Source organism: Pricia mediterranea (assembly GCF_032248455.1).
In the GTDB taxonomy this organism is placed as follows: Bacteria; Bacteroidota; Bacteroidia; order Flavobacteriales; family Flavobacteriaceae; genus Pricia; species Pricia mediterranea.
Genome location: NZ_JAVTTP010000001.1, coordinates 1,153,430 through 1,211,100, shown reverse-complemented (window position 1 = coordinate 1,211,100; position 57,671 = coordinate 1,153,430). Strand labels below are relative to the sequence as shown.

At 45.0% G+C, this 57,671-nt stretch carries 54 protein-coding genes and 1 tRNA gene (2 of these 55 running past the window's edge); 26 read left to right on the top strand and 29 right to left on the bottom strand.

Annotated features, from left to right (window positions below; all coding sequences use genetic code 11):
- The 12 genes from RQM65_RS05140 to RQM65_RS05085 all read left to right on the top strand — a co-directional run.
- A protein-coding gene (locus tag RQM65_RS05140; protein ID WP_314013176.1) for a penicillin-binding protein crosses the window boundary here: on the top strand, positions 1-793 show its 3' portion. Its footprint begins 1,214 nt before the window's first position; 793 of the gene's 2,007 nt are visible here — the last part of the coding sequence; its start codon lies off the left edge, out of view; its stop codon occupies positions 791-793.
- On the top strand, positions 790-2,253 hold the full coding sequence (locus RQM65_RS05135; RefSeq protein WP_314013175.1) for a UDP-N-acetylmuramoyl-L-alanyl-D-glutamate--2,6-diaminopimelate ligase: 1,464 nt from the start codon (positions 790-792) through the stop codon (positions 2,251-2,253). The genes RQM65_RS05140 and RQM65_RS05135 overlap by 4 nt, the downstream gene beginning before the upstream one ends.
- Before the next feature lie 168 nt (positions 2,254-2,421).
- Positions 2,422-3,645, top strand: a complete 1,224-nt coding sequence (gene mraY / locus RQM65_RS05130) for a phospho-N-acetylmuramoyl-pentapeptide-transferase (protein ID WP_314013174.1) — start codon at positions 2,422-2,424, stop codon at positions 3,643-3,645.
- A gap of 189 nt (positions 3,646-3,834) precedes the next feature.
- On the top strand, positions 3,835-5,229 hold the full coding sequence (murD, locus tag RQM65_RS05125) for a UDP-N-acetylmuramoyl-L-alanine--D-glutamate ligase (RefSeq protein ID WP_314013173.1): 1,395 nt from the start codon (positions 3,835-3,837) through the stop codon (positions 5,227-5,229).
- A gap of 141 nt (positions 5,230-5,370) precedes the next feature.
- Positions 5,371-6,582: an FtsW/RodA/SpoVE family cell cycle protein gene (locus RQM65_RS05120; protein ID WP_314013172.1), complete on the top strand. Its 1,212-nt coding sequence runs from the start codon at positions 5,371-5,373 to the stop codon at positions 6,580-6,582.
- Positions 6,569-7,669 carry an undecaprenyldiphospho-muramoylpentapeptide beta-N-acetylglucosaminyltransferase gene (murG, locus tag RQM65_RS05115; protein ID WP_314013171.1) on the top strand — a complete coding sequence of 367 codons (1,101 nt, stop codon included), beginning with the start codon at positions 6,569-6,571 and terminating at the stop codon, positions 7,667-7,669. Before RQM65_RS05120 ends, murG begins: the two co-directional genes overlap by 14 nt.
- A gap of 32 nt (positions 7,670-7,701) precedes the next feature.
- Positions 7,702-9,060 carry a UDP-N-acetylmuramate--L-alanine ligase gene (murC, locus tag RQM65_RS05110; RefSeq protein WP_314013170.1) on the top strand — a complete coding sequence of 453 codons (1,359 nt, stop codon included), beginning with the start codon at positions 7,702-7,704 and terminating at the stop codon, positions 9,058-9,060.
- The gene (locus RQM65_RS05105) at positions 9,044-9,763 is read left to right on the top strand and encodes a cell division protein FtsQ/DivIB (RefSeq protein WP_314013169.1); all 720 of its coding nucleotides are present in this window, start codon (positions 9,044-9,046) and stop codon (positions 9,761-9,763) included. The genes murC and RQM65_RS05105 overlap by 17 nt, the downstream gene beginning before the upstream one ends.
- 3 nt (positions 9,764-9,766) lie before the next feature.
- Positions 9,767-11,098, top strand: a complete 1,332-nt coding sequence (gene ftsA / locus RQM65_RS05100) for a cell division protein FtsA (protein ID WP_314013168.1) — start codon at positions 9,767-9,769, stop codon at positions 11,096-11,098.
- 156 nt (positions 11,099-11,254) lie between these two features.
- The gene (ftsZ, locus tag RQM65_RS05095) at positions 11,255-13,240 is read left to right on the top strand and encodes a cell division protein FtsZ (protein ID WP_314013167.1); all 1,986 of its coding nucleotides are present in this window, start codon (positions 11,255-11,257) and stop codon (positions 13,238-13,240) included.
- 119 nt (positions 13,241-13,359) lie between these two features.
- Positions 13,360-13,812 carry a GatB/YqeY domain-containing protein gene (locus tag RQM65_RS05090; RefSeq protein WP_314013166.1) on the top strand — a complete coding sequence of 151 codons (453 nt, stop codon included), beginning with the start codon at positions 13,360-13,362 and terminating at the stop codon, positions 13,810-13,812.
- Positions 13,813-13,857: 45 nt separating this feature from the next.
- A tRNA-Arg gene (locus RQM65_RS05085) sits at positions 13,858-13,931 on the top strand.
- Here the strand turns inward: RQM65_RS05085 and RQM65_RS05080 are convergent.
- From RQM65_RS05080 to RQM65_RS05050, 7 genes are all read right to left on the bottom strand, one after another.
- Positions 13,885-15,501: a recombinase family protein gene (locus tag RQM65_RS05080; RefSeq protein WP_314016788.1), complete on the bottom strand. Its 1,617-nt coding sequence runs from the start codon at positions 15,499-15,501 to the stop codon at positions 13,885-13,887. The genes RQM65_RS05085 and RQM65_RS05080 overlap by 47 nt on opposite strands.
- 4 nt (positions 15,502-15,505) lie before the next feature.
- A complete protein-coding gene (locus tag RQM65_RS05075) occupies positions 15,506-16,345 on the bottom strand; it encodes a Fic family protein (protein WP_314013165.1) in 840 nt (279 codons plus the stop codon).
- A gap of 100 nt (positions 16,346-16,445) precedes the next feature.
- The gene (locus RQM65_RS05070; protein ID WP_314013164.1) at positions 16,446-16,799 is read right to left on the bottom strand and encodes a type II toxin-antitoxin system HicB family antitoxin; all 354 of its coding nucleotides are present in this window, start codon (positions 16,797-16,799) and stop codon (positions 16,446-16,448) included.
- A gap of 453 nt (positions 16,800-17,252) precedes the next feature.
- Positions 17,253-17,543: a hypothetical protein gene (locus tag RQM65_RS05065; RefSeq protein ID WP_314013163.1), complete on the bottom strand. Its 291-nt coding sequence runs from the start codon at positions 17,541-17,543 to the stop codon at positions 17,253-17,255.
- 11 nt (positions 17,544-17,554) lie between these two features.
- Complete coding sequence (locus tag RQM65_RS05060; RefSeq protein ID WP_314013162.1) at positions 17,555-18,607, bottom strand: relaxase/mobilization nuclease domain-containing protein; 1,053 nt, start codon at positions 18,605-18,607, stop codon at positions 17,555-17,557.
- Positions 18,597-18,944 (bottom strand): plasmid mobilization protein, encoded by a 348-nt coding sequence (locus tag RQM65_RS05055; protein WP_314013161.1) that lies wholly within the window; start codon positions 18,942-18,944, stop codon positions 18,597-18,599. Before RQM65_RS05055 ends, RQM65_RS05060 begins: the two co-directional genes overlap by 11 nt.
- Before the next feature lie 274 nt (positions 18,945-19,218).
- Positions 19,219-19,614: a hypothetical protein gene (locus tag RQM65_RS05050; protein WP_314013160.1), complete on the bottom strand. Its 396-nt coding sequence runs from the start codon at positions 19,612-19,614 to the stop codon at positions 19,219-19,221.
- 1,847 nt (positions 19,615-21,461) lie between these two features.
- Between RQM65_RS05050 and RQM65_RS05045 the strand changes: the two genes are divergently transcribed.
- Positions 21,462-21,773 carry a hypothetical protein gene (locus RQM65_RS05045; protein WP_314013159.1) on the top strand — a complete coding sequence of 104 codons (312 nt, stop codon included), beginning with the start codon at positions 21,462-21,464 and terminating at the stop codon, positions 21,771-21,773.
- A 129-nt stretch (positions 21,774-21,902) separates the two neighbouring features.
- Positions 21,903-22,613 carry a PQQ-dependent sugar dehydrogenase gene (locus RQM65_RS05040; RefSeq protein WP_314013158.1) on the top strand — a complete coding sequence of 237 codons (711 nt, stop codon included), beginning with the start codon at positions 21,903-21,905 and terminating at the stop codon, positions 22,611-22,613.
- An 81-nt stretch (positions 22,614-22,694) separates the two neighbouring features.
- On the opposite strand, the gene RQM65_RS05035 is transcribed toward RQM65_RS05040, so the two are convergent.
- The 7 genes from RQM65_RS05035 to RQM65_RS05005 form a co-directional block, all read right to left on the bottom strand.
- Positions 22,695-23,609: a cation diffusion facilitator family transporter gene (locus RQM65_RS05035; RefSeq protein WP_314013157.1), complete on the bottom strand. Its 915-nt coding sequence runs from the start codon at positions 23,607-23,609 to the stop codon at positions 22,695-22,697.
- Positions 23,593-24,090, bottom strand: a complete 498-nt coding sequence (locus RQM65_RS05030; protein WP_314013156.1) for a DUF2231 domain-containing protein — start codon at positions 24,088-24,090, stop codon at positions 23,593-23,595. The genes RQM65_RS05035 and RQM65_RS05030 overlap by 17 nt, the downstream gene beginning before the upstream one ends.
- Position 24,091: 1 nt before the next feature.
- Positions 24,092-24,418 (bottom strand): hypothetical protein, encoded by a 327-nt coding sequence (locus RQM65_RS05025; protein WP_314013155.1) that lies wholly within the window; start codon positions 24,416-24,418, stop codon positions 24,092-24,094.
- Between the two features lie 914 nt (positions 24,419-25,332).
- Positions 25,333-25,545: a helix-turn-helix domain-containing protein gene (locus RQM65_RS05020; protein ID WP_314013154.1), complete on the bottom strand. Its 213-nt coding sequence runs from the start codon at positions 25,543-25,545 to the stop codon at positions 25,333-25,335.
- Between the two features lie 3 nt (positions 25,546-25,548).
- The gene (locus RQM65_RS05015; protein WP_314013153.1) at positions 25,549-26,028 is read right to left on the bottom strand and encodes a DUF2975 domain-containing protein; all 480 of its coding nucleotides are present in this window, start codon (positions 26,026-26,028) and stop codon (positions 25,549-25,551) included.
- Between the two features lie 4 nt (positions 26,029-26,032).
- The gene (locus RQM65_RS05010) at positions 26,033-26,218 is read right to left on the bottom strand and encodes a hypothetical protein (protein ID WP_314013152.1); all 186 of its coding nucleotides are present in this window, start codon (positions 26,216-26,218) and stop codon (positions 26,033-26,035) included.
- A 371-nt stretch (positions 26,219-26,589) separates the two neighbouring features.
- Positions 26,590-27,210 (bottom strand): RNA polymerase sigma factor, encoded by a 621-nt coding sequence (locus RQM65_RS05005; RefSeq protein ID WP_314013151.1) that lies wholly within the window; start codon positions 27,208-27,210, stop codon positions 26,590-26,592.
- Between the two features lie 112 nt (positions 27,211-27,322).
- Between RQM65_RS05005 and RQM65_RS05000 the strand changes: the two genes are divergently transcribed.
- The 8 genes from RQM65_RS05000 (at position 27,323) to RQM65_RS04965 (ending at position 39,259) form a co-directional block, all read left to right on the top strand.
- A complete protein-coding gene (locus RQM65_RS05000) occupies positions 27,323-28,480 on the top strand; it encodes a FecR family protein (protein WP_314013150.1) in 1,158 nt (385 codons plus the stop codon).
- A gap of 224 nt (positions 28,481-28,704) precedes the next feature.
- On the top strand, positions 28,705-29,805 hold the full coding sequence (locus RQM65_RS04995; protein ID WP_314013149.1) for a SusC/RagA family TonB-linked outer membrane protein: 1,101 nt from the start codon (positions 28,705-28,707) through the stop codon (positions 29,803-29,805).
- Positions 29,806-29,874: 69 nt separating this feature from the next.
- Positions 29,875-31,071: an IS256 family transposase gene (locus tag RQM65_RS04990; RefSeq protein WP_314013148.1), complete on the top strand. Its 1,197-nt coding sequence runs from the start codon at positions 29,875-29,877 to the stop codon at positions 31,069-31,071.
- Positions 31,072-31,201: 130 nt separating this feature from the next.
- Entirely contained in the window at positions 31,202-33,448 is a 2,247-nt protein-coding gene (locus RQM65_RS04985; RefSeq protein WP_314016786.1) for a SusC/RagA family TonB-linked outer membrane protein, read from the top strand.
- An 18-nt stretch (positions 33,449-33,466) separates the two neighbouring features.
- Entirely contained in the window at positions 33,467-34,972 is a 1,506-nt protein-coding gene (locus tag RQM65_RS04980) for a RagB/SusD family nutrient uptake outer membrane protein (protein ID WP_314013147.1), read from the top strand.
- A gap of 714 nt (positions 34,973-35,686) precedes the next feature.
- Positions 35,687-36,385, top strand: a complete 699-nt coding sequence (locus tag RQM65_RS04975) for a 3-keto-disaccharide hydrolase (RefSeq protein WP_314013146.1) — start codon at positions 35,687-35,689, stop codon at positions 36,383-36,385.
- 7 nt (positions 36,386-36,392) lie between these two features.
- Positions 36,393-37,739 carry a Gfo/Idh/MocA family protein gene (locus RQM65_RS04970; protein ID WP_314013145.1) on the top strand — a complete coding sequence of 449 codons (1,347 nt, stop codon included), beginning with the start codon at positions 36,393-36,395 and terminating at the stop codon, positions 37,737-37,739.
- An 11-nt stretch (positions 37,740-37,750) separates the two neighbouring features.
- The gene (locus RQM65_RS04965; protein WP_314013144.1) at positions 37,751-39,259 is read left to right on the top strand and encodes a 3-keto-alpha-glucoside-1,2-lyase-like domain-containing protein; all 1,509 of its coding nucleotides are present in this window, start codon (positions 37,751-37,753) and stop codon (positions 39,257-39,259) included.
- A 702-nt stretch (positions 39,260-39,961) separates the two neighbouring features.
- Here RQM65_RS04965 and RQM65_RS04960 read toward each other — a convergent pair.
- The 15 genes from RQM65_RS04960 to RQM65_RS04890 form a co-directional block, all read right to left on the bottom strand.
- Positions 39,962-42,220 (bottom strand): xanthine dehydrogenase family protein molybdopterin-binding subunit, encoded by a 2,259-nt coding sequence (locus RQM65_RS04960; RefSeq protein ID WP_314013143.1) that lies wholly within the window; start codon positions 42,218-42,220, stop codon positions 39,962-39,964.
- 24 nt (positions 42,221-42,244) lie between these two features.
- Complete coding sequence (locus RQM65_RS04955; RefSeq protein WP_314013142.1) at positions 42,245-42,706, bottom strand: (2Fe-2S)-binding protein; 462 nt, start codon at positions 42,704-42,706, stop codon at positions 42,245-42,247.
- Positions 42,707-42,802: 96 nt separating this feature from the next.
- Positions 42,803-43,405 carry a flavodoxin gene (locus tag RQM65_RS04950; RefSeq protein WP_314013141.1) on the bottom strand — a complete coding sequence of 201 codons (603 nt, stop codon included), beginning with the start codon at positions 43,403-43,405 and terminating at the stop codon, positions 42,803-42,805.
- Positions 43,402-43,785 carry a helix-turn-helix domain-containing protein gene (locus RQM65_RS04945; RefSeq protein ID WP_314013140.1) on the bottom strand — a complete coding sequence of 128 codons (384 nt, stop codon included), beginning with the start codon at positions 43,783-43,785 and terminating at the stop codon, positions 43,402-43,404. The genes RQM65_RS04950 and RQM65_RS04945 overlap by 4 nt, the downstream gene beginning before the upstream one ends.
- Positions 43,786-43,837: 52 nt before the next feature.
- A complete protein-coding gene (locus tag RQM65_RS04940; RefSeq protein ID WP_314013139.1) occupies positions 43,838-44,962 on the bottom strand; it encodes an aldo/keto reductase in 1,125 nt (374 codons plus the stop codon).
- A gap of 25 nt (positions 44,963-44,987) precedes the next feature.
- Positions 44,988-45,893, bottom strand: coding sequence for an alpha/beta hydrolase fold domain-containing protein (locus RQM65_RS04935; protein ID WP_314013138.1), 906 nt, complete (start codon positions 45,891-45,893; stop codon positions 44,988-44,990).
- Between the two features lie 16 nt (positions 45,894-45,909).
- Positions 45,910-47,529 (bottom strand): carboxylesterase/lipase family protein, encoded by a 1,620-nt coding sequence (locus tag RQM65_RS04930; RefSeq protein WP_314013137.1) that lies wholly within the window; start codon positions 47,527-47,529, stop codon positions 45,910-45,912.
- A gap of 30 nt (positions 47,530-47,559) precedes the next feature.
- Positions 47,560-48,006, bottom strand: coding sequence for a nuclear transport factor 2 family protein (locus tag RQM65_RS04925; RefSeq protein ID WP_314013136.1), 447 nt, complete (start codon positions 48,004-48,006; stop codon positions 47,560-47,562).
- Between the two features lie 23 nt (positions 48,007-48,029).
- Positions 48,030-48,482 (bottom strand): nuclear transport factor 2 family protein, encoded by a 453-nt coding sequence (locus tag RQM65_RS04920; RefSeq protein WP_314013135.1) that lies wholly within the window; start codon positions 48,480-48,482, stop codon positions 48,030-48,032.
- Positions 48,483-49,088: 606 nt separating this feature from the next.
- The gene (locus RQM65_RS04915; RefSeq protein ID WP_314013134.1) at positions 49,089-49,562 is read right to left on the bottom strand and encodes a cupin domain-containing protein; all 474 of its coding nucleotides are present in this window, start codon (positions 49,560-49,562) and stop codon (positions 49,089-49,091) included.
- A gap of 13 nt (positions 49,563-49,575) precedes the next feature.
- On the bottom strand, positions 49,576-50,691 hold the full coding sequence (locus RQM65_RS04910; RefSeq protein WP_314013133.1) for an alpha/beta hydrolase: 1,116 nt from the start codon (positions 50,689-50,691) through the stop codon (positions 49,576-49,578).
- 108 nt (positions 50,692-50,799) lie between these two features.
- Positions 50,800-51,303, bottom strand: coding sequence for a cupin domain-containing protein (locus RQM65_RS04905; protein WP_314013132.1), 504 nt, complete (start codon positions 51,301-51,303; stop codon positions 50,800-50,802).
- Positions 51,300-52,301 carry an alpha/beta hydrolase gene (locus RQM65_RS04900; RefSeq protein WP_314013131.1) on the bottom strand — a complete coding sequence of 334 codons (1,002 nt, stop codon included), beginning with the start codon at positions 52,299-52,301 and terminating at the stop codon, positions 51,300-51,302. Before RQM65_RS04900 ends, RQM65_RS04905 begins: the two co-directional genes overlap by 4 nt.
- Before the next feature lie 64 nt (positions 52,302-52,365).
- On the bottom strand, positions 52,366-53,133 hold the full coding sequence (locus RQM65_RS04895) for a carboxymuconolactone decarboxylase family protein (RefSeq protein WP_314013130.1): 768 nt from the start codon (positions 53,131-53,133) through the stop codon (positions 52,366-52,368).
- 4 nt (positions 53,134-53,137) lie between these two features.
- Positions 53,138-54,121 carry an aldo/keto reductase gene (locus RQM65_RS04890; RefSeq protein WP_314013129.1) on the bottom strand — a complete coding sequence of 328 codons (984 nt, stop codon included), beginning with the start codon at positions 54,119-54,121 and terminating at the stop codon, positions 53,138-53,140.
- A gap of 233 nt (positions 54,122-54,354) precedes the next feature.
- Here RQM65_RS04890 and RQM65_RS04885 point away from each other — a divergent pair, with 233 nt between their 5' ends.
- The 4 genes from RQM65_RS04885 to RQM65_RS04875 form a co-directional block, all read left to right on the top strand.
- Positions 54,355-55,266, top strand: coding sequence for a helix-turn-helix domain-containing protein (locus tag RQM65_RS04885; RefSeq protein ID WP_314013128.1), 912 nt, complete (start codon positions 54,355-54,357; stop codon positions 55,264-55,266).
- Between the two features lie 282 nt (positions 55,267-55,548).
- On the top strand, positions 55,549-56,835 hold the full coding sequence (locus tag RQM65_RS04880) for a transposase (protein ID WP_489753095.1): 1,287 nt from the start codon (positions 55,549-55,551) through the stop codon (positions 56,833-56,835).
- A gap of 15 nt (positions 56,836-56,850) precedes the next feature.
- Positions 56,851-57,090 carry a hypothetical protein gene (locus RQM65_RS18995; RefSeq protein ID WP_489753094.1) on the top strand — a complete coding sequence of 80 codons (240 nt, stop codon included), beginning with the start codon at positions 56,851-56,853 and terminating at the stop codon, positions 57,088-57,090.
- Positions 57,091-57,249: 159 nt separating this feature from the next.
- Positions 57,250-57,671: the 5' portion of a recombinase family protein gene (locus tag RQM65_RS04875; RefSeq protein ID WP_314013127.1), read on the top strand. Its footprint extends 250 nt past the window's final position; only the first 422 of its 672 coding nucleotides appear in the window; it begins with the start codon at positions 57,250-57,252; its stop codon lies off the right edge, out of view.

Genomic DNA, 57,671 nt, shown 5'->3' with positions numbered 1-57,671 from the left:
CATCCGTTTTCCGGGGGACAAAGGCTGGTCGGGAATTTCCCTGGCCTGGATGTCCTACGGATACGAGGTGTCCCTCACCCCTTTGCAGACCCTGACCTTTTACAATGCCATCGCCAACGACGGCGAAATGGTGAAGCCTAGGCTGATCAAGGAAGTGCGGGAGTGGGACCGGACCATCGAAAAGTTCGAAAAAGAAGTGATAAGTTCCGCCATCTGTTCGGAAGAAACCGCTGCGATGGCGCAAGACCTGCTGAAAAACGTGGTCGAAAGCAAGCACGGTACAGGCCATAGCCTGTATTCCCCTAATTTTTCGATGGCCGGAAAAACCGGTACGGCCCAAAAGAACTATGCCGCACAAGACCCGGATAAACTGAAGTACATCTCGACTTTCGCGGGGTATTTCCCCGCCGAGGACCCCAAATACTCCTGTATCGTAGTTATCCATGAGCCCGATAAAAGCGTAGGCTATTACGGGGCCGATGTATCCGGCCCGGTCTTTAAATCCATCGCGCAAAAAGTCTATGCCACATCCCCATTGATCGATGAGGTCGATATGGAAAGGATAATGGATGAGGACTTGGATACATCCTATCAAAAATACTATGCCGAGGCCCAAAAAAAATACAATAAAGTGCCCAACGTCACCGGCATGAGCGGAATGGATGCCGTCTCCATCCTTGAAAACCTGGGGATGCAGGTAGAAGTAAAAGGCAACGGAAAGGTGAAAAGGCAATCCATCGACCACGGCACCGAAATCAGAAAGGTTAAAAAAATAATCCTCGAACTATCGTGAAGCTTTTAAAGGACATATTGTATGGGGCAGGCCTTTCCGCGGTAACCGGGTCCACCGATATACTGGTTGACGCCGTTTGTTTCGATTCCAGAAAAGTGGAAATGGACGATGTTTTCGTAGCCATAAAGGGTACCCAGACCGATGGCCACCTTTATATCGAGAAGGCCGTCGATGCCGGGGCCAAAGCCATTGTTTGCGAAACGCTTCCTAAGCAAATCGTAAACGGGGTGACCTATGTCGAGGTTATGGACGGCAACACCGCCCTGGCCGTAATGGCATCCAATTTCTATGACAACCCCTCTAAAAACCTAAAGCTGGTGGGGGTAACCGGAACCAACGGCAAGACCACCGTCAGTAGCCTGCTGTACCAATTGTGCAAAAAAGCGGGGTACAAAACGGGCCTGCTGTCCACCATAGAAATACGGGTCGATGACACCGAATATAAGACCACCCATACCACCCCCGATGCGTTGACCATCAACCAGCATCTTTCGTTAATGAACCAGGCCGGAGTGGAGTTTTGTTTTATGGAGGTAAGCTCGCATGGCATCCATCAGAAAAGGACCAAGGGATTGAACTTTGCCGGAGCGATTTTTACCAACCTCTCCCACGACCATCTCGACTATCACAAGACCTTCGCCGAGTACCGGGATACAAAAAAAATACTGTTCGACGAATTGCCCAAAACGGCTTTCGCCCTGACCAATAGGGATGACAAGAACGGTTCGGTTATGGTACAGAATACCAAGGCGAAAAAATACAGCTACGCGTTAAGGACCTACGCCGATTACAGGGGGCAGATTTTGGAGAACCAATTTAGCGGGCAGTTATTAAAAATCAACGGGCATGAGCTTTGGTCAAGATTGATCGGCCACTTCAACGCCTATAACCTGTTGGCCATATATGCGACCGCCGACCTTTTAGGATTGGAACGGTTGGAAACATTGCGGATTTTAAGCGAGCTCAAAACGGTGGACGGCCGGTTTCAATACCACATCTCCCAGAAACGGATCACGGCAATCGTCGATTACGCGCACACCCCCGATGCGCTCAAAAATGTACTGGAGACCATCGGCAGTCTTAGAACGGGAAACGAAGATCTGATTACGGTCGTTGGCTGTGGGGGTGATCGGGATGCATCGAAGCGCCCCGTTATGGGTCATATCGCTTCCGAGATGAGCGATAAGACGATTTTCACTTCCGACAACCCTAGAACGGAATCTCCCACCGCCATCATCGAGGCCATGGAGACGGGGGTCGAACCCCAGAACATGAAGAAGGTGCTGTCTATCGAAAACAGGAAACAGGCCATCAAGACCGCGTGCCAACTGGCCGATGCCAACGACATCATTCTCGTTGCCGGTAAGGGCCACGAGACCTATCAAGAAACCAACGGAGTCCGCATCGATTTCGATGATTTTAAGATCGTAAAAGAAATTCTGAACGCCATGAACAAATGAAAGAAGAAACAAGGGCCAAGAAACATGGGCTAAGGAAAGAGCCAAGGGCCAAGAACCAAAAGTCGAGAACCGAGAGCCAAGCAACGTGAACAAGGGTCGAGTTATAAGGATCCAAGGTCCGGACCTCTGGGGGCTTGATCCGATATCCAACCGGGAAACCTAAAAATTATGCTGTACTACCTATTTGAATATTTGGAAAAAGAATATCAGTTGCCCGGGGCGAGCCTGTTCAAGTTCCAAACGTTCAGGGCGGCTATGGCCATTCTGTTTTCCTTGATAATAGCTACGGCATACGGTAAGCGTATCATTCTCTATCTGCAGCGCAAACAGATCGGGGAAACCGTTCGTGACCTAGGGCTCGATGGACAAAAACAGAAGGCGGGCACCCCTACCATGGGCGGATTGATCATTATTATGGCCACCTTGATTCCGGTGCTGCTATTTGCCAGATGGCTGGATAACGTGTACATCATCCTGTTGATAATAACCACGGTTTGGATGGGCCTTATCGGTTTTGCGGACGATTATATTAAAATTTTCAAAAAGAATAAAGGAGGCCTCAAAGGAAGGTTCAAGATTCTGGGGCAGGTGGTGCTTGGCTTAGCGGTAGGGGCGACCCTCTATTTTCACCCCGAAGTGACCATAAAAAATGACAGTACGACCGTGATTACCGAACAGTTCGAGGTTGCAAATGTAGAGGGACTTGAAGTGCAGTCCACTAATACGACCATCCCCTTCGTCAAGAATAACGAACTCGACTACGCCGATTTTATCGGGTGGGCGGGAGAAGGGGCAAAGAAATATGCGTGGCTGATCTTCATCCCTATCGTGATCCTGATCGTAACGGCGGTCTCGAACGGGGCGAATCTGACCGATGGAATAGACGGCCTTGCTGCGGGTACCTCGGCCATTATCGTTTTCACATTGGGAGTTTTTGCCCTGGTCTCGGGTAACATCTTCTTTTCCGATTATCTCGACATTATGTTCATCCCGCGGGTCGGTGAACTCCTCGTATTCATTACGGCCTTCGTCGGGGCGTTAGTGGGCTTTCTCTGGTACAACGCCTATCCCGCTCAGGTGTTTATGGGCGATACGGGCAGTCTGACCATTGGTGGGGTCATCGCCGTGATTGCCATTATCGTACGAAAGGAATTGTTGATTCCCGTGCTCTGTGGCATTTTTTTCGCCGAGTCGATTTCCGTGATTCTGCAGGTGGGCTACTTCAAGTACACCCGTAAAAAATTCGGGGAGGGCAAACGCATTTTTCTGATGTCGCCGCTGCACCACCACTATCAGGTTAAAGGCTATCACGAAAGCAAGATCGTGACCCGGTTTTGGATTATCGGGATTCTGTTGGCCATTGTCACGGTGGTGACGTTGAAAGTGAGGTGAAGAACAGAGCGCGGAGCGGAATGACGAAAAAAGAGGAAAGAGGAACGACGAAAAGAGAAAAGAGGAAACTGTAAGGAGTAAGCGAAGAGGGTGATTTGGGATGAAGAGGATGAAAGGGCAAAAAGTGAATAGGATGGATGAGGAAGTAAAGAGAAAAGTAGCAAAGAGGAAGCAAAGAGGATGGTTGGGATGAAGGAGGATAAAAACTTAGTGGGCCGTTCCGCCTCGGAAGCTGGACCCGATGCAAAAGGGGAGAGGCTCGTGATTTTGGGGGCTGGGGAAAGCGGGGTGGGTACGGCCATCCTAGGGAAGAAAAAAGGGTACGAGGTATTTGTCTCCGATCGCGGAGAGATCAAGGAGAAATACAAAGACGTTCTTGAACATTATGATTTGAATTGGGAAGCCGGAAAGCATACGGAAGCAAAAATTCTGAATGCCGACCTGGTCATGAAGAGTCCCGGTATCCCGGATTCCGTTCCACTGGTCAAGGCATTGCGCGAAAAAGGGATTCCCGTGATTTCCGAAATCGAGTTTGCCTCCCGGTACACCGATGCCACGCTAATCGGCATCACGGGGAGTAACGGCAAGACCACTACTACGATGCTCACGCAGCAGTTATTAGTCGGCGGAGGGCTGAACGTAGGAATGGCCGGAAATATCGGCGATAGTTTTGCCAAGATGGTGGCCGAAGAGCAACACGATTTCTACGTTTTGGAAATCAGCAGTTTTCAATTGGACGGGATTACGGATTTCAGGCCGCATATCGCGATTTTGACCAACATAACCCCGGACCACCTGGATCGGTACGAGTATAACCTTGAGAACTACATCGCCTCGAAGTTCCGCATCGCCGAAAACCAGACGGAAGACGATTTTCTGATTTACGATGCCGATGATGCCGTGATTACGGATTGGCTCAAGACGCATCCCGTCAAATCGAAATTGCTCCCCTTTTCGATCGAACGAAACGTGGAAGAGGGAGCCGATATCATAAACAACAATATTAGAATACGAACCAAAGACGAAACACTGAAAATGACAAAAGACACACTGACACTGGAAGGTAAACACAATTTGAAGAACACCATGGCCGGCATGACCGCCGCAAAACTGGTGGGCATACGCAAGCAGGCGCTGCGCGAGAGCATCGAACAATTCGAGGGCGCCCCCCACCGCCTGGAAAAGGTGTTGAAAATACACCACGTGCAATATATCAACGACTCAAAGGCGACCAATGTCAACTCGGTGTGGTATGCCCTTGACAGCGTGAAAACGCCAATAGTTTGGATCGTGGGCGGTGAGGATAAAGGCAACGACTATAAGCCCTTGATGCGCCTGGTGCGCGAAAAAGTAAAGGCGATCGTATGCCTGGGAATGGACAATGAAACGATCAAGGACGTTTTTGGAAACGTGGTCGAACCGATCGTTGAGACCTATGCCATGTCCGAGGCCGTAAAAGTGGCCTATAAAATTGCCGAGCGTGGCGATACCGTGCTATTGTCGCCGGCATGTGCCAGCTTTGATCTGTTCAAAAATTATGAGGATCGGGGAGATCAGTTTAAAGAGGCGATCAAGAATTTGTAGCATCCGAAAAATAAAAAATGAAAAGTGACAAATGAAAAGTGGAAAATGAAAAATGAAGAGTCAGCAACGTGAAGTAGTAGGTACGAAGAGCCAAGTAATCGATAATCAATGAATCAATAATTAGTAATCAACAAATTATCCGTGACAGGAGTATTTCAAAACATAAAGGGAGATAAAACCATCTGGGCGGTCGTAGCACTGTTGGGACTGTTCTCGTTCTTGCCGGTGTACAGTGCCAGTAGCAATCTGGTTTACGTGGTCGGTAGTGGAACGACCTTCGGCTATTTGGTCAAGCATGCGCTTCTGCTGGTTTTGGGCTTTGGGATCATATACGGCATCCATAATATTCCTACTCGCTTTTTTAAGGGGCTTTCGATTATCGCGATGCCGATCGTCCTGGTGCTTTTGGCCTTTACCTTGGCACAGGGCGTGACCATCGACGGGGCGAACGCCAGCCGCTGGATCAGTGTGCCCTTAGTGGGTATTTCGTTTCAGACCTCCAATTTGGCGGCCGTGGTGTTGATGATCTATGTAGCACGATACCTCACCAAAATTCGGGAGAAGTCGGTTACTTTTTCGGAAAGTATCCTGCCGCTGTGGGCGCCTGTTTTCTTAGTGCTTGTGCTGATATTGCCCGCGAATTTTTCTACGGCGGGCATTCTCTTTTGCATGGTACTCCTGCTCTGTTTCCTAGGGGGGTATCCTGCAAAATATTTGTTGGGAGTCATTGGTACGGGCTTGGTGTGCCTGACCTTGTTCGTACTCTCGGCTAAAGCTTTTCCGGGCATGTTTCCCAACCGGGTGGACACTTGGATGAGCCGTATTGAAAATTTTTCGGATGGTCGCGATACCGAAGCCGATTACCAGATCGAAAGGGCAAAAATTGCCATTGCCACGGGCGGGGTAGTGGGTAAGGGCGCGGGAAAAAGCATTCAGAAAAATTTTCTTCCGCAGAGTTCGTCTGACTTTATCTATGCGATCATTGTGGAGGAATATGGACTCGTAGGAGGATTTGCCCTCATGTTTTTTTACTTGCTTTTGCTGTTCCGAATCGTGGTGGTCGCCCATGGCAGTGACTCCATATTTGGGAAACTGGTGGCCTTGGGCGTGGGATTGCCCATTATTTTTCAGGCGCTGTTGAACATGGCCGTTGCCGTAGAATTGTTTCCCGTCACGGGACAGAACCTGCCTTTGATCAGCAGCGGGGGCACCAGCAGCTGGATGACCTGTCTGGCCATCGGCATTATTTTAAGTGTCAGTGTCAAGAGCGGAGAACGCAAAAAGAAAAAGGATGCATCGTCTAAATTGGACGAATCCAATAACCCTTTAGAAATATTGAGTGGGCAGTTATAGATTCATATTATCCGGAGGAGGAACGGGAGGTCATATTTATCCCGCCATCGCCATTGCCGACGAACTGAAAAGAAGGCACCCCGATGCGGAGATCCTGTTCGTGGGCGCGAAAGACCGCATGGAAATGGAGAAAGTGCCTCAAGCGGGCTACGAAATCGAAGGCCTATGGATTACCGGACTGCAACGGAAACTGAGCTTTAAAAACCTGATGTTTCCCTTTAAACTGATGAGTAGTTTGATGAAAGCGGGCAAGGTAATAAAGAAATTTCGTCCCCATGCCGTTATCGGCACGGGAGGCTTTGCCAGTGGACCTACCTTGAGGGTGGCTGCCGGTAAGGGGATTCCCTGTGTACTGCAGGAACAGAATTCCTATGCGGGGATGACCAACAAGCTGCTGAAGGATAAGGTCGCCAAAATCTGTGTAGCCTATGATCATATGGACCGATTTTTTCCTTCGGATAAAATAGTTAAGACCGGAAACCCCGTTCGCGGCGATCTGGTAGAAAGTTTTAAGGATAGGTCCGAAGCCCGCTCCCACTTCGGATTGGATGCCGATAAATCGACGCTGTTGATTTTAGGTGGCAGCCTCGGCGCAAGGCGCATCAACCAGTTGGTTGCCGAGAACCTCCAATTCTTTGAGGAGCTCGACATTCAATTAGTTTGGCAATGTGGCAAGCTATACATCGAGGAATACAAGAAATACACTTCCGATTCGGTAAAGGTGGTGGAATTTGTAAACAGGATGGATTACGCGTACAGCGCCGCCGACACCATCATTTCCAGGGCGGGTGCGGGCTCGGTCTCCGAACTTTGTATTGTGGGCAAGCCGGTGCTGTTCATTCCGTCCCCGAATGTGGCCGAAGATCATCAGACCAAAAATGCACAGGCCCTGGTAGCAAAAAACGCCGCTGTAATGATTCGAGAGCCCAGTTTGGACGAACAGTTCCAAAATGTATTCTCGGAGTTGCAAAAGAACAAATGGAAACAAAAGGAACTGAGTGACAATATCAAGAATTTGGCCCTGCCGAACGCTACGAGCGATATCGTTGACGAGATAATGAAACTAGTGAATAATGAAAACCCATAAACTAATAAACCCATAAACTCATACACTCAACATTGAACTTAAAAACTTTAAATAACGTGTATTTTATTGGCATCGGAGGCATTGGTATGTCCGCCTTGGCACGTTATTTTAAGTCCCAGGGGAAAAATGTGGCCGGGTACGATAAGACAGAAACGCCGCTGATTCGAGAGCTAGAGAAATTGGGTATCGACGTTCATTTTGAGGACGATATCAACTTGGTGTCCGAGGCGTTTTACGATGTGACCGTCACCTTGGTCGTTTACACGCCCGCTGTGCCCCCGGAGCATTCGGAGTATCAGTATTTTTTGAACCGGGGTTTCAACCTGAAGAAACGCTCGGAAGTCCTCGGGCTCATTACGAAAGATTCCTATTGCTTTGCGGTGGCGGGTACCCACGGCAAAACGACCACGACCTGTATTTTGGCCCATTTGCTTAAAGAAACGGCAGTACCCTTTATGGCATTTTTGGGCGGGGTTTCAGAAGATTTCAATACCAATTTCGTCATGGAGGGTACGGAGTATTCCGTGGTCGAGGCCGATGAGTTCGACCGGTCTTTTTTACGGCTGTTCCCCGATGTGGCCTGCGTGACGTCTATGGATGCCGATCATTTGGATATCTATGGCGATGAAGCCGAACTAAAAAATTCCTTTCTGGAATTTACCCAACGGATAAATCCTGACGGCAAGCTGTTCGTGCGAAAGGGACTTCCCTTGGACGGAATTACGTACGGCATCGAAGATGCGTCGGACTATTGCATCGAAAACATACGAATAGAAGGCGGCACCTATATTTTTGATGTGGTAACGCCGGAAACAAAATTGATGGATGTAAGGTTCAACAAGCCCGGGAGGCACAATCTGCTCAACGCATTGGTCGCCTTAGCCATGGCGGTGGAAACTGGCAGACCGGTCGAAAAACTGGCGGGGGCAATGGCAAGTTTTAAAGGGGTGAAACGCCGGTTTTCATACGAGATCAAACGCGATGGTTTCATCTTTATCGATGACTATGCGCACCATCCCGCAGAAATCGACGCGGTACATCAGGCGATATCCGAAATGCATCCCGGAAAGCGCACTTTAGCGGTCTTTCAGCCGCATCTGTTCTCAAGAACCAAGGATTTTGCCGATGAATTTGCCAAAAGCTTATCCCGATTTGATAGTATTTTAATGTTGGACATCTATCCCGCCCGGGAAGAACCAATAGCGGGAATCACGGCGGAATGGCTGTTGAAAAGAATAGATCATCCCAAGAAAAAAGCCATCCAAAAGAATAAACTAAAGCAAGAAATAATAAAACAAAATCCCGATATCCTGGTCACTATGGGCGCAGGGGACATCGGATTGGAAGTACGAAAATTAAAACAGGAGCTGGAACATGAAGATGAACACTAATTACATAAAGCTTACGGTCTTATTGGCCGTCATTGTAGGGCTATACTCTTTTTCGAATGAAAGAAGCGAACATAAAAAGCTGAGCGGAATCGCCATCGAATTTGTGGGAGATCAGAATTTGTATATCACCCAGGGCGCGGTTAATAAATTGTTAATACAAAAATTTGGTAGCCTTGATAATTTCCCTAAAGAAAAATTAGCTTTGAATACTATCGAAAAAACCATTGAGGCCAATGAAATGGTGAAAAACGCCCAAGTCTTTCTTTCCGTAAATGGCAAACTTGCGTCCAAAATCGAGCAGCGGAAACCCATCGGACGGGTAGAGGCAGATTCGAAGTTTTATCTCGACGAAGATGGCTCGCGCATGCCCTTGTCGTCAAGTCATTCCGCCCGGGTACCCATAATTACCGGTAAGATAACCGGCCAGAGCCTTGAAGATGCCTATAAATTATTGAATTACATCAACGCCGATGATTTTCTCCGTAAAAATGTTATAGGTATCCATATCGAGGCGGAAGACAGCTATCAATTGCGTTTTCGTACGGAACAGTTCACCGTGAACCTGGGCGATATCAAAAATCTCGATGAAAAATTCAGTAAGTTCAAGGCATTTTACACCAAAGCGAACCTAGATGACACCTTGGGGAACTATGACGTCGTAAGCCTGGAATTCAACAAACAAGTAGTGTGCACCAAAATATAAGTTATGCAAGTAGAGAATTATTCGGTAGGATTAGATATAGGAACGACCAAGATCGTCGCCATAATCGGTAGGGAAAACGAATACGGAAAAATTGAGGTGCTAGGTATCGGGCAATCCAAAAGTCTTGGGGTGCACCGGGGAGTGGTGAACAACATCACCCAGACCATCAAATCGATCCAACAGGCCGTCGAACAGGCAGAGACCAGTGCCGGGCTCAAGATCGGTACCGTGGTGGTAGGCATTGCGGGACAACATATCCGCAGTCTGCACCATAGCGATTACATCACTAGGGCCGATTCGGAGGAGGTAATCCACGAAGAAGACCTCGATAAGCTCTGTAACCAGGTCTATAAGTTGGTGATGTTGCCCGGGGAGGAGATCATTCACGTGCTACCCCAGGAATACAAGGTGGACGGACAGGCGGAGATCAAGGAGCCCATCGGGATGTACGGCGGGCGTTTGGAAGCCAATTTTCACGTGGTCGTGGGGCAGGTGTCCTCCATCAAAAATGTCGGTAGATGCATCAAGAGCGCCGGCCTTGAACTCGGTAATATCACCTTGGAGCCACTGGCTTCTTCGGATGCGGTCTTGAGCAAGGAAGAAAAGGAGGCGGGGGTCGTCTTGTTGGATATCGGCGGTGGAACGACCGACCTGGCCATTTTCAAGGATGGCATTATCCGCCATACCGCAGTCATTCCCTTTGGTGGCGGCGTTATCACAGAGGATATCAAGGAAGGATGCTCCATCATCGAAAAACAGGCCGAACTGCTCAAAATAAAATTCGGATCGGCATGGCCGGGCGAAAACAAGGATAACGAAATCGTTTCCATTCCCGGGCTACGGGGCAGGGAGCCCAAGGAAATCACCCTCAAAAACTTATCGAAGATCATCCATGCCCGCGTGGTGGAGATCGTGGAGCAGGTCTACACCGAAATCAAGACCTACGGGCATGAGGAGCAAAAAAAGAAATTGATTGCAGGCATCGTACTCACCGGTGGGGGAAGTCAGCTAAAACACCTAAAGCAATTGGTGGAGTATATCACGGGAATGGACACCCGAATCGGCTACCCCAATGAACACCTGGCCGGCGATTCCGACGCCAGTATTGCCAGTCCCCTCTACGCCACCGCAGTGGGACTTTTGATGAATGCGGTCAACAATGAGCGCAAGCCCAAGGCGGGGGAAGAAAAAGACGGGGAAGAGGGGGAATTGGTTATGGCCGGTCACGAAGCGGATGAAGAACACGCGGCCAAAACAAAACCGAAAAAAGAACGCCAGTCCGTTTTCGACAAATGGTCGGAAAAATTGAAGGACTTTTTAGACAATGCCGAATGAACGGGGAGAAGAAGACCATTGAGACCAAAGAGAACGAAGAATAAGACAGTTTAGGATAGCGAAAAATAGGGTAGCAGGAGCGCAGAGCACCATTCCTATGAATCTGAGAAGTCCTAAATCCAAAATAAAGAACGATAACCAGTAAAAAAATATAGTATGAGCAACAACACGGAATTTGACGGAATCGCTTTTGATCTTCCCAAGAATCAGAGCAACGTAATAAAAGTAATCGGCGTCGGCGGCGGTGGCAGCAACGCCATCAACCATATGTTTCAGTCGGGTATCAACGGGGTGGATTTTGTAATCTGCAACACCGACTCGCAAGCGCTGCACAATAGCTCGGTACCCAACAAAATTCAATTGGGGGTTTCCCTGACCGAGGGACTAGGTGCCGGCGCTAATCCTGAAATCGGGGAGCAGGCCGCCTTGGAAAGTATGGAAGAAATCAAGGAGATGCTTGCCCGAACGACCAAAATGATATTTATAACCGCTGGAATGGGTGGTGGAACCGGAACCGGAGCAGCCCCTGTGATCGCAAAACAGGCCAAGGAGCTCGACGTGCTTACCGTGGGCATCGTTACCATGCCCTTTGAGTTCGAGGGCAAGATGCGCTGCGAACAGGCCCGTATCGGCATTGAGAAACTGCGGGCGAACGTAGATTCCCTTATCGTGATCAACAACAACAAGTTGCGCGAAGTGTACGGAAACCTTGGTTTTAAGGCCGGGTTCTCCAAGGCCGACGAGGTTTTGTCAACGGCGGCAAGGGGTATCGCCGAAGTGATTACGCACCACTATACTCAAAACATTGACCTTCGCGATGCCAAGACCGTACTGTCGAATAGCGGCACCGCCATTATGGGGTCGGCTACGGCAACCGGCTCAATGCGGGCCAGTGAAGCCATTAACAAGGCCTTGGACTCCCCGCTTCTGAACGATAACAAAATTACCGGGGCCCAAAACGTATTATTGTTGATCGTTTCGGGCGGACAGGAAATCACCATCGATGAGATCGGTGAAATCAATGACTTTATCCAAGTAGAGGCCGGCCACGGTGCGAATATTATCATGGGGGTAGGTGAAGATGAGGATTTGGGCGAGGCAATTGCCGTGACGGTCATCGCGACCGGTTTTAACGCGGACCAACAGAACGAAATCGTAAACACCGAAGCCAAAAAGATAATCCATACCTTGGAGGACGAGCAAAAAGCCCAGCACGATCTAACGGAGAAAAAGCCCATTGTACATAAGCTGGAGGAAGAAGAAATCGTTCCGCCGATCATCAAGCATACGCTGACCGAGGATAATGACAAGCAGGGGCAAAAGGACTTGGTGCCCACTACCAGTTATATCAAGAACTTCAATGTGTTTTACGAAGAAGTCGTTGAAGGGGTGGCCGAGATAAGCGATGAGGTCTCCGATGACGATTTTGTGATTATAGATTCCAAAGACGCCCTCCACGACATGGTCGTGGTCGACCCTGTTGTTTTGCCTTACGATCAGTTGAAGGAAGAACAGATGGCTATGAGTTTCGATATGCCCTTGACGCCGTCACAAAGAGAAGAAGAGGAGCAGGATAACGTTATTACCTTCAGTCTCGACGACGATATCAAAGACATGGAGGTCGAAAATCCCGAAGAAGTCATAACGGTGCTCGAATACAATAAAAAAGGCGAGACCCGTTACAAGCTGGATGATTATCTAGAGCTTGAAAGAAAGCTTACCGGAGCAAAACCGGAAGCTGCCCGGAACCCGGCGAACCCGGTCGAGAAAGAAATGCAGATCAAAAAGAAACCCCTTTCCGAGACCGATAGACCAAAACAGCAATCGGTCTCCGAATCAGGTGAATCCGCCCAGGAACCGTCTAAGCCGGTCGATCCGTTGGACAGTCCAATCGACGCCATGCTCAGGGAACGCGCCGATGAACGTCGCAGAAAGTTGAAAGATTTCAATTACAAGTTCCAAAATAACGTGAGCAGTGTCGATGAGATCGAAAGGGAACCGGCATACAAACGCCAAGGTGTCGATTTGAGCGCTGCCCCTCGGCAAGAGGGTAAGATTTCGCGCACCACCCTTGGCGGGGACAGCAATGACGACATACAATTGCGGTCCAACAATTCGTTCCTGCACGATAACGTTGATTGATATTCCGACCCCAGTAGTAACGGCTAGAACCCAAACCCCGAAAAAACACTTTTTTCGGGGTTTTTTCGTTCTATATCATGGGATATTTTTTATATTCGCAGTCCGAAAACGAGTGGGTCATGAGTTTGCAAGAACAGGTGTCGGAACAGATGAAGGTCGCTATGAAAACCAAGGATAAGGTTGCCTTGGAAGCATTGCGTGCGGTTAAGTCCGCTTTGTTGTTGGCCCGCACCGAAACAGGTTCGAGCGAGGGAATGACGGAGGAAGAAGAAGTGAAACTCGTACAGAAGCTGGTTAAGCAGCGAAAGGACAGTGCCACTATTTATAAGGAGCAGGGCAGGGACGACCTGGCCGATCCCGAACTGGCGCAAGTTGCCGTTATCGAACAGTTCCTGCCCGAACAATTGTCGGAGGAGGAAATTGAAAAAGTAGTCGATAGCAGTATTGAAGCCACCGGAGCAACGGGAATGAAAGATATGGGCAAGGTAATGGGTCTCGTCTCAAAAAAATTGGCCGGTCAGGCCGATGGCAAGACGATTTCGACGATAGTTAAAGCAAGGCTTTCGAAATGATTTTTTGAAAATGGTACACAGATTCCGTCGCTTTGCTCGGAATACGGCCGCGTGGCGCAACTGAATAGCGCATCAGATTTCGGCTCTGAGGGTTGCAGGTTTGAATCCTGCCGCGGTCACTAAAGGGGATTTTCCATGATTATTGTGGAAAATTCCCTTTTTTATTTCTTTAAAACTACCTGAAAATGAGCGGATTGCACCAAAAATTTCGTTGACCCGAAAAGTTTGAACTAGCTTGTTTTTGAAGTCATACTCAATCCCGTCAGGGAATACCATATATTGTATGGCCCTTTTAGTTTCCAGATTACCTAACTCCCACAGGGAAGGTAGGTTACAGGCATAACCAAGTGCCAGTTTTACGGATTTTTTGAGGTTTGAACTATTGATTCCCCCATTCTCCAGTTTTATCTCCAGTTCCCTTTGTTTTGCTTTTAGTTCCGGCATAAAAAGTTCGTACTGGGACTTTGTAATCTGGTTCAGTACAACGAATCTTCTTTCCAAAATATTAATTCGTTCTTTGAGCTGGCCGAGTTCCTTGGTCAATCGCTTTTGGTCGTCAAGTGCCTCTTGGTTTTTACTTATCAAGGTGTCGTGAATTATCTCGGTCAACGGTTCGATATACTTTCTATCTGCTATTCTGAACCTCCCCAGTAAATTCAAAAATTCTACATGGAGCTTTTTGGCGCTTCTGTTTTCCTTGCTTCCCTTACGCCTGTTTTTGTAATAATACAGCCCTTTTTTCTTTACGATAAATCCAGTATAAGGTGTTCCGCAGACCGAGGATTTGACGAACTTTTTCAATGGTAGGTTTTCATCGTCGAACGAATATTTCTTGGGTGTGTCACCTGAGTGAAGTAAATTATGTATTTTCAGGAAAACCTTTTTTGAAATAAGGGCATCGTGTTTTCCCTGGATTACCTCTCCCGGAATTAAACTATTGACAATAAGTCCACAATAGAAAGGATTTCTAAAAAGGTCGGTCAGTTTTTTAGCGTTTATATTCAGGCCTTTTTCCTTCAGACGTTTTGCAATCTCGACATGGGACATATTGGCGTTCGCCTTCCATAAAAAGGCTTGCTTCAGTAATCTTCCTTTTTCCGTAATCACGAAGTTTGGAACCTTACCTTTTCCTGGGTTTTTATTAGTGTAACCAAAGGGATACGCTCCTGTCCAGTATCCTCTTCGTAACTTTTCCTGCATGCCGGTGATGGATTTGTCCCTGCGGATCTGGTTGTCGAAGTGGGAAAACATATGAAAAAGATTCTCCTGGAACGTACCGGCACTTGTGGTCACATCGATTTCCTGGGTGGCCGAAATCACGGCTACCCCCTGCTTTTTCAGTTGCCCGCTGATATAGGCGCCGTTCGCGCCCGTTCTTGAAAATCGATCATAGGAATAGACAATGATATAACCGATGTTCTTTCTTCTTTTGACATAGTTCAACATCTTTTGGAATTCCCTACGCTCATCGCTCTTTGCCGATTCATAGGTGCCCCCGAAATATTCTATTACTTCCAATTCTTTTCTGATCGCATATTCTTGGCAATACTTGAGTTGGGTAGTCAGACTGGCATTGTTATCGAATTGCTCTTTACTGGAAACACGGGTGTAAATAACGCACGTATCACTTTTTCCTATGATCCTTCCCTTTTCTTTCTTCGCAAATTGCTCGAATACCTCTAAGTCCATACTACTATCTTTTTGGTCCTCCTAGGCCCTTTTTTCCTTTACTCCCGTCCCCGATACCCAAGTTGAAATTCTTCGAAAGGTTTTTTTTTTGACCTATTTCCTTTTGCATCCTCTTGATCGACGTGTCATAGAAAAAGTTGACTATCGACAACATATTGTTGTGCTTCTCGGAAGCTTTGAGCGCATCGATGTATTCTTGCCTATCCTCCTTCAAAATTATGATATGGGGATGCTTGAACTTCTCCAGGATAAAATTGGACAGCAAGCGGCCCAACCTTCCATTGCCATCCGGGAAGGGATGGCCGTAAATGAACATTTGGTGGAATATGGCACTCAATTCCAAAGGATGCGTTTTTTTATTTTTGATGGCATCGTCAAAACTGGCCAGAAGCCTAGGCATGTTCGCAATGGCCTTTTTGGTGTCACGGAATACGGTATCACCGGCCGCCATTTGGGTCTTGGCATATTCCCCGGGCCTATGGCCTTTATAGGGTAACGTGTTTTTGGTCAATATTCTATGTACCGTTCTAACGAAGGATTCATTGAAGTCGGAACCCTGGTTTTTCAAAATATGATCGTACGCATTGAAATGATCCATTATTTCGAACGCTTCCAAAAGCGTCTTGTTGACAAGATTAACGGCATATCCCTTTTCCTTAAGTTCCCTGGTGTCGTCCACGCTGAAGCTATTGCCCTCGATACCACAACTATGGGCCGAAAACAGGATTTCATTGTATTTCCTGAAATCACCGGCATCAAATGCAGATACGATTATTTCATCGTATTTTTCCTTTAGGGAGTCGTATTTTTTCCTAATGGCGACGAACGGATCTTTTTCTTCCATGGGTTATTTGATATTTAAGTCGATTGCTTCTTTCTTTTGGGCCTGTCTTTCGGCATTCCAGAACATTCTTTTGGTCCTGTTCTCATTGTCCGACCCTATTTTATTTTAAGACTTTGTCCTCGTTCTTTACCAGATAATCAAAGGCCTTGTTGACCAGTTCGTTCAATTTCATTTTTTTCCTTTCGGCCATTATCGAGAGCTCCCTGTGGATTTCACTGGAGGTACGGATATTGAACACCCCCCTGTAGAACCTGTTAGGTTCTTTGCCAAGCTCCTTGCAGGTGTCAAGATAATCGTCGACGGACTCTTCAAAGGCCTTCTTCAGCTCTTTCACGGACCCGCCCTCATAGGTCACCAGATCGCTTATTCCGATCACCTTTCCGTGCAGCAGGCCGTCCCTTGAACTATACTCCACGGAACCGAAATAACCATTATGTTCCAAATTGTCCGACATTGATTCGATTTTTCCTGATCCTCGCTATTACCTACTGTTTCGGTCGTTCGTGAACTTGACAAAAAGCTTTGTCATTATATCCATTGCCAAAGATACTAAAATGCAACTATTATTTAGTTACTTTATATTTTTATATGGTAAGTTCATTTCCACTCCCTTTTTGGACATGGTCACAAACTATGTTGGCGAGTGCCAGAAGCTGTTCTACTATCTTTTCCGCATCTTCTTCCGAACAATCCTCAAAACCTTCGTAAGTTCTGAGCCATTTACTGTTGAATATTTTGTTTTTCTGCTTTTGCTCAACTATTGAGTTTAACATTTTTCGCGCATATCGGCAGCTCCTGTGTCTTGAAGGTGACTTCCGTATTTGTAAAAGCAGGCTTTAATTTGCCTTTTTTATTTTATGAGATCCTTTGCGGAACCTGTATTTTATTCTATACTTATGAATACCAGTTAACAACTCTTGGTATTCTTGGCCGGACGGATTTTTTTCCTGAATATCCTGTTCACACAAACGATCTTACCATTACTTTGCTTAATTTCCAGATTTTGAAAATCATGCTGTTTCAACATATCGATGATACGTTCGCCCGTATGTATCCTTTCCAGTCCTTCGATGACATCGACCTCCCCGTTTTTGATGATCAACTTAATGGATAGGAACCTTTTGTTCCGTATCATCTCCAATACTTGGATTTCGGAGAGCGACAATCCTGAAGGTCCTTGTTCGTTACTGTTTTTCATACGTTTTAATTTTAAAGATTCGATCCTTTCCTTTTTTTCTTCTTTCTTTTGGACTTTTTCCTGATATCATCATCCATGAGTTCCAGCCTGAAAGGAGTCCATTCCGATTCTTCCATTAAAGGCCCGATTACTCCATCTCCTTCAATTTTTCCCAGATCATTTTTTGATTGCCCAGAAGGATTTTCAGGGCCTTTCGCACTTCTGTCAATTCTTGGTTCAGGCCGGATTGACGTTCCATGGCTTCTTTTGCCAGTATGATGAGTTCCTCGTTCTTTTTCATTAGCCGATAGTATAACCGGACGGTCTCTTGTTTGCTCATAAGAGATGTGTTTTAGGATACTGTTCCATGAAAATTTTTTACCGAGCGTACTGCCCTTATATACTATATCTTGATATCTAAATGATATTCCAGAAACCCTACCCGTGGTTTTGCTAAGGTTGAATCTGGGCGATATATGTTGCCCCTCCAGTAACGTGATAAATTCCGTTGTATCGGTTGATTCTGAAATCGCTGAACCGATTTTGTCCTGAAGAACAAGTCTGATCGGAACATTGCCCGTTCTCAGCGTCTTCTCTATTTCTTTTTGTGTAAGCGATTTTTTGGTACTCGTGATACCTACGATTTGGGTCAGTCCGTATTTCTTTTCCAGACCGTTGAGTATTTCCCGACTTCTTCTTTTAATATTGCTGTCGTTTACCGTTCTGCCGGAATACCTGACCCTATTGGCTATAATATGGATATGCTCATGTTCGGTATCGGTATGCCGGTACATAATGAACTGATTGTTATCGAATCCCAAGCCCATTAGGTAGTCACACCCGAACGATGCGAATTCCTTATCATCTAAATGGTCCGAGTGCGGCAGGTTCAGGGAAACATGGAGTACCGCTTTACCAAGGCTTGGACGAAACTCCCTGATAAGATTGAATTCTCGGGTCATTTCAACTGAGGTGGAAAGCTCGATATTGGAATCGATTACGTATCCGACCCCTTCACGTACCTTTTTTTGATTGTAGGCCAGTACCCCATAGAAGTCTTTTCCTATAACTATCTTACCTATCATTGTTGGCGATATTTGATTTGAGATATTGCAATAGCATTTTTACTTCCTCTAATTGTCTATTGATAATGAACGGGTCCCGAATACCCGAGTTAACAACCTTAGTGATTTGGTTCAGGTTGTTTCCAACTCGACTCAATTCAACAAAAATTTTGCGGTCGGACGGACTTACCCTTTTCTTCGGCAGGGACTTTTCCGTAATTTTTCTTCGGATATATTCGGCAACGGACAGTCCGATGGTTTCCGCATCGGCAGATACTTTCATATAATCGTTTACGGTCATCCTGACATTGACCTGTATTATTTTCAACGACGATAGTTCCTTTTTTGGCCTTCCCATTTCAATGTATTTGTGAGCATCACAAGGCAACCTACAAACGAAGTGCGTAAGGGTTTTTGTTAGCAAAAACACAACTTGCTTCGTGACCTCCGATTAACATAGGCCAAACCTAAAACATAACGCAAGTCAATAGGGGCTTTGCCGTACACGGAGTGTTGTACGGTAAATTGATTCAGCAGAGTTTTACGTCCTCGAACAGGATTTCGAGGGAAGATGCGGCCCAGGGAATCGGAAAATAACTTTGGGGTTCCAAATCCACATTGCACTCCATGCCTCAAAAAGTACCGGAGCGGGCATTTGCCAAAATATCATGATAGACCTTGGCCTTTGGGTCTTCTGTAACAATCTCCGAATCGTTCAGAGCTTTATAGGTCAATTGAATTTCACGATTGGCCAGTTCCAAGGCCAGATTATAATCATATCCGGATCCGATAAACTCCCGCTGCCAATCGGAATGTATAATATAGGCGTTAATGGCAAAACCGATTCGATACTCAATAGAACGCAGATAAGAGTCGAGATACGGATAATCATCCAACAAGGTCATGCAAAAATGAAGGTCGGGACGGGAATTCCCGGAATTTATTTGCCTTTCCCATTGGGCAGTTAACTCGGGATAGGAGTTTCGGAATTCGACAACTGCTCTGGTCAATAAAAGGGTCCCGTTCATTTTTTGATTCAAAGTTAATGGGATTTACTTTATCAAAAGTAACATATCAATGTCGGTTATCCACCGTTTCTTTCTTCCCCTAACCACAAATGCCCGAAGCTGCGCTTCGGGCCTTCTTTTGAACATTGATTTTTAAAGTTGCGGAGAGGGGAAAAGAAGGCCGTTAGGTTTAAAAAGGGTTGACCTTAACGATAGAGGTTATCCTAAAACTAGATCTTTATGGACATTCGGTCCTACAATTTTATACATTCACCTAGCTATATTCTATCTATTGGACATACAGAGCGTTCCAGCTATAGTCAACGCTATATTGCCATATTGCAATAATCATATGACGCTATGGTAATATGACCATAGCGTCATATGATTATATGGGTTTATAAATTAACATCCATCTAACCAATCACTCAAACATTCAAAAAATTTTTCTAAGCATTCTCTTTAGTATTGTAATATGGGATTGAGGTTTATCGGAGTCCTGCAACAGCCACGATTGTTTTATGGTACATTTAGAATTTTGACCTTGTGTCTATTGCATCTTATGGATAGTACTGCTTTTAAAATATCTTCTCCTTTCTATAGAAAATACAAACTCCTGCAATAGCGAGACCCATTACAAATAGATAAGCAGCAATACGAATATTTTGAACGTTCGCTTCAAATCCTTTTTCGACAATTGCTTCCCATATGCCGGGTTTGCCCTTAAACCCGACTGACCATTGGGCAAAATTCCATGCGATATGAAGTCCCAATGGTAAGGCGAATCCTTTTCGATAATCTGAACGGGCTGTACGAAGTCCAAATATTCGATTATGAACAGAAAAAGGTATTGGACAAACAAGTATTTATCGAAAGTTATATAAAATATACTTAATTCCATTTCCACAGCCCTAGATTAATTCAGAAAATATGGGCTTGAATATGCTACGTAAATGAGCGCAAAGGCAGGGCGAGTGCAAAAATTTCGGAGTGCTTCCCGTGCACGTCCCTTTCGGCGGTGGATGGCGCGATGGGGAACGGGCGTGCGGGAAAGAAGCGTGGAGAAAATTTTTGCTCTTGCCGGTCCCGAGGGGGTCGCAAAAAATGGAGTGGGCCGGTCTTTTTCCGGACGGCGGAGTTTTTTGCGACTTCCGCAAGGCGATGGCCATTGGTATCTTAAATTGGCCCTTGAACCTATACTAAATGAAGATTCAGTAAAGTTTAAATTAACGTGGGATTAATTACACCATGTCGAATTCAGCGGTGTCCCAAAAAGCGTTCGAATTATGACTACAACTTCCCACTTCACTTTCTGCGATCTAACCGCATTTAAAATAGTTAATAAGGCCACAACCACATCACGGGCAATCCGCTTGTGCCCAGAATAAGCACAATGACTATAACACCGAAGACCAGTCCGATGTTCCGCCCTCCGGCCCGTATCCGTTCTCCCCCTTGAAAACCCGAACGGCACCATAGGCAGCTCTCCACATTGTGAAAACGCTTGCCGAACTCGAAATTTGGGAGACCCTTGAATCTGTACTACATATTTTATGGTTAAATTTACCATAGATTAAGGACAGCACTCTTAACAAAGTGCTTAGGTCAAAAGAATTGTTCAGACGGAATATCCGTAAATGTAAAAATTTATGACGTCGGGGCGAATATTGCGGGATTCCGAATATATCAATTTTGGCAGGCTCCTAAAAAAGGAGTACAACGGCAGGATTAAATTTAAAATTGTTATGGGAACACGGATTTCAATAGCCATATCCATTTTATTCCTTCTATCCGCTACGGCACAAAGACGGACCGTAGACTCGCTACCGCCTATATCCGCGTCAAAATCAGTTTCGAATTTTTGCAACGTGATAGGCTGGAAAAATGGCAGGACCCCTAAGGCCCCACAAGGCTTTACCGTTACCAAGTATGCAGACGGTCTCGAGAATCCGCGGTGGATGTACGTGACGCCAGATGGAGATGTTCTGGTCGCCCAGAGCAATTCGAACTATGGATTTTTCAAAAAGATCGGCGCATGGATAATCGGAGCGGGAAAATCCAAAAGTCTGAAACACAGCGCCGATGTCAACACACTCCTTCGGGATACGAACGGCGACGGCATAGCCGAGCTAAGAGAGACCTTTCTTGAAAAAGGGCTAACCAACCTTTTGGAATGTTAGTACTGGACGGCTGGCTGTACGTCGCGAATACGATGCCCTAATGCGCTACCCTTATATAAAAGGGCAGACGCAAATTAGCGGTAACGGTGAAAAAATAGCTGTTTTACCGGCCGGTAAGAACAACCAGCATTGGACGCCAATATTATTGCCAATGAAGAAGGGTCTAAGATTTATGTTGCCGTGGGCAGCGGTTCCAATATCGCCGAAGACGGAATCGGAAAGGAATTTATGAAAGCGATTATTTTGGAAATAAATCCGGACGGTACGGGACTGAAGGTCTTTGCCTCCGGACTAAGAAATCCCGTTGGAATGGATTGGGAACCGGACACGGGAAGCCTATGGACCGTAGTAAACGAACGCGATGGCCTAGGGAATAACTTGGTACCCGATTATCTTACCCAAGTAAGGGAAAACGGATTTTACGGTTGGCCCTATGTCTATTTAGGGCAAAATGAAGACCCAAGGGTCAAGTACAAAAGACCGGAAAAGGTCGGGGAAACCATCGTTCCCGACCTAGCATTGGGTTCGCATACCGCCTCGTTGGGCCTGGTATTCTATACCGGCAAATCGTTTCCCGAAAAGTACCATCATGGGGCATTCGTCGTGCAGCATGGTTCTTGGAACCGTGATAGGCTCTCGGGATACAAAGTGGTCCATGTTCCTTTTGAAAACGGGAAACCCTATGGAAAGGCCGAAGATTTTCTTACCGGTTTTATCGTCGATCCAAATAGGGATGAAGTATATGGACGACCTGTTGGTGCCGTAGTAACATTTGATGGCTCACTACTTGTTACCGACGATGTGGCCTATACGATCTGGCGAATTAGCGCAGAGCGGTAAAAGGATTTTTTGGTCTGGATCGATTTTGCCATTTTATTGTACCTGACCGGATATATAAAGAACCCTACCGCAGAACGGTACCTATGGATATTCTGATGGTTCAACGTGGATATGCACATCGATCAGCTGTGGGAAGTTCCCGAACAGTTCGTCCTTTACTTTGTGGGCGATGTTGTGCCCCCTTGTGACGGTCTGATCACCATCGACCCAAATATGCATATCGATGTGGAAAGCGGTACCCATCTTACGGGAACGGCAGCGTTCCACTTTAATGACATCAGGGATTTTTTCGGCAATTTCAACAACTTTTATGCAAAGCTCAGGATCCACGGCTTCGTCCAACAGCTCACCTATGGCGGGCCTACTTATTCCATAAGCGTTATACAGGATGAACCCTGCGGCGATCAGGGCCGCAAAATCGTCGGCTATCTCAAAGCCTTTGCCACCAATAAGGGCAATGGAAATGCCTATGAAAGCGGCAACGGAAGTAATCGCATCGCTTCTATGGTGGAAAGCGTCCGCCTTTACGGCCGAACTGTCGATTTCCTCGCCTGTTTTAAGGACAAACCGGTACAGTAGCTCCTTGGTCAGGACGACCACGACCAGAACGATCAGCGTAAAGGGCGCAGGGCTTTTGTGGGGCTCCAGGATATGGAGGATACTGTCATGGACGATGATTCCCGCCGCGATCGTGAGGGCGATACCGATTCCCACGGCTACCAGGGCCTCAATCTTGCCGTGGCCGTAGGGATGGTTTTCGTCCGGCGGTCTGGAAGACCATTTGAGCCCCGCCCAGAGCATAGCGGAGGTCAGGACATCCGAGGCCGACTCGATGGCATCCGCTATCAGGGCGTAGGAATGGCCGAACACGCCGCCCAGACCCTTTACCAATGCCAGAAGGCCGCTTGCCACGATCCCTATAAGCGTGGTCCTTAATCCCTTTTTGGACAATTCGTTAGGGTTCCTATCCACCAGTCCCTCATTCAAATTCCACACAGTTTTCCGAAGGTACGTAAGTACCGCCCGCTTGTTGATATACCACCGAAGCGCCCATATGGCCGGAATATACCAGACCCCCAAAACCGGTCAAGAGCAAGACCGCCAAAAATATACTCAGTGGCCTGCTACGTGCAATAACATCGTACTGGAACAACATAAAAAGGAGGGTAGCAGCGGAATAGACATAGACCGAAAAATAGGCCCACCATTGATGTTCCTGAAGTACATTGGGGTCACATAAGGTCCGAACGACTACGTTATAGGCTTCCTCGCCCAGATAGATGGACACCCATGCGCTTAAAACACCAAGAACCAGTGCTAAAAAGGTAAACCGGGCTATAAATTGCGGCCACCCATTTTTTGTAACGAAAAGGCCGGAACAATAGGCGATGGAAGCCAAGCTCAACAAGACGATCGGTAAATGAATCGACAGTGCATGCCAGACCTCCGTACGCCAAATAGAGGGTATTTCCTCCATGCTATTCCATTATTTTAACAGCGATCGGATCCAGTTTTTGCCCTTTCTTTTCCACTTGGACCTCTACGGAGACCCCTTCGGACAATGCGTTGAACTCCACCGTTTCGCCGTTTTTGGTCAATTTCGTATTATCGGTAAAATAAAGTTCGAGCAGCTTGTCGTCGGAAGTTCGTACATAGATTTCCTTTTCCCCGGGCTCAACGGTCTCGGCCACTCCGGTATATGTGCCCGAAGGCACTACATCGGTATCCTTGTTTTCCCCGCAGGATTGCATAAGTACCAATCCGAATACTGCGATAATTGTTGTAAAACAGGCTTTTTTCATCATTTTGGATTTTATTTATTAGTGAATCGGAAATATAAAGAATCAACAGTTCAATACATAGCGTTAAGGAACTTTTTACGGTCTCGGTAGCACGGACATCTCTATACCCGTAAACTTAGTAAGATTGTTTCGGCCTCTATAACGTTGTCTGAGCCCCTTTGGGCGTGGTTTTTTGCTACTGCCGCAAAGTACCCTTTTACAAAACTTTTCAAAATCCAATTTAAGGGCCCTTGATGATAAACGAAACACAATTCTATAAAGTCTAAATTAAGGTGGGTTTTTTTCAATTAATCATTGTAGTAGTGAATAGCATTTAAAGCTAAATTGTAATTGAAGGCATCAATACAATTTTGATTATATTTAGAATCTTAAAAACAAGTTGAGTACTATGATGCCTTTTACTCCGTTTCCTATCATCAATTTGCTTTGTATTAAGACGTCAAAACATGAAAGAGGTTTTCATTTATTTTGAACATTGAAATTATTTCAGGCAATCATTGCTCCTGAGTTGATAAATCTCCTAAAAGCGATTTTCTTCCTGATTTTTTACGATCAAATATGTTCCTTTGATGGTTTGTTTACCATCACTTTTAAAGTCTAATGTATTAGGTTTCGACTCACTATAGGCAATATCCAGAAAGAAAACATTTTTGTCGTCCAATATTAAATTCCATCGTATAAAATCGACTTCAGTTTCAGCGGGAATTGTTAGCATTGTTTTGATAGACTCATCTCAATGTGTGCTTCCAATCAAAATAATTTTAGGCTTTATATCTCTAGCAGAACAAGGAACAGTCAGAAAAATAAACATTAATAGAAATGAATTTTGGATAATCGTTTTTAATGTTGTGATATCTTTCTCTATTAGATTATACCGATAAGCCGTCATTGTCCTTAAACTGTTAGTGTATCGTTGTTCATTTTTCGTCATATACATATTCCAAAATGTCGGCAGGTTGGCAGTTTAACACTTCACAGAGAGCTTCCAATGTGCTAAAGCGGATTGCTTTTGCTTTCCCTGTTTTCAAGATAGAAAGGTTGGACAGCGTTAGACCTACTTTTTCGGAAAGCTCGTTCAATGACATTTTTCTCTTTGCCATCACCACGTCCAAGTTTACTATAATTGGCATAGCTTAAATGGTTAAGTCGTTTTCAGATTTCATATCTACGACAGTCTGTAGGAGCTTTTCAAATATTGCCGCAGCGGTCGCGACCACAATAGAAGCAAACGTAGTTACAATACAAATGGCAAGAAAGCCCGTAGGGTCGTCCTCTTTATTATGGGTAAACCTTATGAAAGCTCCTGCTAACACGACTAATGCACTTAGTATGATCGCACAATATTTAATGTGCTTTAAGGCTTCTACCGCGGTCGGTGAGAATACTTTGTTTTGCCCAATGTAACCAACCAGTCTGAACGCCATGAACAATGCAACAAAGAAAGGAATTGATGTTGTGTACCCATACAAAATGAACTTGTCGGAATAAATGTCGACCAAGTCCAAGTTTGTGGCCCTTCCCTCCGTCAAGGGGAGCCAAATCAAAAGAGAAAGTGTTACCACACCGATAAGCACAAGAACCGCCTGAAGGAATACGACTGAAACTCGTTTCATAACATCACTTTTTAATTCGGTATCGGTTTATTACAAACCACACGATGCCGATCATTATCAAAATAAGCGGTAAGGCACCCGGTTCGTCTTCAACCGTAATCATATAAATCAATAAGGCCGTTCCCACGAGTATGGTTAGAACCGAAAGCACTCTGCCCAACTTTATTTTTTGACCGATTTCTTTTGCCATGATTTTCAGGTATTTAACAAAAATACAGGCAAAAACAACAATTATTTATTGTAAAACAATAAATAATTGTTGTTTTTAGGTAAATTTATTCCTTTAAGCCGATTGGCACATTAAGACTTGGAATTGTTTGTTTGGCGTCGTCCTACAATGACACGCTTTTGGGTATCTTGAAAGGAATAATAATAGACTATATGGAAATGAACTTTATAAGTCTAAATAAAGGTGGGATTAAGTATACCAATGAATTTTAGGTATAGTCCCAAGAAAACTTTCAGTTTAAGATATTGGACCTACTACAAGCCCCATTATGCTTTCTTAAACAAAGGTCAAGCGTCCGTTTATTTGAACTTTTAATAATAGTTCAGTTATTTTTAATCGCCCAATGCCATTTCTTTGTTTTCCCCCCTCGGTACTCTTTCCCTGAACAGAATAAAAAGTAGGGTTTTATATTTTTCCCCCAGCTTTCCCCTCAGATCGCTAAAGGCCTTTGTGATTTGATTCTCGACTGTCTTGATAGAAATATTCAGATGTTCCGATATTTCGAGATTGGAAAGTCCTTCTTTTTTGCTTAGGACAAAGATCATTTTACATTTAGGGGGCAATGCTTTAATGGCATCTTCAACGGATTTCATCATTTTTTCCAAATGGAAATCCTGATTTTCATCGATTATGGACTCAAGGGCATCGATATATTTTTTTTGAAGGGTGAGAACGGATCTGTTCTTTCTGTACTGGTCGATAAATTCATTGTGCACCGATTTGTAGAGGAAGTTTTTAATAGAAAAATCATCCTTTAATTTTTGTCTATTTTTCCAAATCGATACAAATACATTCTGGACAATGTCCTCAGCTGCCGAATCATCATGGATAAGATTGCTTGCATACACACATAATTTATGGTGATAACTTTCCACCAAATACGAATATGCACCCTCTTCACCATTTTTTAAACCTCTGATCAGTAAACCTTCCTTTTCATAACTAGGTTTCATATCTCCAAATAATCAAATTAATAGTCGATGACAAGACAAATATTAAAAAAATATTCTAAAAAATAGGGGATTCTCAATTTAGCTTCGTCTATAGGATAGATTTGATTACGGAATGAAACCGGATAATACCCAAAAACTTATCGTAAAATATATTACCAATTCAATTTCCGCTAAAGAGTTGGAGAAGTTGGATAAATTAATACAAGAGCCTATCAATGAAAAGGAGTTTTGGGATTTTATAAAGACGAATTACCGCATTGACTATAACATGAAGGAGTTCAATACAGGAGAATCAAAGAAACGTCTGCTCGATACGATTAGAATGGACAAAAGGGTTGTGTTTAGACGCAAGTTCAGGAAAATTTTCAAATATGCCGCTTTCGCCATTTTTTTCCTGGGTATGGGTTATTTTATAAAACAACAGCTTTATAAAGAACACAATAAGAAGACTATTGTTCCAAAAGAAAGCTTCATTACTTTGGAATTGGGGAACGGAAATGTAAAAGTGATTTCGGAGGACGGTTCTTCTAGTGTAAAGGATTCCCAAGGGGAAATCGTTGGGAGCCAAGTCGGCAAAAAATTAGTATATAAAAAAAAGAACCGGTCAGAAAAATGGGTCTATAACACACTTAATGTTCCCTATGGAAAACAATTCAATCTGGAATTGTCGGACGGTACTGTTGTTTATTTAAATGCAGGAACCTCCCTTAAATATCCCGTGAAATTTCTAGACGGCGGACAACGCGAGGTCTTTTTGGACGGGGAAGCTTTTTTTGAGGTAACAGAGAACAAGAAAAGCCCTTTTATCGTTAATTCAGGTGATATGAACGTCAGGGTTTTGGGAACCAAATTTAATGTTTCCGCTTATCCGGAAGAAAGGAACAAAGTAGTGGTACTGGTAAAAGGTTCGGTCGAACTCTATGACAAAAATAGAAAAAAGGATAGGGTCGGAACAACGGCCCTAAAGCCGGGGATGAAAGGAAACTTTGATGTCGAACGAAAGAACATAACCACCGAACCTGTTATAACCAGTATCTATACCTCATGGGTCGATGGCGAACTTGTTTTTAGGAATATGGCTTTTTCGAAAATCCTCAAAAGGTTGGAACGTCGGTATGATGTTACGATCATCAATAAAAACGTGAAATTGGACAATGTGGAGTTCAACGCTAGTTTTGGCAATATGCCGGTAGGACAAATTATGGAATATTTCAAAAGTGTCTATGGTATCGACTATACGGTGGACCAAGACAGGATAACCATTGAATAACACAAAAAGCTACAACTATGAAATAAGAAAACGACACAAAATCGATTTAACCGATTACTTGATTATTTCCCCGAGAAATAAAAAATCGGAAAATGCGTCACCATTTTCCGATATAACAAAGTGATCGTAAAATTTGAACAACCACAATAAAACATTATAAAATTATGAAAAAAATTCTTTCCCAGAAGAGAAGGCGACATCTACCGTATAAATTTAGTTTGAGAATGAAACTTAGTGTTCTGTTTACGTTCACGGCATTGTTGACCATGTATGCCAATGATTCCTATGCACAGCGTACCAAGATTACAATTGATCTTCAAAATGTGCCCGTAACAAGACTATTGGATGAAATCGAAAGCAGGACGGATTTCCGGTTCGTATACCGTACCAAGGAAGTCGATCTGGACCGTATGGTCAGCGTTAAAGCAGAAAAGGAAAGGGTCATCTCGATTTTGGAAAAAGTTTTCCAAAATACAGGAACAACCTATAGGATAATAGATACGCAGATATTTCTAAAAAAATCGATAGACCAAAAAAAATATCAGGACAAGGACCGGTCCGAAATTGAGAATAATCAGAACCAACAATTGCAGGTAAGCGGCTCGGTCACCGATGCCGACGGTGCACCTCTGCCCGGCGCCAGCATTGTTGAAAAAGGAACTACAAATGGTGTACAGACCGATTTTGACGGTAATTTCTCAATCGATATTTCCGATGAAAATGCAACATTAGTGGTCTCTTATATAGGTTTCGGGGAAAAGGAAGTGGTTGTAAACGGACAGGCCACCATTAACGTGCAATTGGAAGAAAGTGCTCAGGGATTGGACGAAGTGGTGGTCGTCGGCTATGGTACTTCAACTAAAAAAGATTTGACAGGTGCAGTGGCGACAATCCCAACCGAACAATTGGAAAACAGGCCGGTGGTCTCCTATCAAGAGGCACTTGCGGGCCAAATGGCCGGGGTGCAGATACAACAAACCAGTGCAGCTCCCGGTAATGAAGGTCTGGCCGTTAGGGTTCGGGGATCAGGATCTATCACAGCCGGTCAAGATCCTTTATATGTTATCGATGGCTACCCAGTAGAAGGTAGCGGATTTTCCTTGGTCAATCCTTCCGATATCGAAAGCATACAAGTATTGAAGGATGCCTCTTCCACTGCAATCTATGGTTCGCGTGGATCCAATGGAGTGGTCATTGTCACCACTAAAAAAGGAAAGGTGGGTAAACCAAGGGTTTCATATAATGCTTATTTCGGTATGCAGCAGGTCGCCAAAAAGTTCGATATGATGAACACCGAACAATATCTCGAAAGGACTATCTCATAAAGTGTGTAAATAAAAAAATAGCGGGGGCATGCCCCCGCTATTTTTTTAACTTTAAATTTTTACACTATTATGAAAAAAGAGGAATTATTCAACGACGAGTTTTTAAAACAGTTCAAGACCGGTGACGAGCTCAACGGTTTTTTAAAGGAACTGCAAAAGCGCGGCATCGAGAAGATGCTCGAAGGCGAGCTCGATGGCCATCTGGATTATAACAAGCATGGGAAATCCAAGAACCGGAACACGCGCAATGGCCATTCGACCAAAAAAGTGCGCACCTCCTTCGGGGAATCGCAGATTGCCGTACCAAGGGACAGGGATGCCAGTTTCAACCCCATGATAGTGCCCAAGCGCGGCAATATGGTGGACGGCATCGAGAACGTGATCGTCTCGCTCTATGCCAAGGGCATGAGCAACAGCGATATCGAGGAACAGATACGGGAAGTCTACAACTTCGATATCTCCACATCGACCATATCGAGGATAACCGATAAGATTTCCGGGGACATCGTGGCTTGGCAGAACAGACCTTTGGAACCGATATACCTTATCGTCTGGATGGACGGGATCGTATTCAAGGTACGCGAGAACTCAAAGGTCATCAACAAGACCGTCTATATCGCGGTAGGACTGCGGAGGGACGGCAAGAAAGAGGTCCTCGGCCTGTGGTTGGGCAAGAACGAGTCCGCCGCTTTCTGGATGAGCGTACTTACCGATATGAGGGCGCGCGGCACGGAGGATATTTTGATCACGGCCACCGACAACCTGAACGGCTTTACCGATACCATCAGGAACGTGTTCCCGGAGTCCAAGACCCAGATATGCGTGGTGCACCAAATAAGAAATGCCTGTAGATATGTCGTTTGGAAGGATAAAAAAGCTTTTACGACCGATATGAAACTTATCTATAACGCGCCCACCCAGGTCGCTGCAAAAGCCGCCCTGAAGGACTTTTCGGATAAATGGGAAGGCAAGTACTCCTATGCGATCAAAAGCTGGAGGGACAATTGGGACGAGCTGACGGTATTCTTCGAGTTCCCCATCGAGATCAGGAAAATCATATATACCACCAACCTGATAGAGAACCTGAACGGGAAAATCAGAAAGTATACCAAAAACAAATTGTCCTTCCCTACTGACGACGCAGTAATGAAATCAGTATATTTGGCAGTAAGGGAGGCGACCAAAAAGTGGTCGATGCCAGTAAGGAACTGGGGCATAATCCTAAATCAGTTCCTGACGATCTATGAAAAAAGGGTCAGACTTTAGATAAAAGTCGAACCCTCGTTATTTTTAACTTACACAGTTAATGGGATAGTGTCATCTCGAATTTTTCAAGGACGGGCACAATCAGGCTTGGCTCGACAGGCCGCCCCTCCCCGGGAATGCACCCCATTCAATAAACGATCCTAACTCTTTACGTGAGACCTATTCGAACTCAAGTTTTTACATTATTCCCGAAAATTTTGACGACCCTAGCAACTTTGCCGATACCGATTGGCAGGAAGAACTATTTAGAAGCGCTCCCACCCAACGTCATCAACTGTCTCTGTCGGGAGGAACCGAAAATACCCGTTATTTTGCTTCCACAGGGTATACCAAACAGGACGGTATTTTAATCAATAGCGATTATAGATTATACAACTTAAGAGCAAATCTTACTTCGGACATCAATGATAGATTAAGGGTCGGGGTAAATTTCAGTGGATACTATTCGGACCAGAACAGTCTGGACGAGGGGAAGGACAGTCCACTTGCCTATGCCATATATGCCCCCCCAATATATCCGGTACGAAATCTGGACGGCACCTATGGTTCGCAGGTCCGAAATCGTGATATATGGGCGGGTGATGTAGCCAGTCCGATAGGCATCGCGGAAAACATTACCAATTTTACCAATAGCAACGGTTTCATCGCTTCACTTTATGCCGAATACGGCATACTTGAGAACCTAAAATACAAACTGAGCTTGAACGGTTCCATGGACAACCGTCGTTTAAAGTATTACAGGCCTTCCTTCGTTGATACCGATGGTTCCCGGGCACCTAAGACCGCCGATGCCCGAAATGAGACATGGCTCGATAAAAACTGGCTTATCGAACATACCCTGAATTACAATACTACGTTTTCGGAAAAACATAGCTTAAACGTACTCGCCGGGTTTACCGCCCAAAAATTTTATTTCGAATACGCACGGGCGAATGCACAAAACTTTCCTAATGATGCGGTCCGAACCTTAAATGCTGGACAGATCGTAGGAGGTGAGAGCACCGAATCAAGAAACTCATTGTTGTCCTATTTGGGCCGACTTAACTATGCCTATGACAACAGATATCTTTTAACGGCGAGTATAAGGTCCGACGGATCCTCGAAATTCGGAAAGGACAACCGATGGGGCACTTTCCCTTCCGCCTCGGTAGGATGGCGTATCGACCAAGAAAACTTTATGGACAATGTAGATGCTGTAAGCGACCTGAAAATTAGGGCCAGTTGGGGCCTAGTAGGAAATAATAAGATTGGGGACTACGGCTCGATAGGTCTAACAGGTTCAAGTTATTACGTTCTGAACAATAACTTGGCGAACGCTGTTAACCCTAACACCTTTGCCAATCCCGGGCTGGGATGGGAGACGACGGAACAGTACAACCTCGGTTTCGATTTAGGATTGTTCAGCAACCGCGTGCGGTTGGAAGCCGATTTTTATAGAAGCCGCTCGGTTGATTTATTACTGGACGTACCAGTTCCCACCTTAACGGGTTACACATCCCAATTACAGAATATAGGTGAAGTCGAAAATAAGGGCATGGAGTTTTTGCTGAGAACAGAAAATATAACTGGGGACTTCCAGTGGTCTACCAATTTCAATATTTCATTCAACAAGAACAAGGTCTTGGCTTTAGGCCCGGACGGTAGGCCGATATTTGCCGGGGCGCCCAGTGCCGGCAACACGTTCATTACCACTATCGGCAAGCCCATCGCTACTTTTTACGGATACATATATGATGGCGTTTTTCTTGACCAAGAGGAACTGGACGCATCCCCAAGCCTTCCCAATGACTTTCCCGGTGACCCAAGATATGTGGACCTTAACGGGGACGGGATGCTGAATGCCGACGATAAAACATTCATCGGGGACAACCAGCCGGATTTTATTTATGGGATAAGTAATGATTTTTCCTACAAAAATTTGGATTTGAACATACAGTTAACCGGTTCTCAGGGGGCACAGACCTTTAGCTTCTTTAACCGTATGGTCGGAATTTACCATGGAGACCGGAACGGGCTTATTAAACTGACGGACCGTTGGCGTTCCGAATCGGATCCCGGGAACGGATACATACTTAGGGCAAACAGGGATCCAAAGGGTTTGCAGAAAGAGCCTTCGAGCTATTGGGTGGAAAACGCTTCCTTTTTACGTATCAGGAACGTATCCTTAGGTTACAACTTTGACCAACAACTCTTGGAGCGGTTAAGAATGTCCGCCCTGCGCATTTACGTAACCGGACAGAACCTTTACACTTTCACAAAGTATCCAGGTTATGACCCGGAGACCAGTAGTGAGGGAGAGGGCCTTTCCCGTGGAGGAGATTATCTTGGCTATCCATCTGCAAGGACCATAATGATCGGTCTTAATATCGGTTTTTAATTTAAAAAAATCATTATCATGAAAAAAATATCAATACTACTTTTTGCGGTCTTTTCCTCGCTTTCGTGTGAAAAGGACTTTATTGAACTTCAGCCCATTTCGGACATGAACGTAAATACGTTCTACCAAACGGAGCAAGACATGAACCAGGCGGTGCTTTCACCTTATGAATCGCTGCATGCCCTTTACGACCAGCCCTTCATTTATATGGGCGAGGTCCGATCGGACAATACCAGTTTTTCATGGGTACCGGGTAATTCAAAGGACATGGTCTCCATCGATAACTTTTCAGACCCGCTCTTATCCGATAATTCTTTTGTGCTGAGCGTTTGGAACAATAGCTACAATACCGTTTTGAGGAGTAATATAGTACTGGATAAAATCGATGGTGTCGAATTCACGAATCCGGCACTCAAGGAGCAGTATCGGGCCGAGGCACATTTTCTTAGGGCTCTGGTCTATTTTTGGCTGGCTCGCGTTTACGGCGATGTACCGATAGTAGATCATGAGCTAAGTCTTGAGGAAGCTTATGTTCTGGGAAGGTCCCCCATTGAGGAAGTTTATGACTTTATTGTGCAAGATCTCGAGTTTGCCGAAGAGAACCTTCCCGATAGCTACTCTGATGTCGATATAGGTCGTGCAACCGCCGGCGCCGCCAAAGGGCTGTTGGCAAAAGTGTACATGACGATGGCAGGGTATCCTTTAAAAAGGGGTGACTCCTATTATCAATTGGCGGAAGAAAAGGCGTTAGAGGTAATTAATATGGAGGCATACTCCCTAGTGCCGGATTATGAAAGCCTGTTCGATGTGGCCAATGAGAACAGTTCGGAATCTCTGTTCGAAATACAGTACAAAAAGGGCGGTACGGATACGGGTAGCCCTTGGAACAATAGTTTCGCCCCACGGTTTTCGGATAATGAGGTCGTTTTGGTAGGGGACAAGAGCGGGTTCAACGCACCTACTGAAAGCATGTCAACGGCCTATGCGGAAAACGATCCAAGAAAATCGATTTCGATGAGCGACGGTTATATATCCGATTCCGACGGGGAGTTCGTGGCCGAAAAATATGTGACGAAATATTATGACGTTTCCTTTAGTGGAAGCGATAATGACAACAACTGGATCGAATTAAGGCTGGCGGATATCTATTTGCTGTACGCAGAGGCCTTGGTACGGCAGAACAAACAATTGGATGTTGCCTTGACCTATCTCAATAGGATAAGGGAACGGGCCAGGAATAGTACCGGGGGAGGAACGGTACCGGCCGATTACCCCGCTTTCGGCACGCAACAGGATTTTTTGTTGGCCATCGAGGAGGAACGGCGGGTAGAGCTTGCCTTCGAGAACCACAGATGGTTCGATCTGGTGCGCACCGAGCGCGCCCAGGCGGTCATGTCGGCGCAGCAGGCAACGGTCAATGGATTCGACCCCGGGGCCTGGAGCGACAACCAGTTGTTGTTTCCCATCCCCCTTCAGGTCATTCAATCGAACCCGGATAAAATAACCCAGAATCCCGGATATTGAGTGTCACGAACTAGTGATAAGTTCATTGAAATTAGCACTAGGTGCTGTATGAAAGATGGAGGCAGGCCCTCCGGAATCGGCGTGCAGGCGCCGGTTCCAAACCACCTATAAGCTGCTGTGGCCAAATGCCGTGGTAGTGAGCGTTATAGGAAAAGGCCCTATTAAAAGGGTCAGGTGTTTGTCAAGAAGGTGAGTGCAAATGAACCGCTGACGAGGCGTCGAAAGGGTAAGACGATGTCAAAACCAAGGTGCAATATCGTCCTTGGGAGAAGTAACAAGGTTACCTGTCTACCGTTGTTACGGCATCCGGCGTATAGGCGGCACGAGCTTGGCATGGGCTTTATACGGAACGTGGGAACCTGTCGTTACGATGGCAAGAGAAAACTTCAAGCAAAAGACACTGTTAGAAGGAAAGTATCGAAGCGTAGCACGGGGGCGGAACATCCCGCAGTAGTGATGAAGCTTTTGTAACGGAAGTGGAGCGAAGGGGTTGTATTGTTCGGCTTTTTCGAGCCGTCGAACGGAAAACCGTTATGTCCACGGGCAGAACGGGAGTAACCATATCCGGCGCAAAGTGGAACTGCGGGGAAGTGATTTTCCGTAGTGGAACAATAGGAGCCGTATGATGCGAGAGTATCGCGTACGGTGCTGTGAGAAACTCGGGGGGAAGTTCCCCGGGTTTACTCGACAATAATAATTATTAAAATGAATCCAATGAAAAAAATGATTTTGTACGTGGCAATGGCTTTGATTATGCCCAATGCTATGTTCTCCCAAAATAATCTGGCTTCAAAAGAAGGACAGAATGGCTGGAAGCAATTGTTCAACGGTAAGAATATGAAGGGATGGACCGCCACCGACGGCAGCCCCGTATCCGACGGCTGGCAGGTTATCGATGGATCCATCGTTGCCATACAAGATGGAAAAGGGGGGGATATCATGACGGTAGGCGAGTATTCCAATTTTGACCTGTCCATAGAATACAAAATCGAACCTGGAGTAAATAGTGGGGTCAAGTATTTTTTTACACGATACAAGAACGGGGGGCAATTGGGTATGGAATATCAAATCATAGACGATGAGGAAGGCGAGGACATTAATCAGTCCGACCATCTTACCGGCTCGTTTTACGATGTTTTGCCGCCGGACGAATCGAAAAAGAGTATAAATCCGCCTGGGCAATGGAACACGTTACGGATCCTCTCCAACGGTAAAAAAGTGGAGCACCGGTTGAACGGGGTAAAGATTCTAAGCTACAAAAGAGGAAGCAACCGATATAAGAAGGCGGTCACAAAGAGTAAGTTTAACGAGGCCGAGCCAGCATTCGGTATGGTCGAGAAAGGCCATATTATGTTACAGGAACACGGGGGCGTCGTAGCATTTAAAAACATAAAGATTAAAGAACTTAAATAAAAGGAAAATGAAAAAAAGACGAGGCTTCATTAAAACAGTGGCGGCAGGCTCTGCCGGGTTTGCCCTTGGCGGTACCGCCTATGGTTTCAGTGCAAAGAGTTATCGCAATATCATCGGAGCCAACGAAAGGATTCACGTGGCCACTATCGGTCTGAACGGTCGTGGCAACGGTATGTCGGGTACATTTGCGGGGCAGAAGCATACCGAGGTATCCTGTGTCTGCGACGTGGATGTCAGGACTATGCCAAAGGCGATTGAAACTATCTTGAAAACAAAACAGACCAACACACCTAGATCCGAAAAAGATTGCCGCAAGGTACTGGAAGACAAATCGATAGATGCAATCTATATAGCCACGCCAGACCATTGGCATGCCCCCTTAACTATTATGGGCTGTCAGGCCGGTAAGCATGTATATGTCGAAAAACCTTTGAGCCATAACCCAAGAGAGGGCGAACTGGCAGTGGAGGCGGCGCGCAAGTATGATCGGGTAGTGCAGATGGGGGCCCAGCGTCGCTCGGCCCCGGTACTTACCAAAGGAATCGAAGAACTACACAGCGGTATTATCGGAAGGGTATATTCGGCCAAGACCTGGTATACCAACGAGCGCAAGGAGACTTTCTTCAAACCGGGAATGGTTCCTGATTGGTTGGATTATGACCTATGGCAAGGCCCTGCGCCCCACATACCCTATAAAGACGGATTGGTTCATTATAATTGGCACTGGTTGTGGCATTGGGGTACCGGTGAAGCCCTGAATAACGGTACACATGAGGTGGATGTTGCCCGATGGGGACTGGGCGTGGACTTTCCAGAACGGGTCAGTTCGGTAGGCGGAAAATATCATTTTGACGACGATTGGGAAACCCCAGATACACAGATAATCACGATGGACTATCCTGGGAAGGTATCCCTGATGTGGGAATCCCGGAGCAGGAACGGAAGAAAAATAGAAGGAAAGGATCGTGGCGTCATTTTTTACGGGGATAACGGAAGTCTGGATACAGGGGGAGACGAGTATCAAATTTATGATCTTAGTGGAAAATTGGTTCGTGAAGAGAAATCCGAAATGGGCGAGGGCGGACTTCAAGGACGCAACACCTCAAGTCCCAGTTTGGGTATGGACAACCTTCATGTAGCCGACTTTTTGGATGCCGTCCGAAACAATAGCCGACCGAACTGCGATGTTGAGACCGGCTATAAAAGTGTTGTCGCCATGCAGCTCGGCAATATTGCTTGGCGGGTGGGTCAGGACCTCAATCTCAATCCCAAGAACGGACATATCATCGATAACCCCGACGCCAAAAAATTATGGAACCGCGAATATGAAAAAGGGTGGGAGCCAGTAGTTTAATTTTGATAGATATGTACAAAAAAGGAGTTAAGATTATTGTTTTGTTCTGCCTGGCAATTTTTGCCAATGGCTTTGCCATATTTGCACAAACGCCGAATACCTTATCGGACACAGAAAAACATGAAGGTTGGGAATTGCTCTTTGACGGTAAAACCTTTGATGGGCTCAAGCAACTAGCCGGTTCCGGATGGGATATTAAAGATGGTGCGATTCACGCCCAGGTTCTGAAAGAGGGAGAGGGCCATAGACAGCGGGATTTTATTACGGAAGAAAAGTACGGAAATTTTGAGCTTGTTTTCGAATTCCAGATAGCGAACATGACCAATAGTGGGGTCAAGTATGTTGTCACCGATGACTACCCCGGCCGTAAGGGCGAGTATTTGGGACTTGAATATCAGATTTTGGACAATGATAATTTTGAATACCCTGACCGCGGTGAACTCCGCACCTTGGCATCTCTTTACGATTTGATACCCGCCGACAAAGAAACAACCGTGCCCTTAAATCAATGGAACACCGCGAAAATCGTGGTGGACGGAAACCATATCGAACACTGGCTCAACGGCAAAAAAGTCGTGGAATACGATAGGGACTCGGATAAAATCAAATCCTTGGTCAAGGACAGTAAATATAGGGACCTAAAGAATTTCGGACAGGCAAAGCAAGGTCATCTCCTGTTCCAGAACGAAGGCTCGGCAGTTGCCTTTCGTTCTATTAAGATCAAGTCAACTACAGGGCTGCTTTTCCCTGGAACTCCCGGTATGGTTTCATACACCTATCGTACCAGTTTTGAAAAAAATGTGCCCGCTACCCTTGACACTATTAAAAATTTGGGCATTACCGATATGGAGTTTTCCAATTTGTTCGGAACTTCCCCCGATTCGCTGCGTAAAATGATTGACGACAGGGACATAAAATGCTCTTCTTACGGTGTCGGTTATGACGAACTGATCAATAACACCGAACAAGTAGCTAAAAGTGCTAAAACCCTTGGGGCATCATTTGTTCGAACAGCTTGGATTCCTCATGAAGGCACTTTTGATCTTGATGATGCCAAAAAAACAGTTAAGGACTTTAACCGGGCCGGTAAAATTTTAAAGGAAGATTACGGATTAATTTTTTGCTATCATAACCATGGTTATGAGTTCGACCCCTATAAAAAGGGTACCTTGTTCGATTATCTTATGGAAAATACCGATCCGGAATATGTGTCTTTTGAGATAGATATCCTATGGGTTTTTTTCCCCGGACAGAACCCTGCCAAATTACTGAACAAATATGGCGACCGATTTAAATTAATGCATCTTAAAGATTTGCGTAAAGGGGTAAAGGGCGATATGACCGGATCGACCTCTCAAGAAAACGATGTGGTGCTTGGCACAGGGCAATTAGATATTCCAGCGGTATTGAAAGCTGCTAAAAAAGCCGGTGTCGAACATTATTATATTGAGGACGAAAGTAAGTTGAAAAGTGTACAGGTACCGCAAACAATGGTTTATTTAAAGAGCTTAAAAGAGTAAGGTGTAACCTATGTCAAGAAGATTTAAAGTTTAGTTAGTTTGAGTTGAGTTAGTTTAGTTTTTTAAAGAGGCTATGGGAATAGGGCACGGATCTTATTCCCATTTGCATTTACAGGATAGTCAATTTTTTTGAGGTTAATTCTGTATTCTAAAAATTTGGCCTCATAGAAAATAACACAAAACTCGGATTAAGATTTGTATGTGTTTTATGAAAAAATGCGTATTACAAATCTATTCTATCAATTGAGCGTAATAGCTAATCTTCTCAGGCTTAGTGGAAGGGTAGGTGTCACGAAGGACCGTGTTTCGGCAGGAGGCGATAGATTCCAAATCACAATCATTATCAGGCCTTACAAGCGACTGGGTGTATACGCAAGAGTTCTATTTCCATTCTATCGAATACTATGTTACCGCTGGCGAGAGCAAGGAGTTTTTTCGCGCTTCAATGATTTATGCACTTGCGTTGACATTGCGTCCATTTTGAAAGTACATTTAATCCGCCCTCAAATGTAAACGAATGACGCTTTCCGGAAAGTCTAGATTAAGGTGGGGTTTTGTTCACCAAGTTTATTACAGTTAAAACAGATTTATTTAAACTTTAGGTGGTTATATCAGTACCGAAAATGGTTGATTTTATAAAACAATACAATTCGAAGGATAGCCAATCCAAAATAAATACTTGTTTTCAGTTTTAATAAAAAACTACCCAACAATTCTCCTCTCAACGGCAAATGGCTGGTCATAATTTCGCTTTCCAGTGGCCTTGTAAAGTGCATTGGCCAAAGCTCCAAAAACTGGTGGAAACGGAGGTTCGCCTAACCCTGTAGGATCAATTTCATTTTGAACAAAATGGACTTCAATAATTTTAGGAGCTTCGGAATGACGGATGATTTTATAGGTATCAAAGTTAGTTTGTTGTGGACTACCATCAATAAATGTAAGCTCACCATACATAGCGTTTCCTACACCATCAACTATGGCACCTTCGGCCATGTTCGCCGCGGCATCAGGATTGATAACGATCCCGCAATCTATAGCACAGACCACTTTCTCAACTTTTGGTGTATCGCCGTCCATGACCACATCTACGATATGTGCGGCATAGCTATTGTGACAAAAATATGCTGATACGCCCCTGTGCGTCCCAGAGGGAACTTCGGACCAATTTGATTTTTCACGTGCAAGCTTTAATACCCCTGCCAAACGATCTGGTTCGTATTCATTGTTTTCACCTACCGGGTTGTTTTTTGCCCTATCCAACAATTCCAATCTAAAGTCGATGGGATCTTTTCCAGCTGCTTCGGCGACCTCATCCAAAAAAGCCTGTTCCACTCCTGCCATAAAATTAGAGCGGGGTGCCCTAAATGCTCCAATAGTGATGTTAGAATTAATCTCCCATTGTTGTGCCAAATAATTTTCGACGGCCCCGGCAGGAAATCGGTCGGCAAAAAGTGGGGTTTCAGGTATACCTCCCGCTTTTACATGGAATGCCACCAGATCGTTGTTTTCATCCAGTGCCGCCCTGTAGTACGCTTGGTAGGAGGGCCGATATATGCCACAGGTCATATCATCTTCCCTGGTATACACCAACTTTATAGGAGCCCTAACTTCTCTTGAAATCAAGGCCGCTTCCACAGCATAGTGTCCATAAGCCCTCCTACCAAAACCACCTCCCATACGGGTAAGCTCTATCTCTATATTTTCAACGGGCATCCCTAATCTGGCCGCAACAGTGGGGGCGGTGAGTACAGGTGCTTGCAAAGGTCCCGCAAGCTTTGCCCTATCCTCGGTTACATGGGCAAAAAAGTTCATGGGTTCCATACAATTATGCGCCAAAAACGGACAACTGTACGAGCGTTCAATGGTCTTTGCCGCAGTTTTGAATATCGATTCAGGATTTCCGTCCTTTCGGGCCGTGGTGCCAGATCTATTGGCCATTTTGTTCATTTCTGCATAATGGTCTTCCGTACTTTCCAATCCACTTGGAACATCAACTTCCATTTGGGTGCCAAATCGGTCCATTTTAAACTTAGAATCTGAGATAGGCTCCCATTCCGCTTTCAACTGTTTCTTGGCGTTCATGACCTCCCAAGTTGATTTTCCAACAATGGCAATTAAATCGGTAAATGCATTGGTATCAAAATATCCGCGGGTAAAACTATCCTCCAAAGTTTTTATTTTAAGGACATTGACAATGCCGGGCATCGATTTTACTTGAGAATCGTCATACGATTTTAACGTCAATCCAAAGGCGGGTGGATGTACTACCATCGCCACTAAAGCATCGTCATGTTGATAATCGAGACCAAAAAGCGGTTTTCCGGTAACGATTTTTTTATTTTCCACACTTTTTTTTGAGTGCCCGATAATCTTGAAATCCTTTACTTCCTTAAGGGTGACTTCTTCTGGAACCTCCATTTTTGCAGCGACGGAAGCCATTTCTCCATAACCAGCCGATTTATCGGAACCGGTATGGTTCAGTGTACCGTCTGAAACGGTAATTTCTGATTCGGGCACTTGCCAGGTTTGTGCAGCTGCGGCTATTAACATTTGTTTTGCAGTTGCACCGGCCATACGCAGGCCTTCCCATCTGCGCCGGATACCTTGACTTCCTCCAGTAAACTGCCATCCATATTCTTCTTGATCAAAATTTGCCTGTTCCACTAAAACATCGTTCCAGTCCACGTCCAATTCATCTGCAACGATCATGGGCATAGAAGTTATAACCCCTTGACCAAATTCAGGATTAGGAGCCATTATTGTCACTAGACCGTTATCTCCTATTTTCAAATATGAGTTGATATCAAACCACTCCTTAGGCATTTCCCTAACGGCCATTTTTTCCACATCTTTGGGCTTGCAGGAGTTCAGAAAACTAAATCCAAGAACAAGTCCGCCACTGGCAAGACTGGTATTTTTTATAAAGGCGCGGCGGCCCAGCTTTATTTTTACGGTGCTCATTTTAGTTATTTTTAAGTTGCTATACTACACTTCGGAATCAGCAGCCATTTTCACGGCCTTTTTGATTCTCGAATACGTCCCGCAGCGACAGATATTGCCGTTCATGGCAGTTTCAATTTCACTATCGGATGGTTTCGGATTGCTTTTTAACAAAGCGGAAGCCGTCATGATCTGCCCCGCTTGGCAGTAGCCGCATTGAGGGACATCGACCTCCAACCAAGCCTTTTGAACTGGATGATTGCCGTTTTCTGACAAACCTTCGATAGTGGTAATTTGTTGCTCCCCGACCGAAGAAACAGGTAGCTGGCATGAACGCACAGCATTGTCACCCAAATGTACCGTACAGGCACCACATTGAGCGATACCGCAACCATATTTAGCACCAACTAATTTAATATGGTCGCGCAACACCCATAACATTGGAGTATTTGGATCAACATCTACACTGTGTTCCGATCCGTTGATATTTAAGTTGAATTTTGCCATTTTTAAAAAATTTACTTAAAAATAAAGATTATATATTGGGTGTTGCCTACGAAATTCAAACAGTTTTAATCTACTATACCAAAATCCCACATGTTTTTAGTTTTTGATAGTCAAGGGTTTAAGATTTTCAAGCCATTCCATAAGTAATTCCCTTACTTCTACTTTTCGCTTCCCTTTTATGGCCAAGTAAATCCCATCCCTCTCAATGCCGCCGGTTACAGAAAAACCTTCTAAAATGTTGCAATCGGAGCAAAGGCTTTCCACCGTTCGAAAACTACTGCCAATTCCGTACCCAGCATTGGTGTTGAAAGGAATGACCGTCTTATCTTCAAAATCGTACCGGGTCAAAAAGCTTTTTACGGGTGGGGGCAATTGCATTCCCCAAGTGGGGAAGCCTAAAAAAATAGTATCATATTTATCAACATCAACCTTTGTTTTCAAGGGAGGAAGAAATCCGGTTCGGTTTTCCTCGGCCACTTGTTTGACAATGGACTGATAGTCTGCTGGATAGGGATTTTTTAATTCTAATGCCACTAGATCACCGCCCACTTTTTCATGGATCATTTCGGCCACAACTTTAGTATTATTCGTTCTTGATAGATAGACAATCAATATGTTGTCCGATTCATCCATGGACCCTTGGGCACCACATATTCCCGATACCAAGAAAATAATGAATATCAAACGGGTTACTATCATTTTTTGATTTTTATTGTTCTGTAATTTGTTGGTGTACAACCTACATGTTTTTTGAAAAAGGTACTGAAATGATTGGCCTCCCTAAAACCAAAAACTATAGCTATGGTAGTAATTGGCCAGTCAGTTCTTTTGAGCAGTCCCCTTGCTTCCTTTACATAACGTTCGTTTATATTTGAGGTTGTAGTTTTACCTGTATACAACTTGACGGCCCGATTCAAGTGATTTACATGAATATTTAATATATCCGCAAAATCTGAAGCTTTCCGCAACTTTATGGGTTGTGTAGCTTGGGTAATGGGGAATTGCCCTCTCAAGTGCATCAAAAAAGTTTGAGCTATATGAATATAGGTTTTTTGATTTGTTGAACGGGATGGGTCCATATTTATAGTATTGGCAAAATCGATAAACGCGGTGTTTTTATTGACTTATGAATTATTGGTCTACCAAGGCTGTTTCCGGCCCACGGACACCCACAAGCTTTATCTGTTCCAAAGAATTCCTGAATTCCTTTAATTCCGTATCGGAAAAAGTAACGTTCAGTGCACCTTGGTTCTGTTTCACATGATGCAGTTTCGTAGTTCCGGGAATTGGAACAATAAAGGGTTTTTGTGCCATGACCCAGGCCAATGCTATTTGGGCTGGAGTGGCATCCTTTTTTTGGCCCCATTCGCGCACCAGAGTGAGCACCTCCATGTGAGCTTCAATAGCTTCCGGTGTAAAATAGGGTACTTGAGATAAGCGGGAGTCACTAGAAAAACGGCTATGCTCGTTGAACTTATCGCCTAAAAATCCACGACAGACCGGTCCCCATGGCACGAACCCTATGCCCAATTCTCCACAGGTATCTATTACTTCATTTTCAAGGGCACGCTGAATAATGGAGTATTCGCTCTGAAGGGCAGCAACAGGCTGCTCATCATGGGCCTTGCGTATGGTCGTTGGTGAAACTTCGGAAAGTCCAAAATGCAGGGCCTTCCCTTCCTTGATCAAATCCTTGACCGTTCCGGCAACGTCCTCGATCGGTACGTTTGGGTCCAAACGATGTAGGTACAATAAATCGATTCGGTCGGTACGAAGCCGTTTCAACATGCCCTCTACAGCACTTTTTATATGCTCTGGTTTACTGTTTCGACCTGCCCTATCTCCATTTGAAAAGTCAAATCCGAATTTACTGGCAATGACCACTTTGTCCCTAATGGGTTGCAGTGCCTCACCTACCAATTCCTCATCGGTAAACGGGCCGTACACTTCGGCTGTATCAAAAAATGTAACGCCCAAATCATAAGCCCCACGGATTACGGGTATCATTTCTTGGGTATCCCGTGGGGGATTATAGCTACCACTTTTCATGCTCATACAACCCAACCCAATTGGCGATACTTCCAACGTACCCAGCATCCGCTTCTCAGGGCTGGAAAGGGTTTTTAAACCCTCATTTTTACCAGGTGAATTTTTCTCGTTGGCAAAAGCCACTGGGCCTGCCACTATACCTGCTCCCAAAAGGGCAGATTTTGATATAAAATTTCTTCTGTTCAGATTATTTCCCTTCGCTTTCATATGCGTATACTTAAATTAATACTACTTAGTTCTGTAGGTGGGTTTGCAAAAAATCAATAACCTTGGTCCGTATATCTTGTACATCGAACATCTCTCCGAAATGAGGGGCATCCTTTACGACGATTAATTCGTTTTCAACACCATTCACCGTTAACCATGAACTTAAAAGTTGGGATTGCCTGGGCGAAACCAAATCATCATTTTCCCCATGAACAATCAGAAAAGGAGGATCGTTTTCATCCACATAGGTTACCGGACTAGCCATCTTGGCCAAGTCAGGTCTATCAAGTGGAGGAGCACCAATCAACAGAGCTTCAGGCGATTTGGCATCATTGGCCCCAGGGAATAAAATCAGTTCGGCGGGTCCGTAGAAATCTACCACAGCCTTAAAGTCAAATCCTTTGTTGGTTTTCGGTACAAAAAATTCGGGAATATCATTGTTTTTTGAAAGTCCCATCAAGGAAGCCAGATGACCGCCTGCAGAAAATCCCATTACGGCAATTCGGTCTTTATCAAAACCATACGTATCGGCATTGTCGACCAAAAAGGAAACCGCACGATTACAATCCTGTATTTGGGCAGGAAAAACAGCTTGGGTCGCAAAACGGTAATCAATGGAGGCCAAGGCAAAACCTTTGGAAACGATTTCAGAAACGGTTTTTTTCATATAGCCTATATCGGCGTATTTGTCATTGACCAACCAACCGCCTCCATGCACAAAAACGACCAAGGGTATTTTACCCGATGCTTTTTGGGGCAAATAGATATCCAACAAATGTTTTTGCAGTGTATCGTTGGCATAGTTGATATTGCCGTGCAAAACGGTGCCTTTAGGAAATACCTCAATTACCGGATTGGTTTGTGAGAAACCTTGACCTAGAAAGGTTAAAAACAATACTGCTGTTGTAACTATGTTGTTGATTTTATTCATCGAATGCACAACTGGTTTATATTCCCCGTGATTGTAGTATATTTCTGAGTTTAACCCCCTTTTCAATGACATCCAATCTCGCTTTTCTTGGATCTGGTTTTCCAACTGCTTCACCATCTAACTGTATATCCATGATTTTACCTTCATTTTTAGTATAGACTGGCCAGTTTGGTAATCCATCGCCATTGGGATTTCCGGTCTTGGCGAAATTTACCCAGTACCCGTTCATGATCTCCGCCACCCTCTTATCTTCCGGGGTGGTCTCGGGGTTTCCCCAACGTGCGTCAAGATTGTTAAACACATAGCCTACTTCGGATCCATGACCGGCGCCATATTTCATTCTTTCCTTCATAGGTTCGGGTACAAAACCAAAATGGTAAATAAACGTGGGTTCACCTTGTTCCGCGAAAGCCCTTGCGGCAAAACGTCCTGGTTCCCCCCACACCCAATCGGTATTGAACTTGGTAATGACCTCTTCGAATTCTTTGCTTCCATCAGGATCATAGGCAGCTTGAGCTTCCTCTTCAAACTCGCCAAAGAGTGAAAACAGTTCTTCTTTTGTTTTACTGTTGTTGACAAAGCTACCCCCGATTTCGGCACTATTGGATCCAATTATCAATGGTATTTGCATTTGTCTACCGGCATTATAGGCACTTTCAGCTGTTTCTACCACCAACGCACCATCTAAGATTGGACCGGAATACGTTCTTGGACCTCCTTCACCATCCGTTTCCTGTCCGCCATCCACAATTTTTTCCACCGGTAAAGCGCGTAACTTGGCCAAGGCATCGGCATCCGTACCTTCTATACCCTGTTTTTTGGCAAAATTAATTCCAATGGTCTCCGCGGAAACGGGATAAAAAGGGGATGCATCTTCTTGCTTTATTGGCCTTCCGGTAAGTACTCCATCACGGGCTCCGCCAGATTCACTGATAGCTTTTTGGAAAAGTCCCTTTGCATCTGGAATGGTCATTAAAGAGTGTACGGATACCCCACCTGCGGAAAAGCCGAATATGGTTACGTTATCAGGATTTCCACCAAAGGCAGCAATGTTCTTTTGTACCCATTGCAGCGCCGCAATTTGGTCCATGTAGGCATAACTGCCTTTATATTCTTCAGGATGTTCGGCACTCAACGCTGGAAATGCAAAATGGCCCAAACGCCCCAAACGGTAATTGATGGTAATTAAGACCACTCCCTTCTTCGCAAATTCCTCACCGGCAATTCCAGCTCCGGAACCACTTCCACCGACAAAGCCCCCACCATGTATCCAAACCATGACGGGCAGGTTCGCACCCAGATTTACATCAGCTGGTTTCCACACATTGAGGTACAGGCAATCTTCGGATGAACCTTCACTAATGGTTCCCGGGGCACCGCCCCAACCGGACTGTGCGCAGTTGGCACCATATTCCGTAGCATCCAATTCACCTTCCCAGGCGGATAATGGTTGAGGGGCTCTCCAACGGAACTCACCAACTGGTGGGGCAGCAAAGGGAATTCCTTTAAAACTAGCTACACCATCTTCATGGACACCGCGGATTACCCCCAATTCAGTTTTAACTTTAGGTGCACCTTCTTGTGCGGAAACAGTAACTCCAAGGAGTACCAGCAATCCTAAAATGTATTTTTTCATTTTTGTGTTTTTAAGTTGAGTTGTTCAAGTTTATTCCCTTGTCATTGTTTTGCTAAAGGTCAAATCGGCCAATTTCCAATTGTTATTCTCCTTTACATAGACTTCCGTTACCATGAAGGGATTGGTCACTTCGTTGCTGCCGACTTCGGCCAGCAGCGTAATTTGGTTCCACAGTATAACGGTATTATCATTCAAGACTTCGACCATGACTTCATGTACATCGGCCTTTTTGTAGTGAATAAACCCACCTCTAATGATGTCTACTTCGCGGTCCTTCCCCCACGTACCGCCCATGTGTACAAATTTTGCCTTGTCATGAAAGAGGTCTTCCAATTTGTCCGCATCTTTATCGGCCATCCATTGCCATTTTTGGGTGGACAGCTCCCTTATTTCCTTTTCCAAATCGGCCGATTGGGCAAGGGCGACTTGTCCTGTAATCAGCATAAGCAATAAGCCTAATAATATATTTTTGTTCATTATATTGTATTTGTTCTGATGTATTAATGGGCAATTTCATGGGTATCACGAACGCTGCTAAACGTTAGGTCCAATAATTTCCAATCGTCGCCTTCTTTTTTATAGAATTCGGTTACGGTAAATTCCGTTGTGACGTCATTTCCCCGGACATGGGCCGTAAGGGTTATTCTATTCCAAAGTACCACGGTGTTATCATCAAAAGTTTCCACGACCACATCGTGTACATCGGCATTTTTATACCAGATGCTCCCAGACTCGATAATTTCAAGTTCCCTATCTTTTTTCCAAGAGCCGCTCAAGTGTACAAACCTTGATTTGTCATGAAACAGATCGGCCAACTTGTCCACATCCTTATCGGCCATCCATTGCCATTTGGCTTTGGAAAGCTCCTTTATTTCATTTTCTATCGTCGCATCTTGGGCGAAGGAAGATGTACTCATTATCACTAAAAAAATACCCGTTAATACTGTTCTCATTTTGTATTTATTAAATCGTTAATAGCTAAGTTTTTCCTTCCTCAAACCTATAGAATTATAAAGATGAAGTACTTACCCCAATTACGGATTTACCTACCATTTTTACGGATTGAAGGCACCTAATTGATTTGTTCACAAAATATTACCTGAATACGAGAAAAGAAATTTCGAGATGCTCGGCACAAAAGAGTTGATAAAGGCGGATGACTATTGTTCTAAATTTAACTTATCGCCGTTGCACCCTTTGGTCAGTGTGCATGACCTTTCGGAAGGTTCTTGCACAAGTGAAGAACACGCCGAGACCGTCCGCTATCATTTTTACCGTTTTTCCCAAATAATAAGAGGGCTGTATTCTGAGGTGTGGCCGACAGAACTAACATTACCAAAATGGGAACTTGATTTTTTTGGCTCCGGGACAAGTGGTGTATGGCATGTCGACAACAATTTTAAACCTGCTGGCCATACGCTATTATTTCATCCCGACCTGCTTTGGGGTTGGGGTCGGAAAACGGACAATGGGAATCGCCCTTACTACAATTAATCTGTTTCACTTTGACATTCAGAAAACATTTAAGAACAGAATAAAGCAACCGTATTCAAAAAGTCTTATTTCTTGAGTTTCTTCGCCACGCTATCGTAGTATTCTTTGGAAAGCACTTCGGTCCAAGTTGTAGGTTGTTCTCCTCCGTACAAGGCCAAATAGGTAACATCGCTTTCCTTGGTGGATGAGTGCCAGTGCTCTATGCCTTTTTCACATTTGATCACATCCCCTTTTTTAAGGATTACAGGGTCTTTTCCTCTTTCTTGATAATATCCCTCGCCGTCAACGTAAATTAAGACCTGGGTTGATGAATGTTTGTGCCAGTCCAAAGTGGAATTTGCCTTGAAGGTGGCCTTTGTGATATTAAAGTCCGTTTCATCATCGGCCCTCAGTATGCCGTTCAGCCAGGCCTCCCCGATATAATGGGTATTTGGTGCCTTGGCCCCCTTTTCTTGATAGGATGAGACCTCGTACCCGTTATGTTGGGCAAAAACGCATACGGGAATAATACATAGTACTGTTGTGATTAGATTTTTCATGGGTTTATAGTTTTTAGTTCAATTCTTTTTCTTCAAGCCACTCGTACATCAAGTCCGCTATTTTTTCGTTGTTCAGGTCCGACATCGGAAAGTGGGTATTGCCCTTGATGCCTTTTTCTGGCAACACCACCAAGGTAACATCACCGCCGGCATCGTTGACGGCCTTTGTCCACTTTCGAGCCATCGAAAGGGCCGCGCGCCATTGCTCTTGGCCAGGATTCTTTACTTCGGTTTCCGGGATGTAATCGCCATAGTATATCACGATAGGGATTTTGGTCAGCTTCTTAAATTCCTCCATCTCCACACCACGGGCCCGTAACGTACCCCCAACGTACGGTATAGGCTCCGGTACTTGGTCTTCTAGGAAGACAAAATTGCTACCGGGCTCATACGATACGATTGCCTTGATGTTGTCATTTTCCAAGGCCGTAAGCCATCCCTGCCCTCCGCTGTGAGAGTGGGTGACCAAAATACCATCGCCTATTCTGTCAAAGAGGGCCGAAACCGCATCGATGTTAAGATCGATATCCAAAGGTCCTGTATCAGGTGTGCTCCGGCGAAAGAACTGATCGAGGGCTTCGGGATCTTTAGAAAATTGTATGTCCGGATAGAATTCGGTTCCTTCGCCCATCCTGAAAATACCGAACCAAAGCTGGTCCTCCGTTCTGGCCTGCAATGTTCCAGGTTCCAAACTCTGACCTGCCAGGCCCCGTCTGGGTTGGTCCAACAGATAGACCGGAAACCGTTTTCTCAAGAAAATGCTCTGAAACCCTTCCCGACCGTCAGGGGTACTTTGCCAGGTACGCATCGACTGGCCATAGCCGTGCCAAAACACAAGAGGTAGGTCTCTGGCATTAACCGGAATTTGATAGAATACCGATGCGTGGTCACCGTGCAGGGTCTGTCCTACCGTGCTTTGATTTGTTGGATTGAATGCCCCGTGGGCAATTGGGTCGAAAGTTCCGGGACTCTCCTTTACGGTTCCCCCGACGGCAAACGTACCCTGTTGTTCAATTGCAATGATATTGCTATCGGAAGTACTATCGATAGTCTTGGTCTGCCCGGTATTGTTTTCCTTGCATCCAAGTACGTGTAACGACAGCGCTAGAACAAATATAATTTTTTTCATAAATTTTAGATGTATTTGATCACGAGGTTATAAGGTAAGAATTCTGATAGTATTCATATACAGGAGTTTGAATTAGCGGATAGTTTATGGGTGCATTGTCTTCCGCCACTATTTTGCATACTCCTCTTCGGTAACGGCTTCCAGCCATTGCGTAGGGCCGTCTTCCCGGCTGGAAATGGCGACTTGGATAAATTCTTTATCGGCACTTGCCCCGTGCCAATGCGGAGTATTTGCAGGGCATTTGACCACATCGCCTTTATAAAGGATTTTTTTCGCACTTCCCTTTTCCTGATAGTAGCCTTCGCCATCCAATACCATTATAATCTGTCCGTTGGGATGCGAATGCCAATTTGACCTTGCCCCGGGATCGAACGTTACCGTTCCCACGGAATTTTGGTTCACGCTATCGGCCCTCACTTGCATATGCACCCAAACATCGCCAACGAAATTGTTGTTCGTGACTTTTTCCCCTTTCGGGAAAATTAATTCTTGCCGTATAGTTGAATCTACTTGTTCAGTTGAATCGGTGGCCTGATTTTTTTCCTCTATTTGTTTACAGGAAAGAATAAGCGTTCCGAACAATATAATCGCTAAAAGATTTTTGCCGTTCATAGGTTCGTAGTTATAAGATTGTTTTGGTAAAAGTCCACTAATTTGTTTACTGCTTGATTGACGTATTCCGGTTTCCAATAAGTTTCGATATGCGTGGCACCTTCGATAAGGAACAATTCCTTGTGTTTCGCATTGGTCGCCTTTGGAAAAGCATCCAAGGTCAAATATAATGTTTGGGCATTGCTACCGGCAATCATTAATAAAGGTTGGTCTATGAGGTCAATATCGTCGGTAGCATCCCAGGCCATTAAGTCCATTAAACTGCTTGTGGTGTAAAGAAAAGTCGAATTGGGGTGGGCGTGGGTTCTAAAATAATATTCATAGCCTTGCCGATAAAAAAGCGTTGAAACCTTTGCCAATTCTTCATCGGTAATACCGTCAACACCGGAATACACGATCTCGCCGCCCGAAGCTTCCTGTGCTCTTGCATCGGAGGCTTGCGATAGCCTTTCTTGGGTGGTTGTTACCTGCGAATTCAAAAAGCCGTTTTTTCGTACAATTCCTGTATTGAACATACTCAAGGTTGCTACCGCTTTAAACCGCTTATCCGATTGGACCGCTTTCAGCGTATATCCACCGCCGCCACAAATGCCCAAAGCACCTAAGCGTTCTGTGTCAACACCTGGATATTGTGAGATAAAATCGGCCATACCGTGGATGTCTTCCTTACGAAATTGAGGTTTGTCCGTATGGCGTGGCTCGCCCCCACTTGCTCCCTGATAGGCAGCATCTGCCGTGATGGTAATATAACCGGTCTCTGCCAAACGTTGTGCGTATAGACCGGCTGTCTGCTCTTTGATACCCCCGTTGGGGTGTGCAATCGTTATTGCCGGATATTTCTTTGTTGGATCATAATCGGGAGGTGTGTAAACATTGGCGGCAATATCAATTCCGTTCAGTTTGTACGTAACGGGATGTATGTTGACTTTTCCATCCACATTTTCAGTAATTGCTCCCTTGTATACCAATCCAAAAGGGTTTTTCTCGCTTTGTGCCATGATTGTCTGATTTAATGATAGCATACTCATTAAAATAAATAATCCTATATATTTCATTTCCTTGTTATTTTTTAGATTCCAATAATTCGTTCAAAACTTCCTTGGCCGATTCGATTTTCGCTTGATCTACATTTTTTCCGGCCACATCGACCAATTCCTCTAATTGTGCTGGCGTGATGCCCTGTATCAAACAGATGTTCATGTGCGAACGCAGCATGGGTTCCACATCGCCGATCGTTGCCAGAACGGAAACCGTGACCAGTTCCCTTTGCTGATAGTCCAAAATGTCCCGATCGAAAATATCGGCAAACAGATGTTCCTTTAAAAAAACTTCGATAATGGGGGCAAATTGCGCGTAATCGGCCGGTGGGCCGTCCAATTTTGCCTGTACCAATGCTTCCAGATTCGCTTTGCCCCGTTCGTATTTTGTACGTTTATCTTCGATTGGGGCAGCTTCAGCACCCAAAGCATCCACGATTCCTTTTGCCTTGCGCTCGTCCAATACTTTGATAAAAGTCCGTAAACCATGTAGGCTACGTGGAAATCCACAGTAGGCATACAGGTGCACCATGACCTCCTTGATCTCGTTTATGGTCAATCCCGCTTCCAAACCTTCCACCAAAGCTGTTTCCAAATTTTCTAGGTCGCCTTTTGCAGTCAGCGATGCAATGGTAACGATGGATTGTTGCTCGGCATCCAAATTCATGGTTGTGCCAGCGTTCGATTGGGCTTTCACGTCGTTTGTAAAACCAAGAAACACGGTGGTTATTATCGCAATAACAATTGTTTTGAGCTGTTTCATCTTTAAACTATTATTTTCGATTTTACGCATTTATCTAACGGTTTATCATTTTCTGGTTCGCTTCGGAATACCGTTCCCCAACCAGGTCAACTTTTGAGGTAGCCTCCGTGATTTGTTGCAATTCCTCATCCGTAAATGTGATTTTGGCCGCTCCAAGATTTTCTTCCAAGAGAGAAATCTTCGTAGTTCCGGGAATAGGAATGATCCATGGTTTTTGGTAGAGGATCCAGGCCAGGGCCACTTGTGCAGGGGTGGCATTCTTTTCCTTGGCATAATTGGTTACCAGATCGACCAATGCAAAATTCTGTTTCAGGTTCTCTTCTGAAAAACGGGGCACGGAACTTCTGAAATCATTGTCCGAAAAGCTTGTATTTTTGTCTATTTTGCCGGTTAACAATCCTTTCCCCAAGGGACTAAAAGGTACAAAACCGATGCCCAGTTCTTCCAGTACGGGCATAATTTCTTCTTCAGGTTCCCTCCAAAACAATGAATACTCACTTTGCAGCGCCGTAACCGGTTGAACGGAATGTGCCCTTTTGATTACATCTACCCCGGCTTCCGACAGGCCAAAATGCTGTACTTTTCCTTCCGCGATCAACTCCTTTACGGCACCGGCAACCTCTTCAATCGGCACATTCGGGTCTACACGGTGTTGGTACAGGAGGTCAATGGCGTCTACTTGTAAACGTTTTAAGGAAGCATCCACCATATTCCGAATACCGGTAGGGCTACTATCCAGTCCTGTCACTTTTCCATCTTGATAACCGAACCCGAATTTGGTCGCTATTTGTACCTGGTTCTTAAACGGTTTTAAAGCCTTTCCTACCAATTTTTCGTTAATATAAGGCCCGTACACTTCGGCGGTATCGAAAAATATGATTCCCATTTCAACCGCTTTACGGATTAATTGTATCATTTCCTTTTCGTCCTTGGCGGGTCCGTAACCGAAGCTCATGCCCATACAGCCGAGGCCGATTTCCGATGCTTTGAGGTCTTGTCCTAATGTTCTTACTTTCATTTTTTTTATTGTTTAAGCATTATCCCAATCAGTTCATCATGTTCTAAACTTTACGGATAAATATTGTGGCCGAAATCTGGTTCCCTATTATTGGTTTGATACAAAAGTAGTGGGTCAAAAACCAAAAAGGCTTACCCAAATTACGGTTATACCTACCACTATTACAGATTTTATGATAACCGTTTGAATTACTGGTAATCAATGTCTTATCTTTAACAAAAAATTAGAGGTCAATGAAAAATGTACTGCACATCGACACCGTTGGAGATTACCTTAATTTGAGAAAACAAGAGGTGTTGCACCCTTTGGTGGGTATTGTTGATTTTAAGGAAGTAAACAAAGAAGGCTATGAGAACAAAGATTATGATGCCTTCCATTATAATTGCTATGCTATTTTCTTGAAGGATGCTAAGGGATGCAAAATGCATTACGGAGGGAAGCCATACGATTATGATGAGGGAACCCTTGTCTTTATGGCTCCCGGCCAAACCATCGAATTAAGCGGTTTTGACCCTGATTATGTGCCCAAGGGGTATGCAATACTATTTCACCCTGATTTATTGACAGGTACGGAATTGGGTAAAAAATTACAATACTATAGTTTTTTCTCCTATTCAAGCAATGAGGCTTTACACTTATCCGCCAAAGAACGGAAAGTGATTTTAAGTTTAATCGAAAAAATACAGTTTGAGTTGGAACAAAACTTGGACAAGCACAGTAAAAAGTTAATCGTAGCCAACATTGAACTTTTTTTGGATTATTGCACTCGTTTTTATGATCGACAATTCCTGACACGAGAAGTTGAAAATATAGGCTCCTTGGAGAAATTCAAGGATATGCTGACCCAATATTTCGCATCCGATAAACCACAAAAATACGGTACGCCCTCAGTGAGTTACTTTGCGGATCGCCTGCACCTTTCTCCTAATTATTTTGGAGATCTTGTAAAAAAGGAAACTGGAAAATCGGCCCAAGAGTACATCCAGAACAAGCTGATAGAAGTTGCTAAGGAACGCGTATTTGATCCATCCAAATCTTTAAGTGAGATAGCATATGAATTAGGGTTTAAATATCCACAACATTTCACAAGGCTCTTTAAACAAAGGGTAGGGCATTCGCCTAGTGAATTTCGGAATTTGAACTGATTCTTCAGTTAAAAGGAAATGGGATTGAGAATAGAGTTCTTTTTATTTTCACACTCATTTTTTCAAAACTACAATTCTTTAAAATGGCCTTTTTACGAAACAAACTGATGAGGGTCCAAAGATTTTAGTTTCCAGTTCCATTTGTCGTTCTTTTTAGTTGTTCCGTTAATTCACGTTTTACGGAACTGGTCAAGTACATTTAAACGGCCGTGGCTGTTGCAGAACTCCGATAAACATCAATTTTTGCTTTCACCGATACGCGGAAATCCGTAAATTAAGGGTATGCAAGGCAGAAAGAATTATACCGAAAAATTGTTCCTTAGCTTCCGGTTATCGGACCGGATCCCAAAGGAAAATCTTTACGGAAGGCTCCACGAAACGCTCGACCTAAGCTTTCTTTATAAGGATACAAAAGAGCTTTATGGCAAGACCGGCAACCCTTCGATCGACCCCGTGGTCTTCTTCAAGCTGTTGATCACGGGATACCTTGAGGACATCACCTCCGACCGAAAACTGGTGGAGCACTGCGGTATGCGAATGGACGTGCTCTACTTCCTGGGCTATGACCTGGACGAGGAGCTGCCATGGCACTCGACGATAAGCAGGACGAGGCAACTCTACCCGGAATCCCTGTTCGTTACATTGTTCAACAAGGTATTCGCCCTGTGCGTCGACAGCGGAATGGTATCCGGCCATACCCAGGCGGTGGACTCGGCCCCGATAAAGGCAAATGCATCCATGGAAGGCGTAGTGCCGAAAATGCCGGCCGCCCCGATGGAGAGCCACTTGAAGAAAGTGTCGGAAGAGAACGGAGAAACTACTAAAAAGCACGGGGGTACCATATCCCACGTACAGATCTCCGCTCCCGAACATGAGCTTAAGCGCGTGGAGAAACACCACCGGAATTTACAGGAAAGTCCGGTACGGCCTGCCGGTGCGGCCCATAAAAAAGCACGCCTGCTAAGCAACAAGACGCACTACAGCCCCCGTGATCCGGATGCCCGAATATCGGTCAAGCCCGGCAAGGCCAGAAAGCTCAACTACCATTGCAGTATGGCGGTGGATACCGCGGAAGGGGTCATCTCCCATATCCAGGCCGACTTTGCCGATGGCAGGGACAGCCAGTACCTGACCGATATCGGCCAAAAGGTGCAGGAACGTTTAGGGAATAACGAGCTCATAATGACGGATATCCTTGCGGACGCGGGGTATTCCAACGGCTCTAACTACGATTTTCTGGAAAAAAGGAAGGTCACCGGGTGGATACCCGTTTTCGGGAAGTACAAACCTAAAATAGAAGGCTTTCCCTATAATAAGGAAAGGGACGAATACAGTTGCCCGATGGGCAGGCCCCTGCCCTTCAAGGGATTCAGTACCAACAAGGACGGTACCGTTTTCAAAAACTATTGGGCGGCACCAAGGGACTGCAAGGCCTGCCCCATGAAATCCAGCTGTGCGCCAAATAGAAAATGCAAAAATATCACCAGAACAATATACGACGAACCGTACCTGAGGGCCTATGCCCGGCAGCAAAGCGAAAGGGGCAGGCAAATGAAAAAACTCAGGTAAAGTACGGTCGAACCGGTGTTCGGCAGCCTGACCCAGTTCTACGGCCTACGGAAAATAGGCGTACTGGGCAAGACCGGCGCACATAAGGTCATGCTCATGGCCGCGATCGCCTTCAACCTTAAAAAGTACCTCAAGAAAGGGGGAGGGAAACCCTCTAGTCGCATTTTAAAGACCATAATGCAGGCATTCAAAGGCTATCTGACAATCCTTTACCGGCAAATCCGACCAAGGCCGGCTCTCCTAAGGGCTCTGTAAAACAGCCGTCTTGAATCAATCTCTTTTAAGTAGACCACTTCTGCAACAGCCACGGCCGTTTATCTGAACTACCCTCCGAACACGGTTAATAAGTCCTAACAAGTTCATTTTTCCGGTGTAATCCCTTAGTTTATTTTTGAAGGTATAATTACACCAGATATGTTGTTCGGTTATGCCCGGGTCAGCACAAAGACCCAAAATCCAAATTTGCAGATCGATGCGCTCCTCAAGGAGGGTATTTCGGAAAAAAACATCTATCGGGATGTTTCTTCCGGAGCGAAGGCCGAACGCCATGATTTGGACCTGATGATCTCTAGACTTCGCGAAGGTGATACAGTTATTGTTTGGAAACTGGACCGAATTGCAAGAAGTATTTCTCATCTTTTGAAACTTGTGGAACAGTTCGAGAAACTCGGGGTCAAGTTCCGGAGTATCAATGACCCATTTGTCGATACGACTTCGGCACATGGAAAATTCGTTATTACACTCTTCGGTGCCGTGGCACAATTGGAACGTGATATCATCATCGAGCGCACGACCGCCGGTCTCAAAAGCGCAAGGAGAAGGGGTATTCAGCTTGG

What these genes read in the sequence shown, in the direction of transcription:
- RQM65_RS05105 (WP_314013169.1), top strand. Translation starts at nt 9,044, where the DNA reads ATGAAGATGAACACTAATTACATAAAGCTTACGGTCTTATTGGCCGTC.
- RQM65_RS05075 (WP_314013165.1), bottom strand. Translation starts at nt 16,345, where the DNA reads ATGGAAGAAAAAGATCCGTTCGTCGCCATTAGGAAAAAATACGACTCC.
- mraY (WP_314013174.1), top strand. Translation starts at nt 2,422, where the DNA reads ATGCTGTACTACCTATTTGAATATTTGGAAAAAGAATATCAGTTGCCC.
- RQM65_RS04880 (WP_489753095.1), top strand. Translation starts at nt 55,549, where the DNA reads ATGCAAGGCAGAAAGAATTATACCGAAAAATTGTTCCTTAGCTTCCGG.
- ftsZ (WP_314013167.1), top strand. Translation starts at nt 11,255, where the DNA reads ATGAGCAACAACACGGAATTTGACGGAATCGCTTTTGATCTTCCCAAG.
- RQM65_RS04945 (WP_314013140.1), bottom strand. Translation starts at nt 43,785, where the DNA reads ATGGACCCATCCCGTTCAACAAATCAAAAAACCTATATTCATATAGCT.
- RQM65_RS05025 (WP_314013155.1), bottom strand. Translation starts at nt 24,418, where the DNA reads ATGATGAAAAAAGCCTGTTTTACAACAATTATCGCAGTATTCGGATTG.
- RQM65_RS05030 (WP_314013156.1), bottom strand. Translation starts at nt 24,090, where the DNA reads ATGGAGGAAATACCCTCTATTTGGCGTACGGAGGTCTGGCATGCACTG.
- RQM65_RS04970 (WP_314013145.1), top strand. Translation starts at nt 36,393, where the DNA reads ATGAAAAAAAGACGAGGCTTCATTAAAACAGTGGCGGCAGGCTCTGCC.
- RQM65_RS04890 (WP_314013129.1), bottom strand. Translation starts at nt 54,121, where the DNA reads ATGAAAGTAAGAACATTAGGACAAGACCTCAAAGCATCGGAAATCGGC.
- RQM65_RS05060 (WP_314013162.1), bottom strand. Translation starts at nt 18,607, where the DNA reads ATGATAGGTAAGATAGTTATAGGAAAAGACTTCTATGGGGTACTGGCC.
- RQM65_RS05090 (WP_314013166.1), top strand. Translation starts at nt 13,360, where the DNA reads ATGAGTTTGCAAGAACAGGTGTCGGAACAGATGAAGGTCGCTATGAAA.
- RQM65_RS05065 (WP_314013163.1), bottom strand. Translation starts at nt 17,543, where the DNA reads ATGAAAAACAGTAACGAACAAGGACCTTCAGGATTGTCGCTCTCCGAA.
- RQM65_RS04910 (WP_314013133.1), bottom strand. Translation starts at nt 50,691, where the DNA reads ATGAAAAAAATTATATTTGTTCTAGCGCTGTCGTTACACGTACTTGGA.
- RQM65_RS05080 (WP_314016788.1), bottom strand. Translation starts at nt 15,501, where the DNA reads ATGGACTTAGAGGTATTCGAGCAATTTGCGAAGAAAGAAAAGGGAAGG.
- RQM65_RS05070 (WP_314013164.1), bottom strand. Translation starts at nt 16,799, where the DNA reads ATGTCGGACAATTTGGAACATAATGGTTATTTCGGTTCCGTGGAGTAT.
- RQM65_RS05000 (WP_314013150.1), top strand. Translation starts at nt 27,323, where the DNA reads ATGAAACCGGATAATACCCAAAAACTTATCGTAAAATATATTACCAAT.
- RQM65_RS05015 (WP_314013153.1), bottom strand. Translation starts at nt 26,028, where the DNA reads ATGAAACGAGTTTCAGTCGTATTCCTTCAGGCGGTTCTTGTGCTTATC.
- RQM65_RS04990 (WP_314013148.1), top strand. Translation starts at nt 29,875, where the DNA reads ATGAAAAAAGAGGAATTATTCAACGACGAGTTTTTAAAACAGTTCAAG.
- RQM65_RS04965 (WP_314013144.1), top strand. Translation starts at nt 37,751, where the DNA reads ATGTACAAAAAAGGAGTTAAGATTATTGTTTTGTTCTGCCTGGCAATT.
- RQM65_RS04930 (WP_314013137.1), bottom strand. Translation starts at nt 47,529, where the DNA reads ATGAAAAAATACATTTTAGGATTGCTGGTACTCCTTGGAGTTACTGTT.
- RQM65_RS04980 (WP_314013147.1), top strand. Translation starts at nt 33,467, where the DNA reads ATGAAAAAAATATCAATACTACTTTTTGCGGTCTTTTCCTCGCTTTCG.
- RQM65_RS04950 (WP_314013141.1), bottom strand. Translation starts at nt 43,405, where the DNA reads ATGATAGTAACCCGTTTGATATTCATTATTTTCTTGGTATCGGGAATA.
- RQM65_RS05005 (WP_314013151.1), bottom strand. Translation starts at nt 27,210, where the DNA reads ATGAAACCTAGTTATGAAAAGGAAGGTTTACTGATCAGAGGTTTAAAA.
- RQM65_RS05055 (WP_314013161.1), bottom strand. Translation starts at nt 18,944, where the DNA reads ATGGGAAGGCCAAAAAAGGAACTATCGTCGTTGAAAATAATACAGGTC.
- RQM65_RS04935 (WP_314013138.1), bottom strand. Translation starts at nt 45,893, where the DNA reads ATGAATAAAATCAACAACATAGTTACAACAGCAGTATTGTTTTTAACC.
- RQM65_RS04940 (WP_314013139.1), bottom strand. Translation starts at nt 44,962, where the DNA reads ATGAAAGCGAAGGGAAATAATCTGAACAGAAGAAATTTTATATCAAAA.
- RQM65_RS04960 (WP_314013143.1), bottom strand. Translation starts at nt 42,220, where the DNA reads ATGAGCACCGTAAAAATAAAGCTGGGCCGCCGCGCCTTTATAAAAAAT.
- ftsA (WP_314013168.1), top strand. Translation starts at nt 9,767, where the DNA reads ATGCAAGTAGAGAATTATTCGGTAGGATTAGATATAGGAACGACCAAG.
- RQM65_RS04920 (WP_314013135.1), bottom strand. Translation starts at nt 48,482, where the DNA reads ATGAGAACAGTATTAACGGGTATTTTTTTAGTGATAATGAGTACATCT.
- RQM65_RS04915 (WP_314013134.1), bottom strand. Translation starts at nt 49,562, where the DNA reads ATGAAAAATCTAATCACAACAGTACTATGTATTATTCCCGTATGCGTT.
- RQM65_RS04975 (WP_314013146.1), top strand. Translation starts at nt 35,687, where the DNA reads ATGAAAAAAATGATTTTGTACGTGGCAATGGCTTTGATTATGCCCAAT.
- RQM65_RS05010 (WP_314013152.1), bottom strand. Translation starts at nt 26,218, where the DNA reads ATGGCAAAAGAAATCGGTCAAAAAATAAAGTTGGGCAGAGTGCTTTCG.
- RQM65_RS04900 (WP_314013131.1), bottom strand. Translation starts at nt 52,301, where the DNA reads ATGGCACAAAGCGAGAAAAACCCTTTTGGATTGGTATACAAGGGAGCA.
- RQM65_RS04905 (WP_314013132.1), bottom strand. Translation starts at nt 51,303, where the DNA reads ATGAACGGCAAAAATCTTTTAGCGATTATATTGTTCGGAACGCTTATT.
- RQM65_RS04885 (WP_314013128.1), top strand. Translation starts at nt 54,355, where the DNA reads ATGAAAAATGTACTGCACATCGACACCGTTGGAGATTACCTTAATTTG.
- RQM65_RS05020 (WP_314013154.1), bottom strand. Translation starts at nt 25,545, where the DNA reads ATGCCAATTATAGTAAACTTGGACGTGGTGATGGCAAAGAGAAAAATG.
- RQM65_RS05050 (WP_314013160.1), bottom strand. Translation starts at nt 19,614, where the DNA reads ATGAACGGGACCCTTTTATTGACCAGAGCAGTTGTCGAATTCCGAAAC.
- RQM65_RS04995 (WP_314013149.1), top strand. Translation starts at nt 28,705, where the DNA reads ATGAAACTTAGTGTTCTGTTTACGTTCACGGCATTGTTGACCATGTAT.
- murD (WP_314013173.1), top strand. Translation starts at nt 3,835, where the DNA reads ATGAAGGAGGATAAAAACTTAGTGGGCCGTTCCGCCTCGGAAGCTGGA.
- RQM65_RS04955 (WP_314013142.1), bottom strand. Translation starts at nt 42,706, where the DNA reads ATGGCAAAATTCAACTTAAATATCAACGGATCGGAACACAGTGTAGAT.
- RQM65_RS04925 (WP_314013136.1), bottom strand. Translation starts at nt 48,006, where the DNA reads ATGAACAAAAATATATTATTAGGCTTATTGCTTATGCTGATTACAGGA.
- RQM65_RS04895 (WP_314013130.1), bottom strand. Translation starts at nt 53,133, where the DNA reads ATGCGTAAAATCGAAAATAATAGTTTAAAGATGAAACAGCTCAAAACA.